Source organism: Microvirga arvi, assembly GCF_016892765.1.
Taxonomy (GTDB): Bacteria; Pseudomonadota; Alphaproteobacteria; order Rhizobiales; family Beijerinckiaceae; genus Microvirga; species Microvirga arvi.
The window spans coordinates 1-56,739 of the sequence record NZ_JAFEMD010000006.1 but is presented as its reverse complement, the minus strand read 5'-3'; the positions used below and the strand labels follow the sequence as shown (position 1 = coordinate 56,739).

Sequence of the window (56,739 nt, the reverse complement as noted above, 5' to 3'; positions counted from 1 at the left end):
GCGGGATCGATGACATTGCGATTCCCCTCACGCGTGCGCAGTTCGAGGAGGCTTGGCTCAGCCCTGGAGCAAGCTCGTCCGCCGTGTTTGCCCTCATCATGGGCGGCAATGACACGTTGAACGGCAACGGTCTCGAAAACACATTCGTGCCCGGACTGGGCAACGATGAGGTGTTTGGTGGCGGCGACACCGGCATCAACGATTATGATTATGTGAACTATGCATTCGACAACCGGCAGCATGGAATTGAGGTTGATCTCGTCGACGGCGATGCCGCCGACGATTTGGGCAAGATCACAAGCAGGGGCGGACCTGCAGAAACTGATATCCTGCATTCGATCAACAGCGTCTATGCAACAGCGTACGACGATCTCCTGATCGGTGACAATCACGATAACGAGTTCTACGCCGGCTTCGGCAACGACACGATCCATGGCGGCGATGGGCCGGTCGATAACTTCGATGTGCTGAGCTACAGAGGTCCGGAGGGGCGCACACAGGGGATCACGGTCACCTTCACCGCACAGGGATCCGGCACGGTCACATCGAACGAGCAAGGGCCCGAGACGGATCAATTCACCGGCATCGAGGCCGTCTACGGCACGGCTGGCAACGATCGATTCACCGGGGCGGCAGGATTCCAGCGTTTCCGCGGCTTTGCCGGAAATGACACGTTCGATGGCGGCGCAGGCGACGACGAGGTCGATTATCGCAGTGATACCGCCGAGGTTGCTGGAAAGGCGGGGATCAACATCAACCTGTCGAACGTCAATGCACAGGGCGCTGTCACGGTCGCCGGTGCGAACGGCGATGTCGACACCCTCATCAACATCGAGAGAATCCGCGGTACCCGGAACGACGACACCATCACAGGGAGCGCTGGGTCCAACCGCCTGCGCGGCGATGCAGGCAGCGACGTCATCAGCGGTCTCAACGGCGACGACCGCCTTGAAGGCGGCGTCGGCGACGACACGCTCAATGGCGGCATCGGCTGGGATACGCTGGACGGAGGTGCCGGCGACGACGTCCTGATTGGCGGCGTTGGGGCCAATACGGACGAGGATTACTTCGTGGGAGGTGCCGGCAACGACACGATCTATGGCGGGGAGGTTGCGCAGGACGATAACCCGAACACCAACTGGAACGATCTCAGCTACATCGAGAGCGGCCTGTTGGGTATCACGGTTACTTTCAACGATAACGCCAATAGGTACGGCTCGGGAACCGTCGTGAAGCCGGACGAAGGCGGCACCGATACCTTCTATAACATCCATGCCGTGCGCGGCACGAATGGAAACGACACTTTCATTGGGGGCGAGTCAGCTGTCCCTCAAAGGTTCATCGGATATGGAGGCGACGACACCTTCGATGGCACAAAGGGTGTCAACGAAGTCGACTACCGGGCTGAGTACCGAGCCGCTCCGGCCGAGTTGAAGAGGGGCATGGAGATCGACCTGCGGGATGGGGATACCGTGCTGGTGACCGATCTCGCGGGCGACACGGACACACTCACCAAGATCGAGCGTGTTCGCGGCACGGAAGAGGATGACGAGATCTATGGCAATGGTCTCAACAACCGCCTGCGCGGCGACAACGGCAATGACCTACTGACAGGCGAGGCGGGTGACGACCGGCTTGAGGGCGGCGCCGGATGGGACACCCTGGACGGCGGTACCGGCAACGACATTCTCGTGGGCGGCGTCGGCGCTGCCACCGATGAAGATTACTTCTGGGGAAGTGCCGGCAACGACACCATCTTCGGCGGCGATTATGAGCAGAACGACGACCCGAACACCGACTGGAACGATCTCACCTATTATGAGCGCGGCTTCGCCGGGATCATCGTTACCTTCGACGATTTCACGGGGCGCTATGGCTCAGGTATCGTCGAGAAGAAGGCAGACGATGGATCGGTCGTCGGCACCGACACCTTCTACAACATTCATGCCGTACGTGGCACGAACGGGGAAGACGTCTTCGTCGGCGGCGAGGGCACAGTTGTCCAGCGGTTCATGGGATTCGCAGGCGACGATCTCTTCGATGGCACGAGAGGGATTAACGAGGTCGATTACCGCCTCGAGGCTCGCGAGGCTGAGCGTACGACCGGTATGACCATCGATCTGAGTTCCGGCGACACGGTTGAGATAACGGATGCTGGTGGTGATACGGATACGCTGACCCTGATCGAGCGTCTTCGCGGCACGGACCATGGTGATAAGCTTTATGGAAACTATTTGAACAATCGTCTTCGCGGCGATGGCGGCGATGACCTCGTCGAGGGGCGTGATGGCTTCGATCGCCTTGAAGGCGGTGCTGGCAATGACAAATTGAACGGTGGTGGGGACGACGACATTCTCTTGGGAGATGCGGGCAACGACACGCTCAATGGCGGCGCCGGCTGGGACACCCTGGACGGTGGTGCCGGCAACGACGTTCTCGTCGGCGGCGTCGGCGCTGCCACGGATGAAGACTCCTTCTTGGGCAGCATCGGCAACGACACGATCTATGGCGGCGACGTTGAGCAGAATGACGACCCAAGCACCAACTGGAATGATCTCAGCTACAGTAATGGGATCTTCTCCGGCATTGAGGTAACGTTCACCTCGGGCAACCGGTATGGCACCGGAACGGTCGTGAAGAAGGACGGTAACGAAATCGTCGGAACGGATCAATTCTTCAACATACACGCCGTGCGGGGGACGGCGGGAGCCGATACATTCACGGGCGCCGAGAGCTCGGTTGCTCAGCGCTTTATCGGCTTTTCCGGCGCAGACATCTTTGACGGCACGAACGGGCTCAATGAGATCGACTACCGGGCCGACTACCGCGCTACCCCTGACCCTTTGAAGAGAGGCATGACCATCGACCTGCGAGGTGGAGATACGGTGAAGGTGACCGATCTCTCCGGTGCCGAGGATACTCTCACCAAGATCGAGCGCATCCGCGGTACGGAAGCCGACGACAGGATCTATGGCAATGGTCTCGACAACCGTCTGCGCGGCGACAACGGCAACGACCTTTTGTCGGGCGGGGCAGGCAACGACCAGCTTGAGGGTGGCGCCGGCGTCGACACGGCGCTCTACAGCGGTGCCCGATCCAATTACCATGTCGTGAACAACGGGACGACCCTGACCATCACGGATCAACGGGATGGTAGCGAGGGAACAGACACCGTCATCGATGTCGAGGTTTTCAATTTCGGCGGGACGGTCCTCAACCTTGCGGAGGTGATCAACCACGGATCGGCCATCAATCTGTCTGGCGGCATGGTGTTCGAGAACAGCGCAACCGGCGCCGATATCGGAACCCTGTCAGTCACTAATCGGGATGCTCTAAGCACACATAGCTATACCCTGGTCAACGATGCCGGCGGGCGCTTCCAACTTGCAAGCGACGGTAAGACGATTGAGGTGAAGAACGGGCTCCTGCTCGATTATGAGCAGGCGATAACCCACACGGTCGTGGTGCGCGCGACCGATCAGTTCGGCAAGAGCGTCGACCAGACGCTGACCATTGTCCTGCAAGACGTGGCGAAGGAGAGCACCACCGGCACCACTGGCAGCGATACAGTCTCAGGCGGATCCGGCACCGATAGCCTCTCCGGCGGAGGCGGCAACGACGTCCTCAATGCCGGCGGGGGTAAGGACAAGATCGATGGCGGCACCGGCAATGACAGGATTATTGGCGGCGCCGGCCAGGATTCGCTCACCGGCGGAGCCGGCAAGGACGTGTTCGCGTTCGCCAGCAAGGATACCGGCACGAGCAAGGGCACGGCCGACTACATCACGGACTTCTCCGGCAAGGGAGGAGACAAGATCGATCTGAAGGCCATCGATGCCGACACAAAGAAGAAAGGCGATCAGGCCTTCAGCTTCATCGGCAAGAACGATTTCACCAAGGCCGGTCAGGTGCGCTACGAGAAGTCTGGTAAGGACACCTATGTCTACCTCAACACCGACAGCGACAAGACGGCGGAAGGCGTGATCAAGCTCAAGGGAGCCATGGACCTGCAGAAGGGCTGGTTCGTGCTGTAACAGGCAAGGATCCCAGCTGCCTTACTGAAGCAGAGCACAATGCGGGGAGCCAAGGCTCCCCGCGTCATCTTGAGGCGTTATCGTCGCTCCCGGCGGGAGCAGGATAGGTCCGCGCCTCGGGCTTTTCGTCGGGTCCGGCGCAAAGACCATGACTTCCGGCCGCCGCTTTCAATATCCGCCGTTGGGGCGCGCTGCGGACGGCTACCTTGGCACTCTCCTACGGCTCGATGCGGTCGTCCGCCTTCGGAGCATCGGGGTCGGTCTTCTCGAGACCCTTGCGCTGGTCGTTCCCGCTCAGGCTTCTGCTGCCGGCGGAACCCTTGCCTGATGCCGCGTGATCCGAACCGCTCCGACCCGGATGCACGATGCTGGTGTTCAGGCTTTGCTCGGCCAGGCCCTGACCCTGGTCGCGGCCCTTGCGAGGCATGGCGTCAGCCACCGCTCTGGATGTCGCTCCGGCGCGCCCCGGACCCCATGCCCTGCTGATCTTTGAGGGCATGCTCGCAGCGGTCCACATGGCTTGCGGCACGCTGCTGCATTTCCTGTTTGTTATGGCAAGGATCGTCCACGTCTTGCTGGCAGAACTGGCACTTCATAGTGGCCTCCTATGCGGCATGAACAGGAGGCCAACGTAAAGGCGCAAACAGGGTTCCGAGCTTCACCCGTGCCTTTGACGGCTTGGTTCGGTGCCTAACCTCAGCCGTAGAAGATGGCGCGGCGGCCACAAACCGAGGTCCGGGAAGATGTAGAACAGGATCATGGCGTCCACGACGCCCCGGCGCATCCGGATTAGCCTGCAACTTTAGACTTAGGCCTCTTGATCTCCCCCCCAAAAGTAACAGAAGCTTAAGATCAGGCGCGAGCCGCTCAAATAAAAAGCGCCCCAGGGAGGAAGTCATGACCAAATCTAAGACTCTCGGAACGCAAGATCCTGGCGGAGTGAAACAATCACGCCGCCGTTTCCTCAAGGTTGCTACCATCGGCGCTGCCGCAACAGTCGCCGCTCCAAACATCGTCCAGGCCCAGGGCCCAATCAACATGCGCTGGCAGAGCACGTGGCCGTCCAAGGACATCTTCCACGAGTTCGCACTCGATTTCGCCAAGAAGGTCAATGACATGACTGGCGGCGACCTCAAGATCGAGGTGCTGCCCGCAGGCGCCGTGGTGCCGGCTTTCGGCCTGCTCGACGCCGTGTCGAAGGGAACGCTCGATGGCGGGCATGGCGTCATGGTCTACCATTACGGCAAGCAGACGGCCCTCGCTCTCTGGGGATCCGGTCCTGGCTTCGCCATGGATGCCAACATGCTGATGGCCTGGCATCGCTACGGCGGCGGCAAGGAGCTGCTCGAGAAGCTGTATGCCTCGATCGGCGCCAATGTCGTGTCGTTCCCCTATGGGCCGATGCCGACGCAGCCGCTCGGCTGGTTCAAGAAGCCGGTCACCAAGATGGAGGATATGGCGGGCCTCAAGTTCCGAACCGTAGGCATCTCGATCGACGTGTTCACCGGCATGGGCGCGGCTGTCAATGCCTTGCCTGGCGGCGAGATCGTCTCGGCGATGGATCGCGGCCTTCTCGATGCGGCCGAGTTCAACAACGCCTCGTCCGACCGTGCCCTCGGCTTCGCCGACGTATCCAAGGTATGCATGCTCCAGAGCTACCACCAGAACGCCGAGCAGTTCGAGATCATGTTCAACAAGACGAAATATGATGGGCTGCCCGAGAAAATGAAGGCGATCATTGCCAATGCAGTCGATGCTGCATCGCAGGATATGTCGTGGAAGGCGATCGACAGGTACTCGAAGGATTATGTCGAGCTCCAGACGAAAGACAACGTCAAGTTCTACAAAACGCCGGACGCGATCCTCAAGAAGCAGCTCGAGGTCTATGACGAGGTCGTGAAAAAGAAATCCGGGGAGAATCCGCTGTTCAAGGAGATCCTTGAGTCGCAGCTTGCTTTCGCTCAGCGGGCCACACGCTGGGAGCAGGACACCGTCGTCAATCGCCGCATGGCGTTCGATCACTACTTCGGACCCAACGCGGCTGCAAAGAAGATCTAAACCGGCGATCAATTCGGCCAAGCGCCACCGGCCTCTCTCCGATGGCGCTTGGTCATGATCCTATTACCCTCTCTTCGGTCGGCTCCCCGCATGAACGTCCAGCAAATTCTGCATATTGTCGACGGCATCAGCACATGGGTCGGCAAGGCTGCGGCGTGGCTCGTCATCGGGCTTATGACCCTTGTCTGCGTCGAGGTCTTCAAGCGTTATATCATGAACATGCCGACAGCATGGATCTTCGATGCGAGCAATATGTTCTACGGCAGCCTGTTCATGCTGGCCGGCGCCTACACGCTGGCGCAGAACGCCCATGTGCGCGGCGACTTTCTCTACAGCTCGATGAGGCCTCGCACGCAGGCGTCGCTCGATCTTGTCCTCTACATCGTCTTCTTCCTGCCGGGCATCATGGCCCTCATCTATGCGGGCTACGATTACGCGGCGCTTTCCTGGCGGATCGGCGAGCATTCGACCGTGACGGCGAATGGTCCGCCGATCTACCATTTCAAGGCGGTGATTCCGATAGCCGGCGCCCTGGTGATGCTTCAGGGCCTGGCCGAGATCCTGCGCTGCGTCGTTTGTCTCAAAACCGGGGTATGGCCCAGTCGGCTCAAGGACGTCAGCGAGATCGACGTGGTCGAGGAGCAGCTCGCGCACAGCGAATATGTGGATGAAGAAACGCGCAAGACCGCCATCGCGCGCGCGCAGCAGATCGACGAAACGGCGCGGCAACGCGGGATGGGGGGAGACCTGCAGACATGAGCGATCCGGCATTGGGTCTCACGATGCTTATGCTCATCGTGGTGGTGATCATGATGGGTTTCCCGACGGCCTTCACCCTGATGGGCCTCGGGATGTTCTTCGGCTTCTATGCGTTCTACAATCCGGCGGAGCATTGGTTCGACAACCGGGTTTTCGACCTCATGGTCCAGCGCACCTACGGCGCCATGACCAACGACGTTCTCATCTCCATCCCGCTCTTCGTGTTGATGGGATATGTGATGGAACGCGGGGCGCTCGTCGACAAGATGTTCTACGCAATCCAGCTCTCGTTCCGGCGCTTGCCCGCCTCGCTCGCGATTGCGACGTTGATCGTCTGCACATTCTGGGGCATCGCCAGCGGCCTCGTGGGAGCCGTCGTCGTCCTCATGGGGGTGATCGCCTTCAACCCGATGCTGCGCGCCGGCTACGACGTCAAGCTCGCCTCCGGGGTCATCACGGCCGGAGGCACGCTGGGAATTTTGATCCCGCCTTCGGTGATGATCATCGTCTATGCGGCGGTGGCCGGCCAGTCCGTCGTCAAGCTCTACGCGGCAGCGATGTTTCCCGGCTTCTTCCTCGCCTTCCTGTACCTCGTCTACATCATCGGCTGGGCGATGATAAACCCGAAGATTGCACCTGCCCTTCCCGAGGAACAAACACGGGTTCCGGTGCCGGAATGGATGCGAAGGTTTCAGGCGGCTTATTCGAACAACATGCTGGTCGGGCTGTTCTCGGCCCTGTTCTCGCCAGGCCGCATGAAGGGCCTCGACGGCGATGGCGGGCGTCTCACCTACTGGACGGTGTTCAAGAACTTTCTCGCGACCCTCATCCCGCTCACGCTGACGGCGCTCACCCTATGGCTCGTGTGGTGGTACGTCGTCATCCACCCGCAGGCATCGGCCGAAGGCGAGGCTCCCGAGGGGCTGGAGCAACTCGGCGGACCGGCGGTGAGCGCGCCGGTGACGCCGACCGACATAGGACCGGCAACCACATTCTATGTCGTTTTCGGCATCGTTGCCGCGTTGGCTCTGGTGATCCTCGCCCGCTACTACCGGAACATGAACGCCGAGCGCCTCCAGGTCGTGAAGCTTCTGTCATCCTCGATCATGCCGCTCGGCATTCTCACCCTCCTCGTGCTCGCCGTCATTCTGTTCGGAATCACCACCGCGACCGAGTCCGCTGCGGTCGGCGCTGCCGGAGCGTTCCTGCTCGCGTTCCAGGCTCGGACGCTGAACTGGAAACGGACCAAGGAGGCCGTGTTCCTGACGGCGAAGACCACGGCGATGGTGTGCTGGCTCTTCGTCGGTTCGGCGCTGTTCTCGGCCGTCTTTGCGATCCTCGGCGGGCAGGGGTTGGTCGAGCGTTGGGTTCTGGCCATGGATCTGACCCCTATACAGTTCATGATCCTGTCGCAGGCCGTGATCTTCATTCTCGGCTGGCCGCTGGAATGGACCGAGATCATCATCATCTTCGTGCCGATCTTCCTGCCGCTGCTGAAGCATTTCAACATCGACCCGGTGCTCTGGGGGGTTCTCGTCTTCGTCAATCTTCAGGCTGCGTTCCTGTCGCCGCCCGTAGCCATGTCGGCCTTCTACCTCAAGGGTGTTTCACCACCGCACGTCACCCTGAACCAGATCTTCGCGGGCATGATGCCCTACATGCTCATCGTGATCGTCTGCATGATCTTCATGTATATCTGGCCTGAGCTGACCCTGTGGCTGCCGCGCTATCTTTACGGCGGCTAGAACACCGGATCCGGAATTGGGATTCGCTTTCGGGTCCGCACGATGCGTTCAGGTTGAAGACAGGTGGAGGATCTCTGCGATGTTCGTGATGGCTGAGCGGCAGCGAGGCCCGCGAGCAGATTGTCCCGATGCTTCTAGCTAACGGACAGGCGCCCCAGCTCGTCTGAAATCCCATCTCGACGCGCATGTTCGAGCATGAAGCGTTGGCGCGTCGTGGTGCCCCAGTGAGTGACGAGGCTTTTCTTGAGCGGAATGTTTTCGATCCCGATGCAGGAACCAAGAGCCCGAGGGCCTGTTCATCACAAGGCTTTCCATGCCGAAATGTTGGCATGTCTGCCGGAGAGTACTGACGCGCTGAGCGCCGGAAAAAATCCGAGAGGGAGATGAAGATGCAGAAAGCTCTGATACTGGCGGTTGGGCTTGCCTTGGTCGGCACCTCGGCGTGGGGCCAGAGCGGCTCGCGAGATCGTGATGACTTCGATCGCGGCGGCTGGCGTGAAAGCCGCGACGGGTGGGACCGTGACCGGGATCGGCGGCATGGACCGGGCATGCGTGATGACGATGAAGACGAGGATCGGGTCAGCCGTTCCGGAGGTGGTGCCCGTTTCTTCCTGCGCAGCGGCGACACGCAGCTTCGCGTAACCTGTGGCGATCGGGAATCCACCCAGTCGTGCGTCGATGCTGCCCTGCGCATGTTCGATCGGCTGCAGTCACAGCAGGGAGCGTCCGGCAGACCTTCCGGAACTCCAGCTCAGCCGCCTCAGTAGGCCGGTACCGGGTGGCGGAACCGTGAGGTCATGGTCTCCTGCTCCGCCGCTCAGTCATCGCAGACGCGGTAGCGCCGCACGATGATGTCGCCGAAGCGATCCCGGTATTCGCGGCGGACGGTGTAGCACTCCTGGCCGCGGTCGCGCTCTCTCCAGCGGCGGCCGCGATCCCAGTCGCGATCCCTGTCTCGTCCGCGCCAGTCCCGGTCCTCCCAATCCTGTCCACGATCCCAGTCGCGGTCCATCCGGGATTGCGCTTGTACGCTCTCTGCCGCGCTGCCGACGAGCAGGCACCCCGCCAGCACGAGAGGCAGGTGCTTGAGCTTCATCATGATGGCCTCCGATGAGGTGACTGATGCACGCCAACGCCGATGAGGCGGCGGCGTTCCTGGCGGAGGAGACGGTGAGAGTGATTGGCGAGCCTTTGTCGGCGCCCGTCAGACGTGCTCGAGGGCGGCGAGGAGATCCGTAAGCAGATCGTCCCGGTGCTCCAGCCCTACCGACAGGCGCACCAGCCCGTCCGTGATCCCCATCTCGGCGCGCTGCTCGGGCGTGAAACGCTGGTGGGTCGTGGTGGCCGGATGGGTGACGAGGCTTTTCGCGTCGCCCAGGTTGTTGGAGATCCTGATCAATCGAAGGGCGTTCAGGAACCGGAAGGCGCCTTCCTTGCCGCCCTTGACGTCGAGGGCGATCATAGTCGAGGCGCCGCTCATCTGCCGCCTGATCAGGTCTGCCTGAGGGTGCTCCGGGCGCCCAGGATAGGTCAGCCGGCGAAGCTTCGCATGATCGTGGAGCGCATCCGCAAGAAAGCCGGCGGTGGCCGTCTGCCGCTCGACCCGCAGGGGGAGCGTCTCAAGGCCTTTCAACAGTACCCAGGCATTGAAAGGGGACAGCGACGGTCCCGTCATGCGCAGGAACTGCTGCACCTTGTTCTCGATGAACTCGGTCGAACCCAGGATCACCCCGCCCAGACATCGGCCCTGGCCATCGATGTGCTTGGTCGCAGAATAAACGACGCAATCGGCGCCGAGGGCGAGCGGCTTCTGGAAGAGCGGGGTCGCGAAGACGTTGTCGACGGTGAGCGTCGCGCCGGCCTCGTGCGCTATCGCGGCGACCGCGGCGATGTCGATGATCTCGAGACTTGGATTGGTCGGCGTCTCGAGCAGGAAGGCCTTGGTTTCCGGCCTTGACGCGTTGCGCCATTGGCTCAGGTCCGTCCCGTCCACCAGGGTGCAGCCGACGCCGAAGCGGGGCAGGAAATCCTCCACCACCCAGCGGCAGGAGCCGAAGAGCGCGCGGGCAGCCACCACGTGATCGCCGGCCTGGACCTGCCCGACCATGGCCGCCGTGACCGCGGCCATGCCGCTTGCCGTCCCACGGGCGGCTTCGGCGCCTTCGAGCGCGGCGATGCGCTGCTCGAAAGCATCCACGGTGGGGTTCGAGTAGCGGCTGTAGCTGTAGCCGGCCTCCTCGTTCAGGAAGCGCCGCTCGGCACTCTCGGCGGTCTCGTAGATGAAGCCCTGCGTGAGGAATAGCGCTTCGGACGTCTCCCCGAACGGCGTGCGCTGGTGGCCTTCATGGACGAGGCGGGTCTCTAGGCGGTAATCTGGCGTTTGCGGAGAGGTCATGGGGGGATCCTAGGGTTGTTCTTTATAAAGAACAACCGTCTTCTTTTGCGGAAATCGCTCCTTCTAGGCCAAAGTTCCACGGATGACCTCTTTCCGGGTCTCTTCGATGAGACGTTTCACGCATGGCTCGAGGGAGGTGCGCCAGGGCGGCAGAACCACGTCATGCCTCTCCTTGAGCTTGGTGCAGTCGAGCCTGGAATTGGCCGGCCGCTTGGCCGGGGTAGGGTAATCGGCCGAGGCGATGAGCCGGACCCGTGCCGAAGGACCGCCGAACCGTGCCGACAGGGCGAAGATCTCGGTGGCAAACTCGGCCCAGCTGGCAAAGCCCGTTCCCGCCATGTGGAACAGGCCGCGAAGGTTCCTGTCCTCTGGTTTCTCCAGGAGGTTGCGGCTGACCGCGATGATGCCGTCGGCGATGTCCAGGGCGCTGGTCGGCGAGCCGAACTGGTCGGCGACGACGCCGATCTCGTCGCGATCGCCGGCAAGGCGCAGCATCGTCTTCACGAAGTTCTTGCCGAACGGGCTGTAGATCCAGGCCGTCCGGAGGATGGCGTAGTTCTCGGCCTCGGCCGCCACCGCTTCCTCGCCCAGGAGCTTCGAGGCGCCGTAGGCTCCCAGGGGCGCGACGGGATCGTCCTCACGATAGGGGTGGTCGGCGGTGCCGTCGAAGACGTAGTCGGTGGACAGGTGGATGAGGGGCACGTTCATGGCGGCCGCGGTGCCGGCCACGACGCCCGCGCCGATCCCGTTGATGGCCTCGGCCAGCTCAGGGGCTGCCTCGGCCTGATCGACAGCCGTGTAGGCGGCCGCATTCACGATGACGTCGCCCCCGGTTTCGATCAGGGCGTCCTCGATCCCCGATGGATCGGCAAGGTCGAGCTTGGGGCGGCCGACGAGCACGGCCTGTGCGCCGTGAGCCCGCGCACGCTCCGCGAGGGAGCGAGCCACTTGCCCTTCCTTGCCGATGACGATGATACGCATGGAACTCCAACCTTCTTCGATCTGAAAGCAGCTCTCTGACAGGAGCTGCCAATGAGATATCAGTTGCCGATGGCAACGCCTTCGCGGCGGCTGTCGGCGCCGCCGACGAACCCTGCCGGCGTCGCCACGATGGCGTGGATGCCGGAGTTCTGGTCGATCAGCTTGACCTCGTGCCCCTTCGCCTCAAGCGCGGCCTTCCAGGCCTCGGATTCGGTGCCGGCCTCGAGCTCGGTCGGCCCGTTGCGGCTGCCGACATTGGGCAGATCGGCGGCCACCTGGGGATCGAGCTTCCAGTCCAGGATGCCCACGAGGGTCTTTGCCACATAATTGGGTATGAGGCTTCCGCCGGGCGAACCCACCACCGCATAAAGCTTGCCGCTGCCGTCGAGCACCAAGGTCGGCGCCATGGACGAGCGCGGGCGCTTGCCGGCTTCCACGCGATTGGCGACGGGCTTGCCGTCCTCGGTCGTGGCGAAGGAGAAGTCCGTCAGCTCGTTATTGAGCAGGAACCCGCTCTTCGTCATGATCCGCGCCCCAAACCCATCCTCGATCGTGGTCGTCATCGACACGGCATTGCCGTTGCGATCCACGATGGACATATGGCTCGTGCCGTATTCGATCCCCTCCGACGGCCCCCAGAGGAAGGTCTTCTGGAACGGCGGGTCGCCGGGCTTGGCCTTGCCCATGGATTTGTTCGGATCGACGAGGGCCGCGCGGCTCTTGATGTAGCCCGGATCGGTCAGGCCCTTGACCGGCACATTGACGAAAGCCGGATCGGCCAGGAAGAGGGCCCGGTCCGCATAGGCCAAGCGGCCTGCTTCCGCGATCCAATGCACCGCATCGGGGCCCGGCTTCATCGAAGCCATGTCCTGGGTTTCCAGAACGCCCATGATCTGCTGCACGGCCACCTGGCCGGAACTCGGCGGACCCATGCCGCAGATCCGATAGGTCCGATAGCTGCCGCACAGGGCCTCGCGCTCCTGCACCTTATAACCCTTCAGGTCCTCAAGGGTCATGTCGCCGGGATTTGTCGGGTGCCCGGTCACGGTCGCCACGATGTCCTGGGCGATCTCGCCGGTATAGAACGCGTCCGCGCCTTTTTCTGCGACGGTGCGCAGCGTCTTTGCGAAGGCCGGGTTCTTCAGCACTGTCCCGACGGCCTTTGGGGTGCCATCAGCCTCGTAGAACGTGGCGCGGGCGACCGGATCGTTTTGAAGATACTTCTCCTGGGTCAGCAGGCCGTTCAGGCGAGGCGAGATGGCAAAGCCCGCTTCGGCCAGACGCGCAGCGGGTTCGATCACCTGCTGCCAGGACAGCTTACCCCAGTTCCTGTGAGCCGTTTCGAGCAGACGCAGCGTTCCCGGCACGCCGACCGAGCGGCCGCCCACGACGGCGTCGTAGAACTTCATGGGCTTGCCGTCGGGCCCGAGAAAGCGCTCGGGCTTGGCGGCGGCAGGTGCGATTTCGCGTCCGTCGAGAGTCGTCATGGTCTTGCCGTCCCAAAAGACCATGAAGGCGCCGCCGCCGATGCCCGAACTCTGCGGTTCCACGAGGTTGAGAACCAGCTGGACGGCGATGGCCGCATCGACGGCGCTGCCCCCTGCCGCAAGAATCTCCCGGCCTGCCTGCGCTGCCAGGGGATTGGCTGCGGCAACCATGTCCTTCGTTGCAGAAGCGACAGGCTTGAGCGTACGTCCCGTGGGAGCTTCAGGCGAAGGAGCCACCGCTTGGGCAAAGGCCGGCAGCGAAAGGGGAAGGGCGGCCAAGAGGCCGAGTCCTATGAAGCTTCTACGAAGGGTGCTCTGGATGATCATGCGGTGTGCTCCCTCTTTTTCTGCTTATCCCGATAGGGTGGAGGAAGCCTAACAAAGGATCATCCCTTTGCGCCACTTCCATTCCATACCGAAAAAGAAGAAATTCTAGTAATGTTGCGCTGCAATATCACACTCCTGTCATTCTTCTCCGGCAGGATGCGATTCGTCGCGATAAGAGATGGAGCAGGACATGTACGCCTATAATCTGTTCCGTAGTACAAAGCCGGACGGGCTCGTCTGCGCAGTGCCGGAAGAGCGCACGGTCCCCCCATTCGTCGTTGAACCCCATTGGAAGTTCGGTGGGCGGGTTCAGGGGCAGGACGCCCCTCTCGGCTTCGACCGGAAAGCCGCTATGGAAGGCGTTCGCTTCAACGGCTTCTATTTGTTCGCCACCTTCCAGAAGGACCGCTCGGACTGGTAAGGTTCCGAGCGCATCTGCAAGTATGCCCGGTCCGCTGCCGGGCATGCCGGCAACCGAAGAACATCGATACGATTCAGATCGACTCTTGATCTTGGGCAGCGCCTGCTCTCTATCTTGCTGAGCTTCGCGCCCGCCGCCCCGCATCACCGATTCGATTGTGAACTCCTCTCTTGCTCTGATCTGGACCATCACTGCTGCCACGACCTTGCTCCAGGCCGGCAACGGCCTGCTGCAGGCCTTGATGCCTCTTCGCATGCAGGCGGAGGGGATCTCCGTCGCATCCATCGGTATTGTGGCCGCAGCCTATGGAGTGGGCTTCTCGACAGGCTGCTTTCTCGCCCCGAGCTTCATCCGTCACGTGGGTTACATCAGGGCCTTCGCCAGCCTTGCGGCCATGGTCTCCGTCCTGATTCTGACCATGACCCAGGCTCATTCGACTCTGGCCTGGATCCTGCTGCGCGGACTGACGGGCGTCACGCTCGCCTGCATCTTCACCGTCACCGACGGCTGGATCAGCGCCCGCGCGACGTCGAGCCATCGCGGACGGATCCTTTCCATCTACATGATCTGCACCAAGGTCGCCCTGATGCTGTCTCCGCTCGGGATCAGCCTGGGCAATATCCGGACCGACGGATTGTTCATGGCGGTGAGCGCTTTGATCACGCTCTCGCTGCTTCCCATCGCGGCAACCACCACGAAAGAGCCGAATGCCCCCCAAGGCGTGCGGATCGAGGTGAAAAAGCTGTTCTCCACGGCGCCCTCCGCCGTGATCGGGGCTTTCGTGGTCGGCCTCGTCAACGGTCCGGTGGTCGCGATCACGCCGGTCTTCGGCGTCAGCATCGGTTTGAGCCAGGATCAGGCTGCGGCCCTGCTGTTCGCATTGCAGGCCGGGAGCCTCGCCATGCAATGGCCTCTCGGATGGCTGTCCGACCGTGCCGACCGGCGTTACGTGATCGCAGGATTGGCCGCCGGCGCGAGCCTTGTGTCTCTCGTGATCCTTTGGGCGAGCGCGCAGGGGGCGAGCCTGCTGATCCTTTGGTCCTTCGCGGCCTGGGGCGGATTGGCTCTCTGCATCTATTCGGTGTGCGTGGCCCATGCCTGCGATATCGTGGAGCCCGGACAGATCGTGTCCACGGTCGGCACTCTGCTGTTCTCCTGGGCGACCGGGGTGACCATCGGCCCGCTGCTGGGCGCCGCGGCCATGGAAGTCTTGGGACCCCAGGGTCTTTTCATCTATTCGGCCCTGGCTTCACTGGGGCTTGCCGTCTTCATCGCGGTGCGGATCATCAGGGTGCAGCGTACGCCCGCCAAGGGCGGCTTTGCCGATATAGCACCCAGCAGCTCCGCCTCGGCAGGCTTGACGCCCCGCGCCGAGGTCGGTCCCGATCAGGATCAAGGGTTGGCTGAAGAGGCGGGCCAGAAGGACGTGTCCGCAGCCACGCGGGTCGAGACATCCCCATAGCGGTTGAGGCGCTTGTCGATCATGCCATCGATCTTGCCGTAAACCTCCGCCACGCTGAGCTGGCGGGTCTTCTTGCCGTCCTTGGTGAAGAACAGGGACTTGTTCGACTTCGCCGCGGCCGGGAAGGCATCGGGCGCGCTCTTCTTGGGTGTATCGTCCACCAGGGCGATGAACTTGCTCGCGCTGTCCACACCGAGGAAGTGGGACATATAGAACTCCGAGCGGCTGAGCTTGCGGCCGAGCCGTGCTTCGATCTTCGCCTTATCGCGCTTCATCATTTCAGCTGCCATCAGAGCGGAGATGTATGGATTCCGGCGCAGCCCGAGGATGTGCTCGCGCATCGTCTCGTCCGCTATGGCCAACTTGCCGTCGGTGCGCTCGATCGCCTGGGCCTCGGCATGCAGGCCATGAACAGGCCCGAAGGAGCGGACGACCTCGAGCCATGTGCTCGTAATGAACTGGAACAAGCCGACTGCAGAGGAGGTCGAGGCCTTGTTGCCGGGCAGGAAGCTCGATTCCTTATCGGCAAGGGCCATCATGTAGACGGGATCGGCGCCGGTCAGCTTCGAGGCACGCAGGATCGTGTCCACGATCCAGACGGGAACGCGCATCTCCTCGAATTCCATGTACTCCGTGAGCTCCCGGGAGATGGGCTCAGCATTCTCGCTTCCTTCCGAAACCGGAGGATTGGTGAGGGGGAGCGACAGGATGATCTGCTTCTGGAGTTCGGCTTGGTTAGGCTCCGCTGATTCAATCGGAACGATGGCTTCGAGCGGATCGGCCGGAGCAGGGTCGCTTGCAGTGACGGTGAAAGGAGCGGGAACCTTGATGGCTTTCTCCCCTGCATCGAAAGCCGCCGGGAGGTTCGTTTGGGACTCTGCAGCCGAAGCGGCCTGGGACGTGACAGCCGGGCAGATGGCGAACGTGATGCAGGCGCCGAGACCGAGAATTTTGGTCAGGTTCAGCAGGGTGTAGCCACCCTGAAGGGCTGAACGCTTCTGCGATGTTGTGCGGCGCAACCGAAACCTGCTCTGCTTTTCACAGTCAAGGCAAATGGCCGTTTGCTGGCATGCGTCGCACGACGCCGTCAGAGCGATCTGCATATGAAGAAGCCCCCTAGAAATGCGCCGCTTCACTGCCTGGACAGGTTTGCGGTTGTTCTTCGTTCAAGAGAGTGAGTATGTGCGTGTCAGATATGTCCAGAATGGGTCAGCTTGACGGTTGATTTGGACTTTGTTCCCATCTGCGACCATTTGCAACTATCCGTACGCAGGGGATAATCTTCGAAAAGTCTTTGGCTTTCGAAGGAATACTGGCGCGAAAACGTTCCTGAAGTGGAAGATCATCTAGATCGTGTGGGTCATTAGGCCGCACTTAGGAAATTGCTCAGCTTGTCATGAGGTGGAGCAGCCTGCTTTGGTCTGTAAGGCCGCAGCCTTAAGCAAACAGGCGCTCAATGGTGTCGCGTGATGATTTCAATGGCTCTCCATAGCCGCGGTGTCAGACTGGCCGTTCTGATCGGCTGCCTGTTTGGGGTCTCTGCCGCTGTAGCTCAGCCGAGGCCACGGCAGGTTGCCTCCCTCAACCTCTGCGCGGATCAGTTGCTCCTGGCTCTGGCAGATCGCGCCCAGATCGCTTCCTTGAGCCGGCTTGCCCGTGATTCCTCGATTTCCTTCATGGCAAAGCTGGCCGAAGGCCTGCCTCTGAACGACGGTCGGGCCGAGAGCGTGCTTTTCAGCAGGCCCGACCTTGTCCTGACCGGCACCTACGGCCAGCAGGGACAGGTAGCTCTCCTCAGGCGGCAGGGCTTGGATGTCCTCCAACTCGGCCCCTGGTCGGGTTTGGCCGAGGATCGCGCGCAGATCCGAACCCTTGCCGCGAAGCTCGGCCATCCGGATCGCGGCGAGGCCCTCATCGCCCGGATCGATGCGGCGCTGGAGGTGGCAAGGGGAACCGCGCCGGGCGGGCCCACCGTCCTGGTCTATGAACGGGGCGGCTGGGTTGCCGCCGCCCGTTCACTCTTAAGCGAAGTGTTGATGCAGCTGGGTTTCACGCTGCATCAGGAGGCCCTTGGATTGAACGCCGGAGGTGTTGCGCGGCTGGAGGCGATCGTCACGTCGCCACCGGATGTCATGCTCGTCGATGCGGGGTCACAGCAGGTGGTCGACAACGGCACAGCGCTGTTCGCCCACCCGGCTCTGGCAGCGGCCGTACCTCCCGGGCGACGCCTTGCCGTTTCGGGCCGACTGACGATCTGTGGAGGTCCCTCGACGCCTGCCATGATCGAGGCCTTGAGCGCCGAGGCGAAGGCCAAGCTGCGCTGAGAGGGCTCAGCTCAGGCCAGTTTCAGATCGAGGGGAGGGGTGGGCTTCATGAGGATCGGACAGCCTGCCGCCACGAAGATCACCGCATCGCAGGCCTCAGCCATCCGCTGGTTCAGGCGGCCCTGCTCGTCACGAAAGGACCGCCCGAGGGGGGTCGACGGCACGATCCCTTGCCCGACCTCATTCGAGACCAGGATGAGGGGACCTTGGGCCTCGCAAACCGCATGGATCAGCCGATCGGTCTCGGGTTGCGGGGCGCGCTCGGCGAGAACGAGGTTGGAGAGCCAAAGGGTCAGGCAATCGACGAGCACCACCTTCCCCGGACCCGTTTGGGCCTGGATCGCCTGCGCAAGCTCCCAGGGAGCGTCCACTGTCTGCCAGGAGCTGTCACGCTCCAGCCGGTGAAGGGCGATGCGATCGCGCATCTCGTCATCAAAGGCCTGGGCCGTCGCAATATAGGTCCTTTTCGGGCAGGCCTGCTCGGCAAGCTGCAGGGCAAACCGGCTCTTTCCCGAGCGCGCTCCGCCCAAAACGAGGATGCGGCGATACGCGGGCACGGCGGTCAGACGGTCAAACGGCTGAGGGGAAGGATCATGTGAACGCGCAAGCCCTCCGGCCGCCATTCGCGCTCCAGGGTGCCTCCGAGCTGCCCGGCGATGCTCCTCTGGGACAGCTGGCTGCCAAAGCCTTCGAATGTGGGAGGGCCGTCGATTGTTGGTCCGCCGCTTTCGGTCCAGAGGAGGTCCACGTTCTCGTCGTCTAGGATCCATCGGATGGTGAGCTCACCCTCGGCACAAGAGAGACACCCATATTTGGCGGCGTTAGTCGCGAGCTCATGCAGAACCAGCGCAAGGCTCGTCGTCGTGTTGGAGCCGACAGCAACGCTGGGGCCTTCAATGACGATCCTGTTCTGACTGGACTGCCTGTAGGGTTCAAGGACGGCCTCGATCAGGCGGGCGAACTCGACATCGTGGCCGGAGTCTGTTCCCGCCGCCGAGACCGGCTGCACCAGCTCGTGAGCCCGCGACAGGGCACTCAGGCGGCCCCGCAGGGCTGTGGCCATATCCTTGGGATCCTTGGCGGTACGGGCCGTCATCGAGACCATGCCGTTTGCGATGGCAAACAGGTTCTTCACGCGATGATTGAGCTCCCGGGTCAGGAGCTTCTGCGCCTCCTCCAGCGCGTGATGCTCGGTGATGTCGCTGATCACCCCATACAGGCTGACGGCACGGCGTTCGCCGCCCTCATTCACGTGACGGACCTGCCCATGAGAGCGAAACCAGTGGAGCTTCCCGTCTGGAAGAATGGCCCGGTACTGACTGTCGTACTTGCCATCCGATTCGGGGGATGCTGCGGCGGCAATCCGCGCCTGCATCTCCTCCCGGTCCTCAGGATGAACCATGTCCAAGGCCTCGTCGAGGGTGAGGCTGTATAACCCGTCATGAGGAATGTGGTAGAGGGCGCAGCTTCCCTCGTCCCAGGTGATCCGGCGCTTTTCCAGATCGATCTGCCAGGTTCCAAGGCGGGCCGCGTCAAGAGCCAGGCGGTATTGGCTCTCGAGCATCCGGACGGCGTCCTCGGTCTTCTTCTGCTCATCGATATTGGTGCTCGTGCCGAACCAGCGAGTGATCCTGCCGGTGAGATCCTGTATCGGAATAGCCCGGCTGAGGAACCATTCGTATTCCCCCACGGCGTTCCTGAGCCGGTACTCCCATTCATAGGCGTGTCCGGATTCAAGGGAACGATGCCAGTGGTCCCGAACCTGGGGCAGGTCATCCGGATGGATGGCAGCCTCCCAGCCGATCCCCAGGAACTGCTCTCCCGAGAGGCCCGTGAACTCACGCCAGCGGCGATTCACATAATCGATGGATCCATCGGGGCGCGCTGACCAGACCAGTTGAGGGAGGGATTCCGCCAGGACCGCAAATTGGGTTTCCGTTTCCTTGAATTGCACTCAGAACTCCCAGGGCCACCCTGCGGCCACGTCTCTCACAAGTCACCTTCGATCAGGCAAGCATTGTTGTAGGCCTTTTTCGAGGCTGACAACCCACATCCGTCTCCGGCTGCATTTTCCCGGGGCGAAAGAGTAGCGTCGGCCCTGCGAAACCATTAAAAGGCCGCCTCATGTCTGGCGGTTCTTCCCGCCAGCGCATAGATGCAGGGCAGCCGGCGCAACCACGATGCGATCTCTCCCACGCTGAGGCTGATTGACAGTTTTCATGAACGATATGAGCTCCCGCCCGGTGTCCCCACCGGAGATGTCATCTGCCGAGGCCCTTCATCCGAAGGAGCGCCGCTCCCGCCGTTTCGCCTGGATCGGAATGGCTGCCAGCATCCTGCTGTTCGGTGCTTCTCTCGTCGTTCTCTGGCACATCGTGTCCGAAATCGATGTCAATGAGCTGAAATCCGCCTTCACGGCATCAAGCCTGCGCCAGATCGGTCTCGCGGTGCTGTTCACCGCCATCAGCTACAGCCTGCTGACCTGCTACGATGCTATCGCTCTGCGCCAGCTCAAGCTGCAGATCCCCTACCGCACCACGGCTCTGGCATCCTTCACCAGCTATGCGGTGAGCTTCACCCTCGGATTTCCGCTGCTCACGGCAGGAACAGTCCGCTATTGGATCTATTCGCCCAAGGGCGTGAAGCCAGGCCGGGTGGCGAGCCTTACCGTGATCGCCGGGATCACCTTCTGGCTTGGCATGGCGCTCGTGCTGGCCTGGAGCCTGATAAGCAAGGCCGACGAGCTGGCGAGCCTCGTCTACACCCATATCTGGATGAACCAGCTCGTGGGGCTCGGCGCGGTCGCCTTCGTCATCGCCTACATGGTTTGGGTTTCGCTCAAGCGCCGCTCCGTCAAAATCCAGGGCTGGAAGCTGGAGCTGCCCGGATTCCGCTTGTCCCTGGCGCAGATCCTGATCGGAGCAGGCGATGTCTGTGCAGGCGCAGGCGTTCTCTTCGTGCTGCTGCCGGGCGGGCATGGTCTCAGCTTCGAAACCTTCGTGGCTGTCTACATCTTCGCCGTCATGCTGGGTGTGGCGAGCCATGCGCCGGGTGGCTTGGGCGTCTTCGAGGCAACCATTCTTCTGGCTCTCTCGAGCTATCCTCGAGAGCCTGTTCTGGGCGCGCTGCTCCTCTACCGCCTGTGCTACTACCTCGTGCCGTTCGTGTTCGCCCTTGCGCTGCTCGGGGCTTACGAGATCCGCAACCGCATCCGCTCCTCCCGGCTCTCGTTCGATACTGACGACGGCGAGGTCGCGGCCGAGGTGGAGCTTGGCCGGAGGTGACACCTGCCGGGACCTGCCTTAAAGAGTGCGGGCAACGCCTCCGAGACTTGCCGTTCCATGCCCGATCCCGACGATCCCACGCCGGAAGCCAACCCACAGGGTGTCACGCCTCTCCGTGATGTGGCCCTTCGGGCAGCGGTTGCGGCCTCCTTCGTCATGGCGATCGTCGCGCTGGTGCGGGGCCATGGGGATATCTGGCTTCTGCTCTGGGCCGCCATCGCCATTCTTGCCGGCCTTCTCGTCGCCGGGCCGAAGCGTAGCCTCGGGGTCGGGGGGCGTCCGCAACCGAGCAACCCTCAGCGCTCCAGCATCGCCGAGGCCGTCCTGACCCAGATCCCCGATCCGGTCATTCTGGTGGACCAGCGGGCGGTGGTCATCGAGGCCAACAAGGCCGCCTACGGTCTCCTGGGTGGGTTGAAGACAGGGCACCCCCTGTCCTTCGCGCTCCGCAGCCCCGATGTGCTCGACGGCATCCAGGAGGTTCTGCGCAAGGGCGATCCTTTGAAGGTGGAATACTCGGAGCGGGTCCCGACCGAGCGAACCTTCGAGGTGCATATCGGCCCTCTGCAGGGTGATCCCGGCATGGGGGTCCAGGCCGGAGTCGTGCTGTTCTTCCGCGATCTCACCTCGGCCCGGCGGCTCGAGGCCATGCGCGCCGATTTCGTCGCCAATGCGAGTCACGAGTTGCGCACCCCGCTGGCTTCTGTCCTGGGCTTTATCGAGACCCTGCAGGGACCGGCCCGGGACGATGCCAAGGCCCGGGAGCGGTTTCTCGACATCATGAAAGGTCAAGCCCAGCGCATGAAGCGCCTGATCGACGATCTCCTGTCCCTGTCGCGCATCGAGATGCGAGCCCACCTCTCCCCGACCCAGACCGTCGATCTCGTCTCCCTTGCGTCCCACATGGTGGAAACCCTGTCGCCTCTTGCACGGGAGAAGGGCGTCGTCATCCAGGCCAAGCTGCCTGAGCAGCCGATCCTCGTGCGCGGTGACCGCGACGAGCTTCTGCGCGTGGCCGAGAACCTGATCGAGAATGCGGTGAAGTATGGCGAGAGCGGCGGGCGGGTCGATGTGGAGGTCGCTCCTATCGGTGCCTCACACGGCGCGCAGGGTCCTCACGTCGCCTTCACTGTCCAGGATTACGGACCGGGGATCGCGCCCGAGCACCTGCCGCGCCTGACCGAGAGGTTCTACCGCGCCGATGTCGCGCAGAGCCGCGACAAGGGCGGAACGGGGCTGGGGCTTGCCATCGTCAAGCACATCGCCAACCGGCACCGGGGCCATTTCGACATCGTGAGCGAACTGGGGCAGGGGGCCCGGTTCACGGTGACGCTGCCGGCGGTTTCGAGCTGAGCGGTTGCCGGTGGCACGACGAAGCCCGTGCAACCCGCACGCGGCTACTGTCATTGAACTGTCATTCAACCGTCGTAGACGAGACATCGAGAGAACTTAGTCCCCTCACGAGCAGCACGGGCCTATCGTCACGAACGGCCTGCTGCGTGTGGATGAACAGGAGACGTCTCGTGAAAATTTCGCATTTTTCCGTCGCAGCCGGCCTCGCTCTCGCTTCGTGCTCGCTGGCCGTGACCGCCGCCGAGATTACCGGAGCCGGAGCGACCTTCCCGTTCCCGGTCTATGCCCGCTGGGCCGAGGTCTACAATCAGGAGACGGGCAACCGCCTGAACTATCAGTCGATCGGCTCCAGCGGCGGCATTCGCCAGATCCGCGCGAAGACCGTCGATTTCGGCGCGACCGATGCGCCCCTGAAGGCGGAGGAGCTGCAGAAGGACGGCCTCGTCCAGTTCCCGGTGGTTATGGGCGGCGTCGTTCCGGTCTACAACATCCAGGGTGTTCCCACCGGCCAGCTCAAGCTGACGGGCGAGGTGCTTGCCGACATCTTCAACGGCAAGATCGCCAAGTGGAACGATGCCAGGATCGCCCAGATCAACCAGGGCGTGACGCTCCCCAATGCGACGATCACCCCGGTCTACCGCTCCGATGGATCAGGCACCACGAACGTATTCACCACCTACCTGTCCCAGGTCTCCGAGACCTGGAAGAGCGGCCCCGGAACGGGCTCCTCGGTGCAATGGCCTGTCGGGCAGGGTGGCAAGGGCAACGAGGGCGTCGCGGCGCTCGTCCAGCAGGTGCCGAACGCGATCGGCTATGTGGAATATGCCTACGCCAAGCAGAACAGCATTCCGGTCGCCCAGCTTCAGAACAAGAGCGGCAAGTACGTCGCGCCCGAGGCTAAGACGTTCCAGGCCGCTGCCGCCAATGCCGACTGGAAGGCGGTTCCCGGCTTCGGCATCTCGCTCACCCACCAGCCCGGCGACGAGGCATGGCCGATCACGGCTCCGACCTTTATCCTCGTTCCCAGAGCGCCCGAGAAGCCGGAGCAGGTGGCCGAGGCGCTGAAGTTCTTCAACTGGGTCTTCACGAAGGGCGACCAGATGGCCATCGACCTCGATTATGTGCCGCTTCCCACCCCGGTGAAGGACCTCGTCCGCGCCACTTGGCAGAGCGAACTGAAGGACAAGTCGGGTCAGCCGCTGCTCAAGCAGCCGTCCTGATAATCTGATTGGAGAACCGGCGAATGGTGGCCCTGTCTCAGAAAGCACTCGTCACGAGCGCGGATAAGCCGTCTCGCCGGTCCTCCTTCCTGTCCTTCGATGATGCCTTCCGCCTCGCGAGCCTCGGTTCGGCGCTGATCGTGCTGATCGTGCTCCTGGGCATCATCGGCTCCATGATCTACGGCGGGTGGCCGGCCTTCCGCGAGTTCGGGCTCGGCTTCATCACGTCCAGCGTCTGGGACGTGCAGCGCGATCAATACGGGGCCTGGGTCGCGATCGTCGGCACCCTCACCACGGCTCTGATCGCCCTCGTGATCGGTGTGCCGATCTCCCTGGGGATCGCGGTCTTCCTCACACAGCTCTGCCCGCCTTGGCTCAAGCGGCCTGTGGCGACCACCATCGAGCTCCTCGCCGCAGTGCCCAGCATCATCTACGGCATGTGGGGCTTGTTCGTTTTCGCGCCTCTCTTCGCGCGCTTCATCCAGATCCCCGTGTCGAGTCTCGTGGAGGGCTTGCCTCTAGTCGGCTCGATCCTCTATGCCCGCACTCCCTCGGGGGTCGGCGTTCTGACAGCAGGGATCATCCTGTCGATCATGATCATTCCCTTCATCGCCTCGATCGCCCGCGACATTCTCGATCAGATACCGCCCGTGATGCGCGAGAGCGCCTACGGCATCGGCTGCACCACCTGGGAGGTGGTGCGCCATGTTCTTCTGCCGCAGGTTGGCGTCAGCATCATCGGGGCGATCATGCTGGGCCTCGGACGCGCATTGGGAGAGACGATGGCGGTGACCTTCGTGATCGGCAATGCCAACAGGCTCTCGGCCTCGCTGTTCGATCCAGGCTCCACCATCGCGTCGCGCATCGCCAACGAATTCAACGAGGCCATCGGTCTCCAGCTCAATGCGCTGATGGCGCTGGGCTGCATCCTGTTCCTGGTTACGTTCACGGTTCTCGTCCTGGCACGTCTGCTGGTGGCACGGGTGAAGACGGCTTGAGGAGGCCATGATGAACCGGATGAACGGAATGCCTCGGACGGAAATGATTCAGCCTGATGCCTGGGGACGCGTGCGCCGCGGCCGCTACCTGGCGGATTGGGCTCTCAAGGCCATCTGCGTCCTGTTCACCGCCCTCGGCGCCTTCGTTCTCGGATGGATCCTGCTGATGCTTCTCTATGAGGGCATCAGCGCCATGAGGCCTGAGATCTTCGTCAACACGACGCCAGGCCCCATGACGAAGGGCGGGGGCATTGCCAATGCCATCGTCGGAAGCCTGATCCTGACGGCGCTCGGGATCGTGGTGGCGACTCCTATCGGCGTTCTCGCGGGGACCTACCTCGCCGAATACGGCAAGGACTCCAAGCTCGCCGAACTCATCCGCTTCGTGAACGACATCCTGCTCGCGGCTCCTTCCATCCTGATCGGCCTGTTCGTCTACACGCTGATGGTGCAGCCGATGGGGGGCTATTCGGGATGGGCAGGCGGCGTGGCCCTGGCGATCATCGCGGTGCCTGTGATCGTGCGCACCACCGAGGACATGCTGCGCATCGTGCCGGGCTCCCTGCGTGAGGCAGGGGCCGCTCTCGGCGCCCCCATGTCCACCGTGATCAGAAAGATCTCCTGGCGCTCCGCCCGTGCCGGCATGGTGACCGGCGTGCTGCTGGCCACCGCCCGCATCGCCGGTGAGACCGCGCCTCTGCTCTTCACGGCACTCAACAACAATTTCTGGTTCCGCCCCGATCTCATGGGCGGCGTCGCGAACCTGCCCGTCATGATCTACCAGTACGCGCTCTCACCCTATCAGAACTGGCGCGAGCTCGCCTGGGCCGGCGCCCTCGTCATCACCCTGTCGATCCTGGCGCTGTCGGTCGTGGCGCGCCTGCTCCTGAGGAAGGATAAAGTCCGATGAGCACGATTGCCTTCTCCGCAAGCAGCGCCGTCGGAAAGAATGCCGCCGCCAGCGCCGATGTGCCGGTTCGCATCGCCGTCCGCAATCTCAATTTCCACTACGGCGATTTCCGCAGCCTGAAGGATATTTCCCTCGACTTCTACGACCGGCAGGTGACAGCCCTCATCGGGCCGTCAGGCTGCGGGAAGTCGACCCTGCTGCGCACCTTCAACCGCATCTACAGCCTATACCCCGAGCAGCGCGCCGACGGCGAGATCCTGCTCGACGGCCAGAACGTCCTGTCGCCGTCGATCGACGTGAACGAGCTGCGCGCCCGCGTCGGCATGGTGTTCCAGAAGCCGACGCCGTTCCCCATGTCGATCTACGACAACATCGCCTTCGGCATCAAGCTCTATGAGAGGCTGCCGAAATCCGAACTCGACGGACGCGTCGAGGAGGCCCTGCGCAAGGCGGCCCTGTGGGACGAAGCGAAGGACAAGCTGCGTCAGTCCGGCATGAGCCTGTCCGGCGGCCAGCAGCAGCGCTTGTGCATCGCCCGCACCATCGCGCAGAAGCCCGAAGTGATCCTCCTCGACGAGCCGACCTCGGCGCTCGATCCGATCTCCACGGGCAAGATCGAGGAACTGATCGAGCAGCTTCGTTCCGAGTTCACCATCGTGATCGTCACGCACAACATGCAGCAGGCGGCCCGCATCTCGCAGTTCACCGCCTTCATGTATCTAGGCGAGGTCGTGGAGTTCGGGCCGACGACGAAGATGTTCATGAATCCAAGCAAGAAACAGACGCAGGACTACATCACGGGCCGCTTCGGCTGATCGAAACGGCTCAAGGAGAACCTTCATGTCAGAGCATATCGTCCGCTCCTACGACACCGATCTCCAGGGGCTCCGGCAGCGCATCGCCGAGATGGGCGGCATCGCCGAGAAGATGCTGGTCGATTCCGTCTTCGCGCTCGCACGCCACGACAAGCCGCTGGCCCAGACGGTGATCGCCTCGGATCCCCGCCTCGACGTCCTGCACCGCGAGGTGGAGGAGAGCGCCATTCTCACCATCGCCCGCCGACAGCCCCTGGCGGTCGACCTGCGCGAGACCATCTCGGCCATCCGCATCGCCGGCGATGTGGAGCGCATCGGCGATCTGGCGAAGAACATCGCCAAGCGGGCGCTCGCCATCGGCGGCGAGTTCCAGCCGCACAAGATTGTCGTCGGTCTCCGGCATATGAACGATCTGGTCCTGGGGCAGCTCAAGGACGTGCTCGATGCCTATGCGCAGAAGGATACGGAAAAAGCCGTCGACGTCTGGAAGCGCGATGGGGCCATCGACGCCCTCTATACCTCCCTGTTCCGCGAGCTTCTCACCTACATGATGGAAGACCCGCGCAACATCTCGTTCTGCACCCATCTTCTCTTCTGCGCCAAGAACATCGAGCGCATCGGTGACCACACCACGAACATTGCCGAGACGGTCCATTATCTCGTCACGGGCGAGACGCTCGCCATCGACCGGCCGAAGAACGACCGTTCCATCGACACGACGGTCGAGGCGGGAGACTGATGATGGGGCCTCGCGTTCTGATCGTGGAGGATGAGGAGCCCTTGATGCTCCTTCTGCGCTACAACCTCGAGTCCGAGGGCTACGAGGTGGACAGCGTGTCCCGTGGCGACGAGGCGGAGATCCGCCTGCGCGAGCAGGTGCCCGACATCGTGCTGCTCGACTGGATGCTGCCCGGCCTCTCCGGGATCGAGCTGTGCCGGCGCATCCGCGCCCGAACGGAAACCGAGCGCCTTCCGGTGATCATGCTCACGGCGCGGGGCGAGGAGGGCGACCGCATTCGCGGCCTCTCCACCGGGGCCGACGACTACATCGTCAAGCCCTTCTCGGTGCCGGAGCTGCTGGCCCGGGTGCGCGCGCTCCTGCGTCGGGTGAAGCCTGCCCATATCGCAACCCTCCTGCGGGCCGGCGATATCGAACTTGACCGGGAAACCCATCGCGTGCGCCGCTCCGGCCAGGAGCTGCATCTGGGCCCGACGGAGTTCCGCCTCCTGGAGTTCCTGATGCAGAGCCCAGGCCGCGTCTTTTCCCGCGAGCACCTGCTCAATGCCGTCTGGGGCCACGATGTCTATATCGACGAGCGGACGGTGGACGTGCATGTGGGCCGCCTGCGCAAGGCGATCAGCCTGCCGCGCAGGCCCGACCCCATCCGCACGGTACGAGGCGCAGGCTACTCCTTCGACGAGAACTTCGCCCGCGAGGAGCAGGCGATGGACGCCTGAGACACGAATACACACATCCATAAAAAAGCCGCGCTGATCATTCTCAGCGCGGCTTTCTCGAGGATTTGCTGAATTTAAGCCCGGGCCAGTTTCCGATCACGCTTGCGGTCGGCCACCGGCTGGTAGGCGATGCGGGCGTGGTGGGTGCAATAGGGCAGGCCCGTGATGGAGCGGGCGCCGCAGAAGCGGAATTCCGGCTTGGTCGGATCTCCCATGGGCCAGCGGCACATGGACTCGCGCAGATCCATGATGGTCACGCGCTCTGACACGGGAACGGCCATGTCCTCTTCCACGAAGACCGCGGGTTCCTGCGTGACGGGCTGCAGGGAGATCGGGGCGATCACCACGTTATTGTTGTGCGGCTGGGGCGGAATGGGAGCCGGTGCGCTCGGCGCACGGGTGGCCTTGCGGGGGCGGGCCGCGGCGGCGGAGCCGTTCGGCTTCGCATCCTTGGCGCGACCCGAGAGGCCCAGACGGTGAACCTTCCCGATGACCGCGTTGCGGGTCACATTGCCAAGCTCGGCGGCGATCTGGCTCGCGCTCAAACCATCGGTCCAGAGCTTCTTCAAAAGCTCGACCCGCTCGTCCGTCCAAGTTGCGCCCGCATCTATCATTTTCGCTTTGCCTCCATCGGAGGCGGCCTTCAAACGTCAGAATCCCGGATGCCTCGCGGACAGATTTTTTGTGTCCGACCGCGTTGCGAGGGTCGCTCCTGAGGGTGAATGCCGCCGCACGAATGCCGTACTCGACTAACCCGAAGTTACAGGATGGGTGGACTCCGGCGCAAGAGTCCCTGTACAGGGCCTGTCGTTTTCCCCAAGGAACTCACCCAAGGTCAAAAATTCCTTGTGATGAGTCAGTTCATTTCTCTTGAATTGACAGGTTCCCGGTCCTCGTTAGAATCCCCAGCCGTGCCGCCCCTGCTGGGGCGGCGCTTTCTTTTTCGGGCCCGGGTGCGACCTTGGGTCCTTGGAGGCGGAGACAACCTGTGACATCGCCATTACTGCCGACTTTTGCCCGCGCCGAGCTTTCCTTCGAGAAGGGAGAGGGTCCCTGGCTCTACGGCCGAGACGGCGAGCGATATCTCGATTTCGGCGCCGGGATCGCGGTCAATGCCCTCGGCCACGCCCACCCACACCTCGTTCAGGCCCTGACGGAGCAGGCCTCCAAGATCTGGCACAGCTCCAATCTGTTCCAGATCCCAGAGGGCGAGCGCCTCGCTCAGCGGCTCGTCGACAGCACCTTTGCGGATTTCGTCTTCTTCGCCAATTCCGGTGCCGAGGCGAACGAGGCCGCGATCAAGATGGCGCGCCGCTACCATTACGTGAACGGCAACCCCGAGCGCTTCCACATCGTCACCTTCGAGGGTGCCTTCCATGGCCGCACGCTCGGTACGATCGCTGCCGGTGGACAGGCCAAGTACCTGGAAGGCTTCGGCCCGAAGGTGGAGGGGTTCGACCAGGTTCCGGTCGAGGATCTCGAGGCCCTGAAGGCCATGATCGGCCCCGAGACTGCAGCCCTGATGATCGAGCCGATCCAGGGCGAGGGGGGCATCCGGACCGTCTCGAACGCCTTCCTGCGCGAGCTGCGCGCCCTGTGCGACAGCCAGGGCCTGCTCCTGATCTTCGACGAGATCCAGACCGGCGTCGGCCGCACCGGCAAGCTCTTCGCCTATGAATGGAGCGGCGTGACGCCCGACATCATGACGGTCGCCAAGGGCATCGGCGGCGGCTTCCCGCTGGGCGCCTGCCTGGCCACAGCGGAGGCCGGCAAGGGCTTGACGCTTGGCACCCACGGCACCACCTTCGGCGGCAACCCGCTGGCCATGGCGGTCGGCAATGCCGTGCTGGACGTCATCCTGGAGCCCGGCTTCCTAGAGAGTGTCGAGCGCAAGGGCCTGCTGCTCAAGCAGCGTCTTGCCGAGCTGAAGGACCGCCATCCGGGCATCATTGCCGAGGTGAGGGGGCAGGGGCTCATCATGGGCCTGCGCACCGTCGTGCCCAACACGAACTTCGTCAGTGCCGCCCGCGATCAGAAGCTCATCGTGATCGGGGCCGGAGATAACGTCGTCCGTCTTCTGCCGCCGCTGATCATCACGGAAGCAGATCTCGCAGAAGCCATCAATCGTCTGGATGCCGCCTGCACGGCCATTGAAGCTGGGCAACCATCCGCCGCTCAGCGGGGAGCCGCACAATGAAGACCCGTCACTTCCTCGATCTCAGCGATTTCTCCGGTGCGGAGATCCGCAGCCTTCTGAGGATCGGCTCCGAGATCAAGGCCAAGCGCCGCCGAGGCGAAAAGGCCAAGGACCGTCCGCTTGAGGGCAAGGTTCTGGCGATGGTGTTCGACAAGCCCTCCACCCGCACCCGCGTCTCCTTCGATGTGGGCATGCGCGAGCTCGGCGGGGAGACGCTGATGCTCACGGGCAAGGAGATGCAGCTTGGCCGCGGCGAGAGCATCGCCGACACGGCGCGGGTCCTGTCCCGCTACGTGGACGCCATCATGATCCGCACCCTCGATCATGCCATGGTGACGGAACTCGCCCAGTATGCCTCGATCCCGGTGATCAACGGCCTCACCAAGGTGACCCATCCGTGCCAGATCATGGCCGACATCATGACCTTCGAGGAGCATCGCGGCTCCATCAAGGGCAAGACGGTGGCCTGGACGGGCGATTCCAACAACGTGCTCGCCTCCTGGGTTCATGCGGCGGCGCGCCTCGATTTCACGCTGAAGATCGCATCCCCGCCGGAACTTGCGCCACGCCCGGAGCTTTTGTCCTGGGCGAAACAGGAAGGGGCCAAGATCAGCGTGACCACCGATGCCTTCGAGGCCGCCGAAGGCGCCCATGCGATCATCACCGATTGCTGGGTCTCCATGGGCGACGATGACGAATTCCGCCGCCAGAACCTTCTGAAGCCCTATCAGGTCAACGGCAGGCTCATGGGGGTCGCCGACAAGGAGGCGATCTTCATGCATTGTCTTCCCGCCCATCGCGGCGAGGAGGTGACGGATGAGGTCATGGACGGTCCGCAATCCGTGGTCTTCGATGAGGCCGAGAACCGGCTTCATGCACAAAAGGGCATCCTGGCCTGGTGCCTCGGAGCAGCAAGCGCATGAGTTCAGCTTCGTTTGAAGGAAATGATGATGTCGTCCTGCCCTTCGCCGTCGAGCCTCTCGACGTGCGCGGGCGCGTGGTGCGTCTCGGAGCTTCCATCGATACGATCCTGGCCCGCCACGGCTATCCCGACAGGGTCGCGCGCGTCATCGGCGAAGCGGCGGCGCTGACCGTCATGCTCGGGGCCTCCCTCAAGCTCGAGGGACGCTTCCAGCTGCAGACGAAGACCAACGGCATCATCGACATGGTGGTGGTCGACTTCAACGCACCGGACCGTCTGCGCGCCACGGCCCGCTTCGACAAGGACCGGCTCGAAGCCCTCGATGCGGCGTCAGCGGGAACGGGCGAGCTTCTGGGGTCGGGTTATCTCGCCATGACGATTGACCAAGGCTCCGACCGCAGCCGCTATCAGGGCGTCGTCGCCCTCGAAGGCCAGGGGTTTGAGGAGGCCGCGCACCAGTATTTCCGCCAGTCGGAGCAGATCCCGACACAGGTGCGTCTGGCCGTTGCCGAGCAGTTCGAGAACGGCCGCCACACCTATCGCGCCGGCGGCCTGATGATCCAGTTCCTGCCCTCGTCCTCGGAACGGCTGCGGCAGGCGGATATGCATCCCGGCGATATCCCGGAGGGGCATGCCTCCAACGATCTCGCGGCACCCTCGGAAGACGATGCCTGGGTTGAGGCGAAGTCCCTGATCGGCACGATCGAGGATCATGAGCTGATCGATCCCGCCGTATCAAGCGAGCGGCTGCTCTACCGTCTCTTCCACGAGCGCGGCGTGCGTGTGTTCGAGGGGCAGCACGTGCATGAGGAATGCACCTGCTCGCATGAGCGCATCATGAGCATGATGCACCGCTTCTCTCTGCAAGATCGGCGCGACATGGTCGGCGAAAACGGCCGCATCGGCATCACCTGCGAGTTCTGCTCGCGCTTCTACGATCTTGATCCGGCCGAGGTCGAAGCCGAAATCGCCAAGTCGGAAGCGTAAAGCTGCATCTCCGCTGCTGTCTTGTCTCAACCTCTGTCATGGCCGGGCTTGTCCCGGCCATCCACGTCTTAAGAACCGCAGCGCATCAAAGACGTGGATGCCTGCATCGAGTGCGGGCATGACGGCACTTTTCCTGTCACGAACTCGCGCACGCCGCGGCGAGCCGGCGCATGAAGGCTGCTCCCGCTTCGAGCTGGTCCAGCGTGATGTACTCGTCGGGCTGATGGGCCTGATCGATGGAGCCGGGGCCGCAGACCACCGTCGGAATGCCGGCTGCCTGATAATGGCCCGCCTCGGTGCCGAAGGGCACGGTCTGCGTGTGGTTCTTGCCTGCAAGGCGCAGGGCGAGAGTCTCCGCGAAGGATCCCGGCTCCGGTGCAAGGCCCGGCACCGCCACCTCGATCTTCGTCTCGATCCGCCCGAACTCGCCGAAGCGGTTGAGGCGCTTGAGAGCGACCTCCTGCGCGAAGGTTTCCAGGCGGCTCGGGATCTCCTGCGGGTCGAGGCTCGGAAGGCCGCGGAACTCCCAATGAAAGCTGCAGGATTTCGACAGGATATTGCGCGCCGTGCCGCCCGCAACCGTGCCCACATGCACGGTCGTATAGGGCGGATCGAAGCGCCCGCTCGTATCGCCCCGCTCCATCATCTCGTCGGCAATGCGGTTGAGCTCCGCAATCAGTTCGGCTGCCGTCATCACGGCGCTTGCGCCGAGATAGGGCTTCGACGAATGGGCCTCGAAGCCGTGCACAATGGTGTGGAAGGTCACGACGCTTTTGTGCGCGTCCACCACCTCCATCATCGTCGGCTCGCCCACGATGGCAGCCTTCGGCAGCGGCAGATCGTGGCCGAGGCGTCGGATCGTGTCGACGACGCCGAGACAGGTTGTCTCCTCGTCATAGGAGAGCATGATGTGGATCGGAGTCTTGAGGTTCGCGGCCTGAAACTCAGGGATCAGCGCCAGCGCCAATGCATCGAAGGCCTTCATATCCACGGCGCCACGCCCATAGGCGCGTCCGTTCTCGACACGAAGGGTGAAGGGATCCGACGTCCAGGCCTGCCCCGTCACCGGCACCACGTCCGTGTGTCCCGAGAGCACGACCCCGCCGCAATCCTGCGGGCCGATCGTGGCATAGAGGGCTGCCTTGTCGCCGGTCTCGTCCGGTACGCGCACATAAGGCACATTCCAGCTCTTTAAATAGCCTTCCACGAATTCGATCAGGGGGAGGTTCGAATTCGTGCTGACGGTATCGAAAGAGACAAGCTTCGCTAGCATTTCGAGCGGCGTGAGCCGCTGACCATTGAGAGACATCAGGAACCTCAGTGCAGAACGCGCTTCGTGCGCGGAATATCGAGTGAGAAAGCCGGAATTTCGGCGTCGAAAGTTTCCCCGCTGGCGGTTTCCATGAGATAGGTGCCCTGCATGGTGCCGCTCGGTGTCGCCAGGGGGCAGCCGCTCGTGTAGCTGAAGCTCTCGCCGGGCCCGAGCACCGGCTCCTCGCCGACCACGCCCGCGCCGCGCACCTCCTGCACATGACCGTGCTCGTCGGTGATCCGCCAGTGCCGCGCGCGCAGCTGGACCCGGTCCAGGCTCGTGTTGATGATCTCCACCGTATAGGCAAAGAAGTAGCGGCCTTCGTCGGGGGAGGACTCTTCGGGCATGTAGCGGGGCGTTACCGTCACAGAGATGCCGCGGGTCACAGCCTTGTACATGAGGGTGCCTTCAGCCAGTAGAGGAGTTCGACCCGCCCGTGGTAAGGCCGTCCTCACACCTCGTCAATCGAGGCAGGAGAGAACGGGCCATGCTCGACGGATGGATGCGGCGCAGGATCGATCCGCTGCTGGATCGGCTGGGGCAGGGCCTTGCGAGGTGTGGAATCTCAGCCGATGCCGTGACCCTGCTGGGCCTGGGGCTCGGATTGATTGCGGCCCTCATGATCGTGCTGCAGCTCGATGCGGCCGCGCTTGTCCTGTTCGGGCTCAACAGGCTCCTCGACGGGCTCGACGGAGCGGTCGCCCGCTCGACCCGGCGCACGGACCGGGGCGGGTTTCTCGACATCGTCCTCGACTTCGCTATCTACGGTGCCATCCCCCTGGCCTTTGCCCTGCGGGATCCCGATGCCCTCGCTTTGCCGGCGGCAGTGCTTCTGTTCTCCTTCTACGTCAATGGAGCGAGCTTCCTCGCCTACGCGGCCGTGGCTGCCAAGCGAGGCATGAGCAGCCACGTCCGAGGGATCAAGTCGATCTACTTCACGGCGGGCTTCATGGAGGGTACGGAAACGATCCTGTTCTTTGCCGCCATGATCCTGTTTCCACGATATTTCCCGATCCTGGCCTATGCGTTCGCCGGGCTGACCCTCATGAGTGGGGTCGCACGGGTGACGCTGGCTTGGCATGCCTTCCGGGACGAGCCGGAGGAAAGCGATTGAGAATTCCGTAACAAGCCTTAGAGGATACTGTCAGGCTCAACACTTGAAAGAGGGCAGGGCTCTCGGATGACGGACATGGTTGCGTTGAAGGACGGGATCCAATCGGCTGATGCCATCATGCGCCTGGCGCAAGCCGGAGCCATCAAACCGGAGACGCCCTTCGCGTCCGATCAGGTCCAGCCGGCAAGCCTCGATCTCAGGCTCGGCCGCCGGGCCTATCGCGTCCGGGCCAGCTTCCTGCCGGGCCGCAACCATACGGTGCGCGACCGGCTTGACCAGTTGAGCTTCCACGAGATCGATCTGAGCCAGGGGGCCATTCTCGAAACTGGCAGCGTCTATATCGCGGAACTCCAGGAGGAACTGGCCTTGCCGGAGGATCTCTCCGCCGCCGCAAACCCTAAGAGCTCCACCGGCCGCATCGACGTGTTCACCCGGGTCATCACCGACCAGAGCCAGGAATTCGATACGATCGGGGCCGGCTATCGCGGTCGCCTCTATGCCGAGATCTCGCCGCGCACATTCCCGGTGCTGGTCCGGACCGGCACCCGCCTGTCCCAGCTGCGCCTGCGCAAGGGCGAGGTGCGCCTGAGCGATGCCGAGCTCCTGGCTCTTCATCAGCGCGAGCGGGTGGTGACCTCGGCCGAGCCCTCCATTCAGGATGGCGTCGCCGTAAGCGTGGATCTCGCGGGCTTCGGTCCGGACAATCTCGTCGGCTACCGCGCCAAGCGCCATACCGGCCTTGTCGATGTGGACAAGCCGGGCTCCTGCCGCATCGCCGACTTCTGGGAGCCGCTTTATGCGGATTCCTCCCGCACCCTGATCCTGGACCCGGGGCAGTTCTACATTCTCGCCTCCAAGGAGGCTGTCCACGTGCCCCCAGACTTCGCGGCCGAGATGGTGCCCTTCGATCCTCTCGTGGGCGAATTCCGCGTCCACTATGCCGGCTTCTTCGATCCGGGCTTCGGCCATGCCCAGGCAGGAGGGGAGGGGGCCCGGGCGGTGCTCGAGGTGCGCTCCCGCGACGTCCCCTTCATTTTGGAGGATGGGCAGATCGTGGGCCGCTTGGTCTACGAGCGAATGGCTGAGCGGCCCAATGTGCTTTACGGCGCTGGCGCGGGGTCGAACTATCAGGCCCAAGGGCTGAAGCTCTCGAAGCACTTCCGATAATCCCTTGATGCTTCCCCCTTGCAGGATCGCCAAAAGGCCGGATATGAATAAAGGCACGCGGGCGTAGTTCAGAGGTAGAACGTCAGCTTCCCAAGCTGAATGTCGTGGGTTCGATTCCCATCGCCCGCTCCACCTAACTCTTTGGTGGATAAGGATTTGAGCATTCTTCCAATGATCTCGCGATCCCCACATTCCCCATCACGTTCCTCTAGGGCTGTTCAGGCCCTGTTTTTCGCAGTGCGGTGTCCGCTTCGGAGGTGATAGGAGCCGGTCTTGGTATCATCGATAGGCCGCAGGCTTGTAGATGGAGCGGGTCTTTCCATCTAGAAGCAACGTCTGCAAAGGGCAGAAAAGCAGACACTGGCAAGGCTCTGCTCTACTACCGCTATTGATCCGAAGGAAACCTTCGATCCGGCAGATGGGGCTGGTGCCGTTGCTATGCCGGCAGGACGATCACCTTCGTCTTGACCGGTGTTCGTGAGTACAGGTGCATCATGTCCTGAGTGAGCAGGCCGACACAGCCGCTCGTGATGCCGTTGCCGATCGATTCCGCGTCTAGGCTGGCGTAGATCGTGTAGAGCGTGTAGGCGCCGTTCTGATAGAGATGAAGCGTGCGGGCGCCGAGCGGGTTGTCGAGGCCGCCCGGCATGCCGCGGGCCCATTTAGCCGCTTCGGGCTGGCGCTTGATCATCGCCGCAGGCGGGGTCCAGGTCGCCCATTCGCTCTTGCGCCCGACATAGGCGTCACCGCTCCACCGGAACCCGTCGCGGCCGACATTGGCCCCGTAGCGGGTGGCGTTTCCGTCCTCCTCGATGCGGTAGACGTAGTAATTGCCGGGGTCGACGATGATCGTGCCGGGCGACTCTTTGGTGTCGTAGCGAACGGTCCGGCGGTAATATTTCGGATCGACCTTGCTGACATCGATGGCCGGGATCGGGAATTTCTCATCGGGCACCGGCCCGTAGACCTTTGCCGCCTCGGCGAGGCTCATGCCGTCGGATGTGGCGCAACCGGCCAGCCCCAGCGCGCCGACGCCGACCAGAAACGACCGGCGGTTGAGAAGCCCCGCCCGACGCCCGAGCGAAGCCACCTCGTCTCTCTCGCCGGCATCGGCATTCCCACTGTCCATAATCATGATTTGGCCATTTCCCATGTCCTATTGCCCGACGAGACAATACTCCGGCAACCACCCGCTGAACGTTTTGTTGAGCTTCAGATTGCCGTCACACGGCTCGATTGGCAAGCCCGGGTCTTCGCTGCGCGGGACTTGCCATGCAGCAAAGGCGGCTGGTACGGCCTTGCCAGAAGCAGCGCTCAGCTTCGCCTGGAGCCGAGCCTTCGGCTGCTGAGCGCGATCACTCGGCATAGGATCTCTGGTCAGCCTAAGACGGAGTAGCAACCGCCATCATGCCGAGCCACGAATTTCGCGCACCGGCGTCTCACTGAGCGCCGGCTTAATGCTTACGAGCTTGCACCAAGTAGACGGGTACCGTTGTCTCTCCGAGAGCCTTGCAGGCTTCCAAGCGATGCAAACCCTCAACCAGCACAAAACGATTGCCATCAGGCCGCACAAGAATAGGCGCCTCTTGCCCTTTTGCCAGGATGCTTTCGGCAAGGACATCAACCTTTTGCCGATCAAGGGTTTGACGCCGCTGAACAGGCACATAGACATCTTGGATTGCAACGATCTGCTTTTTCATCATCTCTGCTGCTCCTGGCCCGAGATCGGGTCTATGGATGCTATGCTTTGGCTATGCTCAAGGCAGGAAAAGTCATCGGAACAAGCGATCCAGCATGAAAGTTGCGCGTCGGACTAAAATAGGGACGAAGCACACGTGGCATTGGATCCTTAGCTTTGCGCCTGCGGGGCAGGTGAGCTTCGTTGCTTGGCTGCAATCCAGATAGTATGTCTTGCCCCGCCACGTGTTCCATTGGCGCGCACACCTACCTCATCCACGCCAAACCCCACCTGGCGCAGACGTCCGGTGAAGGCTCTGTTCGGTGCCGATGACCACACGGCCAGAACGCCACCGGGTGTCAGCGCCGTGCGGGCCGAGCTTAGTCCTGGCAAGTCGTAGAGGCGGTCGTTATCCTTGCGTGTCAAACCCTCGGGTCCGTTGTCGACGTCGAGCAGAATAGCGTCGTAAGCAGACCGGCTCGATCTTATCAGACGCCCAACATCTCCTTCGAAGATGCGGACGCGCGGATCCGTAAGACTATCGCCGAAGACTTCGGCCATAGGACCTCGGGCCCATGCCACAACAGCAGGTAGGAGCTCAGCTACGGTAACCTGAGCCTCAGAGCCGAGTTCAGTAAGCGCAGCGCGAAGCGTAAAGCCCATTCCCAACCCACCGATCAGGATCTGCGGCCGCTCGCGGTCCCGAAGTCTCAGGCAGGACAGTTTAGCGAGAGCCTCCTCGGAGCCGCTAAGGCGGCTATTCATCAGTTCGTTGTTGCCCAACATGATGGAGAACTCGGCACCGCGCTTCTTGAGACGCAATTCGCCCCCGTCACCAGGAATTTGTGCTGTGTCGAGTAAGACCCAGGGGATCATGAATAGCTCTTCGGACGGTATTGCTCATTTTGCGTAGGATCACGCACAGTAGAATACACCTGTCAGGAAGGGCGGATCAATTGCCGCACAGCTCATGCAAGATTTTAGCTAACGCGTTAGTCTCTTTCATGATCGCGTTCAAATATTGGGTCGAGCAGAGCCGTTGGCAGGTGGTTGCGCGAGGACCCTATCGTTTGCCACCGAACGGTTTCGCCGGCGTCCCGCCTTTGCCCTGGTTCGCGAAGGGTGAGGTCGGGATCGCCTCCTTGGGCTTTTCCTTCTTCGGCTTCTTGGCCTCGCGATTGCCCCGTTGTTCGCCTCTGGCCATGGTTGGTCTCCGTTGTCCGTAAGTTCGTAGTTGAGATCATCTCAGTCGTGGGGCGACTTGTCGAGCAGATGGTCAAAGTCGGCCAGCGCACGGTCGATCAGCTTGCGGCGACGTAGATCGCTTGCATCCAAGCTCTGCGCGAAGAGGCCAAGCAGGTAGCGTGCCTTCTCAACCGCCTCGTGCCAATCGGTGGCAGGCGCGGCTGCCAGCAGGTCTTCGAGTTCCGCCTGTCTCCTGCGCAGCGCTTCTTGGTCGGCTTCGACCTCGGACCGTAGACGCCGAAGGTCGGTTGCCTTCTGGGCTGCCATGCCGCGATGAGTATCGAGATTGGTCGGTTGATCAGCCATAGTCTGTTCCTCCGTGTCCGTTATCTGCGCATCCCCAGGTGGACCGACCTCCTAAGCGCGTTCGCTCAGCAGGCGAGCCAGTATCTTGGCCAAGCGCTCATTCTGTCCAACAGACTCGGGCGTCACGTGGTGCCATTCATGCGCTCGAAGCGCCCAACCCACATCCGAGAGGCTGCCGAGCGGCTCGTGCGGCCAAGCAGGTTCGCCCGTGGGCGTCAGGACCATAAACTGCCGTGATGCCTTCATGCCCACGCGGGCGACGTACAGGATCTCGTCGCCCCGACGAAGCAGCGTGACCGGTTCGTAAATCTGGGAACCGTGGAAGAACGCTTCGGCGCTGGTCAAATGAGTGACGCCTGAGCCGCGATCTCGCTTTCGCGTACGGCACGCTCGCCGAAGCCGGACGACTTGATGCGGTACGAGACTTCACCAGTCTGATCTGCCGGCATGAGCCGGGTCACCTCGTAAATGCCGCTTGCACTTGCACGCTTATCCGAAATACGCGGGTGGGTGATGCGAACCAACTGATTAACCTGGTACTTATGGGACATTCGTTCCTCCTGGAACTCGATAGCTATTGGGCAGGGTAGGGCGATAACCGCTACCTGGTGTCTTTCGGAACAAACGAAAAAGCCGCCCCACGTGGGAGCGGCTTCAAGCCTTAGCGGCACAGGTCCGTATCCTGCGCCCATCATCAGAGATTATGCCGTCTCGATGTTGTTGACGGCGATCTTGCCGGAGCGACGGTCTTCAGCCGTGTCGAAGGCGACCTTCTGGCCTTCAACGAGGCCACGCATGCCGGCACGCTCAAGAGCGGTGGCATGGACGAACACGTCCTTGCTGCCATCGTTCGGCTGGATGAAGCCGAAGCCCTTCATGTCATTGTAGAACTTTACTGTGCCCATAACCATTGGGGTAACCTTTCGCGATTGTTGCAGATGCACGTGAGCGAAGTCACGCAAAAGCGTGGCCTCAACTCGGTTCGTCGATGTAATGGTAAGAAAGTCCGAACGTGCGCCTGGAAAAACCAAAAGCGAAACGACCCGATTGTCCGGCCAAAATCCGATAAGACTATGTAGGTCTTTTCTTTGCTAATAGCAAGGGCCTACCGTAATCTCATTTAATCTAGACATAAATTTGCAGCGTTTGATGCAATCCAGCGACGAAGCTGTGCTTGGCTGGGGCCGCGGTTGCTAAGTATTGCCGAGATCATCCCATGTGCCTTCACATGCCGCCATCCCCGCCTCACCCCAGATGATTGACAGTTTTACTTTGCGAAATCAGAGGCATCTCAACTTGGGCGCCATGCCCACCTGTGAACCGGCAAGGTCTCTTGATGGCACGAGGCGGAAGTACGCCGATGTTCTGCAATGACCCAATGAGCGGACCAACCTATGGCCCCACATATAGGCCATTGTTGACGCAAACCTGTCTCTCATGAGGTAGAGCTACCAAACAGAAAGCTCCGAGGGAAGCTGCGGAGTACCCTGGCGCTCCTTTGTCGGGGAGCAATCCATTCGGCGGCTTGCTTGGAGAGTAAAGGGGTCTATAAAACACAAGCTTTGTTCGCCCGTTTCGACTAAGCCAGCGCGGTGGCTTTCTGGTTGATGCGGTGCGGCCCGACACTCTTTAAGATAAATCTCAAGGGATCCCGATGGCATTGGTCAAGACGTCCGCACTGCCGGACAGGGGTGGCTCACGACCGTCAAGCGATGAGGAAACTCCCCAGGGAGTTCAGCCTCCCGCACGAGGAGCGCCGTCCCAGCGCCGAACCCTTGAGCGCGTTAGAGCCCGGCAGCAGAAGGCCGCAGAGCGTATAGGCGCCGCCACGGAGGAACTGGCGAGCGGGGTAGCGGAGGCATCATCGGCAGCCGAGGAGTTGCGGCGCGCCATGGAGCAGATCGCCAGCGGAGCCGAAGAGGCGGCTGGTGCCTCCCAGCAGTCGCTCTCGGCGATCATGAGTTTAGGCACCTCGTTCTCCGAATCCCGGACGCATGCCGAGGCTGCACGGGCCAAAACTACCAGCCTCCAGACCCTGCTGATCGAGACCGGAGCCCAGATCGACGCCTCCGTCATTGCCGTCGGAGCCAACGCGGCACGTCAGAGAGCCATGGTCGACATTGTCTCGCTCCTCGAGAAGCAGGCGACCGAGATTGGCGAGATCACCCGCGTGGTCGGCGATGTTTCCGACCAGACCAACCTTCTGGCGCTGAATGCCGCCATCGAGGCGGCCAGGGCCGGGGAGAACGGACGGGGCTTTGCTGTCGTGGCCGACGAAGTGCGGGCTCTCGCCGGCACCTCGGAGAGAAGTGCGCAGGACATCCAGATCCTGGCGGAAGGGATCGTCCGCGAGGTGCGGTCCGTCGCGGAGAGGATCCGGACGGCAGCGGAAACCGCAACCGGCGAGGCCCAGATCGGCCGCGCCGTGGTCGCGGCGCTGGACAAGATCCGAACCGAGGTTGCGCTCCTTGCCGAGGGCAGCCAATCCATCCTCGTTGCTGCCGTCGAGGCTGAGGCCGCCATCCGCGAGGCCCATCGTGGGGCCGAGCAGGTCGCCAGTGCCGCCGAGGAGCAGGCAGCCGCAGCAGCCGAAGCTCAGCGGGCCGTGCAGCAGCAGAGCGTGGCGCTGGACCAGAGCCAGCAGACCGCACAGGCGCTTGCCTCTCTGGCGGACAATCTCCAGGCAAATACGGCGGGATCGTCCAGCGCCGAACAGGTCGGATCGGCCGCCGAGGAACTGTCGGCGGCCATTCAGGAGATCTCGGGCGCAGCCGGCGAGATCATGACGGCTGTCGATCAGATCAGCCGGGGGGCGCAGATGCAGGCTGCAGCCACGCACCAGGCCAACGTGGCCATGCAACAGATCGATCGCGCAACGGCTGCCTCGCGGGGCGTCGCCAGCGCAGCCGTCGAGCGCATCGGCACCCTGGCAGTCGATCTCCAGGACAACCGCACCGCAACCATGCGACTGGCCTCAGGGGTTGAGGAGGGGTTGCGGGAGACCCGAGCGGTCATCGGATTGATGGGTGGCCTGGACGAGTCCAGCAGACGAATCGAGAAGATCGTCGATGGCATTGCTCTCGTGGCAGTGCAGACCAACATGCTTGCTGTGAGCGGCTCGATCGAGGCCGCACGAGCCGGAGAAGCAGGGCGTGGCTTTGCGATCGTGTCCGGGGATATCCGAAACCTGGCTCGCGATGCCTCCGAGAACGCCGACCGCATCAAGGACGTCGTACGCCAGATTCGCGACCAGATCACCATTGTCCGGCGTGATCTGGAGCAGAGCGCCGCCATCGCCGAGGCGGAAGTGACCAAGAATACTCTGGTGGCCGAGAGGCTGGGAGCCGTGGAGGCCGACGTCAACGCACTCCGTGACGGCAGCGCTGCCATCCTGTCAGGCTCTGAGAAGATCTTGACGGCTGTGCGCGAGATTAGGCTCGGTGCAGAGCAGGTCGCGGCTGTCGCGGAGGAGGCCGGAAGTGCTGCCGCGCAGGCCGCAGCCGCGGCACGTCAGCAGGCACGCGGAGCCGAGGACTTGGCGGCTGCCATCGAGGAGATCGCCTCCCTGGCTGATGAACTCCAGATGGTGGAGTCATAAGACCATGACCGGGGCGGCCCCTTCGGCTGTCGAACAGTCGTTTCTGACGGTGCATGTGGGAGACGAGCGCTTCGCCCTACCTGCTTCCGATGTCGCCGAGGTAATCCGACCTCCGGCCATGATCCGCGTCCCGCTCGGGCCTCCAAGCCTGCTCGGGGTGGCTAACCTGCGAGGGGCAGTGATGCCGGTGGTGTCGCTGCATAGCCTTCTCGGGCGCGAGGGCAGCCTCTCCTCGCATGCGCGTATCGTGGTGGTCGATCGCGGCGCTCCTGTTGGGCTTTTGGTCGACAGGGTCGCATCGCTGGGAGCATCGACGGATGATGCTGACGGCGGAAGGGCACCAGCGCAGCGGATTGATCTGGATATGCTGCTGGCCAAGGACTTCGGCGGCCTCACTCGCCGGGTGCAGCACAAACAATTTCTTGCACCTCAAGCGCTTCGTGAAGAAGCCGCTGCGGACCGGGACGAAATTGCCCTCGTGTGCTTTGCCGTGGCAGGCCAGGATTTCGCGCTGCCCCTCGCGTCCGTCCATGAAGTGGTGGCTTTCCCGGAAGAGGTCGCGGCGGTTCCGCAGACGGATGCAGTCATGCTCGGCGTCATGACTCTTCGCCGACGACTTCTGCCGTTGGTTTCACTTCACGGGCTCCTTGGCCTTCCGGCAGGCGTACACAAGAACGACAGATCCCGGATCGTGGTGGCCCGGATCGGGCTGGGGGTGGTGGGTCTTGCCATTGATGGCATGAGGGAGATTCTTCGCATCCCATCCCATATGATTGATCCAGTCCCGACGATTCTGACCAGGGGAGACGCGGAGGCCCAGATCCAGGGCATCTGTCGGCTCGAGGGAGGACAGCGGCTGGTCTCGATCCTATCGGCGGAGCATCTGTTCCGCGATCAGACACTGGTCGAGCAGATCTCGCCTCAAACGGAGGAGAACCACGACATGGACGCAGCCGACGGGCTTTCAACTGCCGGCGAGCAGTTCATCGTTTTTCAGCTCGGCGGCGAGGAATATGGTCTGCCCATCACGGCAGTCGACGAGGTGGTGCGCGTACCGGATGCACTGACGCGGCTGCCCAAGGCTCCGGCCTTCATCGATGGCGTCATGAACTTGCGGGGCCGTGTCGTTCCGGTCATCGATCAGCGCCGCCGGTTCAAGTTCGAAGGACAGGGAGAGAAGCGGCGGGAACGCATCATCGTCGTCAGAATTGACCACATGCACGCGGGCTTTGTCGTCGACGGCGTGTCTGAGGTGCTCAAGATTCACCAGAGCCAGCTTCGCCCGACGCCTGATCTGGCTGCCGACGGCAGTCAGGTCATTGATCGTATTGCCAATATAGAGGTTGAGGGGAGAATGATCCTCCTGCTCAATCCTCGCGAACTGCTGGACAGGGCAGAGAAGGATCTGCTCGCTGCGATGGGCGACAGTGATGTGGAGCGACCCGCTTCGTGATCCGGCTGCTCATCGTCGATGACTCTCCCCTGATGCGACGTCTTCTCGGCGGCGTCTTCACGGCCGAGGGAGATTTCGAGATCGCCTTCGCCCGCAATGGCATCGAGGCACTAGAGCAGCTGAGTACTTTCAAACCGAACGTGATCACGCTTGATGTGAACATGCCCGAGATGGATGGCCTTGCCTGCCTCGACCGCATCATGCTGGAGAGGCCCTGCCCAGTGGTGATGGTCTCATCCCACACGGAAGCAGGTGCGAGCGTCACATTGGAAGCTTTTGGGCTTGGGGCCGTCGACTTCATCACAAAGCCTGATCGAGCGGTCTCCCTCGAGATGGAAAGCCTCGCCCCCCAACTCGTCGAGAAGGTCCGGGCAGCATCGAAGGCCCGTCTGCCGAGCAGCTTGAGACTGGCCGAACGCGTGCGACTTCGCAGCGGTCTGGCACGCCAGGCACCGGTTGCCGCGCCGCGAAGGCGCGCGCCTTCCATACCAATGAAGCGACCGATCAAGGCTGCGCCCGCGCTTGGAATTGTGTTGATTGGCACATCCACCGGAGGCCCACCGGCATTGGATGCTCTGCTGTCCCGGCTGCCCGCAGATTTTCCTTGGCCAATCGTGGTGGCTCAGCACATGCCGGGCTCGTTCACGGGCCCTTTGGCGCGACGGCTCGACAAGCTGTGCGCCCTTGCGGTGATGGAAGTGACCCATCCGATGCCGCTCGCGCCAGGCAATGTCTATATCGGCAAGGGGGACGCAGATGTCATCATCAGCGTTCGGCCGGATGGTCCTGTGGTAATGGCGGCCCCCTCGCTGCCGGAGCATCGCTGGCATCCGAGCGTGGATCGGTTGGTCGACAGCGCCATGCAGCACTTTGCGCCTGCAAGCCTGATCGGCGTGCTGATGACCGGGATGGGCAGCGACGGAGCCGAGACCATGGCAAGGCTCCACGAGAACGGCGGCTGCACCATCGCGGAGGCAGAAGAGAGTGCGGTCGTCTGGGGCATGCCTGGCGAACTGGTTCGCCGTGGCGGCGCGGAGGTCGTCGCTCCCCTGGAGCAGATCGTCGACTGGATCCTGGATATGGTGGGGCGCTCATGAGCAAGCCTCCCGGCGCGATGATGGACAAAGCTGCCAGCACCAGAAAGGCGCGCGCGCTCTCTGCCGATGAACTCCGCCATCTCTGCACGTTTCTCTATCGCCAGACCGGAATGATCTTCGGAGAAAGCAAGCGCTACTACATTGAAAGACGCGTCGCCGACCGCATGGCGGCGACCGGGATGCGACCATTTCCGGCTTATTACGCCCATCTCGAATCCGACAAGAGCGAAGTCGAGCACCTGATCAACATCTTCACAGTCAACGAAACCTATTTCTACCGCGAAGAGCACCAGCTGCGTTGTCTGAGCCGCTCGCTCCTGCCGGGTATCGTGCAGAACAGGAAGCCGGGCGATCTCGTACGGATCTGGTCTGTACCCTGCTCGACTGGGGAGGAGCCCTATTCGATCGCCATCTGGCTCCTCGAGAACTGGCCCCTGGTCGATGCCTACCATATCGAGATCGTCGGCTCCGACATCGATACGCGGGTGCTGCTGGAGGGGCAAGCTGGACATTATGGGGAGCGCGCCCTTTCGCGCCTGCCTCCGGACGTGGTTGAGCGCTATTTTGGATCAGCTCGAGATGGGCAGCGTCAGTTGATCCAGGATTTGCGGGAATCGGTGAAGTTCACGTCAGCCAATCTCATCGACACGGCGTCCGTTGCGACGCAGGGAGGGTTCGACGTCATCTTCTGCCGCAACGTCCTGATCTATTTCGACGATGCCTCCCGCCTCCAGGCGGTCAACAATCTCTACGACTCCCTGCATCCGGGCGGCTACATCTGTCTCGGCCATACCGAGTCGATGACCCGGATCTCGAAACGGTTCGACCTTCGCCGCTTCGAGGATGCAATCGTCTACCAGCGGCCGGGGAGTGACCGCGATGGATGATCTGCTCCAGCACTTCATCGTCGAGGCCCGCGAGCTGATACAGCAGGCCACGGATGACCTTCTGGCTCTCGAGCGCGATCCCGCCCAGGCTGTGCACCTAGGCAGCGCTTTTCGGGCCGTTCACACGCTCAAGGGGTCGGTCGGCCTGTTTGACTTTGCTCCGATGGGGCTTGCTCTGCACGCCGCTGAGGATCTGCTGGGAATCCTCAGGGCAGGCGAGGGGCGCATTGACGGCGGCGTGATCGACAGCCTCCTCGAATGCATCGGCCAAATGGAGCATTGGGTCGGAACGATCGAGCAGACAGGCCAGCTGCCGTTGGACGCTGCCGAGGAGGGCTATCGCCTGGCGCGCGTTCTGCGGTCCCAGCTTGACGATGGTCCCGCCAGTGCAGCGCCCGCAATTCCCGAGGCGGATCTGGGTTGGGTCAGGGAAATGATGGCCAGGAGCCACGTTCCGGCGCCCTTGAGGGCGCAGAACAAACCTCTTGTGGCGGTTCGGTACACGCCGCGCGCCGATTGCTTTTTTGCCGGCGACGATCCGATTGCGCTCCTGCGCTCGGTGCCGGAGCTCATGGCTGTCCGCTTGTCGAACCGGGATCCGTGGCCCCCCGCGGCGGAGATCGACCCCTTCGCCTGCAATATCAGGATCGAGGCGCTGTCCGGGGCCGGGCTCGATGCGGTGAAGGCCGCTTTCCGCTTCGTTCCGGATCAGGTGACGATCCTTGAGATCATCCAGAGCTCAGGGGATCATGTTGACGCGGCAAAAACCGGCCCTCAAGCCACAGGACAGGCGGCAGGCGCGGCCGGAGGAGGCAGCGCGCGGATGCTTCGCGTCGATGCGGCGCGGATCGACCGTCTGGCAGACCTCGTTGGCGAGATGGTCGTTGCCAAGAACGCCCTGTCGCATCTGGCGAGCCAGGCTGGAGACGGTCTGGACAGGAAGGATCTTGCCCACGGTCTGCTTGCGAGCCAAGCTGTCATCGACCGTCTCGTGGCCGAGATGCACAGGGCCGTCATGGATGTCCGCATGATGCCCATGCGGGACATCTTCCGGCGCTTTCCCCGCGCCGTACGCGATATTGCTGGTCAGCTGGGCAAAGCTATCGATTTTTCCATGGAAGGGGAGGACGTAGAAGCCGACAAGGCGGTCGTGGAGGGCCTGTTCGAGCCCCTGCTCCATGTTCTCCGCAATGCGGTCGGTCATGGCGCCGAACCTGAACATCTGCGTCTGGAAGCAGGAAAACCGGCGAGAACCAGGATTGTGCTCCGGGCCCGTCGCAATGGCGACCGCGTCATGGTGGAGGTCGAGGATGACGGTCGTGGCATCGATCCGGCTGCGATCCGGCGGGCGGCCCGCGAGCGGGGAGTCGCCTCGGCAGATGACATCGAGCGCATGAGCGATGCCGAGGTGGTCGAGCTGATCTTTGCGCCGGGCTTCTCAACGGCATCGGAGGTGACGGACCTGTCGGGCCGTGGGGTCGGCATGGATGCCGTGCGCTCCGCTGTCGAGCGCCTAGGTGGTCAAGCCAGCGTTCGAAGCTCTCGAGGCAGGGGTGCGACGGTTCACCTGTCCCTGCCATTGACGGTCGTCATGACGAGGATCATGGCGGTCAGAGTCAGCGGCGAACTCTATGGCATTCCTCTGGATGGAGTCGTGGAGACGGCTTTCGTGCCGGCCTCCCGCATCCTTCCCGTCCGGGGTGCCGAAGCTTTCGTTCTGCGTGATCGGACGCTACCTTTGGTCAGGCTTGCCGACCTGCTGGACCTTCCGCGTCCGGCAGAGCCGCATTCAGGCATGAAGGTGGTGGTAATGGCGGTAGGCGACGAGCTCGTTGGGATTGCAGTGGACGGATTTGCCGAGAGAATGGACGTTCTGATGCGGCCCATGACTGGGATCTTGGCTGGCGCCCCCGGTCTTATGGGTACGACCCTGCTCGGCGATGGCAGCGTTCTCATGATTCTCGATGTCCCGGAGCTGATCGGATGAGCGCGCGACTTGACGGCAATATCATCGTTCTGGAAGGGGCTTGTCGCGTCGAAGACGCGGAGCCCTTGCTCGGCTGGCTTCAGGCAGACAGAAGCCTAATCGTCGACCTGACCGATGCTGAACATCTTCACACGGCTGTTCTTCAGCTCCTAATGGCCATGAGACCGGCCCTCAAGGGGCCTGCCAGGGATGACTTCATCCGAGAGTGGCTTACCCCGGCTCTGTTGGAGGCAGACCCGCTCGGCATGGCACCCCATGAAGGCTGAGCAGTTGTTATTCTCCCGGCATACACTAAAAGAAGCCAATAGCCTTCCTCCATGCAGATCCGGTCGTCCCGGGCAGAATTTTCCCTAGCGGAGTACTTGAGTGGCGATAACTGTCCTGATCGTCGATGACAGCAAGCTGGCCCGCATCGTCGCGGGCAAGACCCTGGCCGCCTTGCAGCCCGATTGGGAGAAGATCGAGGCTGGCAATGCTCAGGAGGCCCTGACTATTCTGGGCGAGCGGAAGATCGACCTATCCATGATCGACTTCAACATGCCGGAGAAAGACGGGCTCGAACTGGCGGCCGAGATCCGCTCCACCTACCCGACGATGCCGATTGCGGTAATCACAGCCAACATCCAGGACGAGGTGATTGCCCGGGCCCGGGAGGTGAATGCCACCTTCGTCAGCAAGCCTCTGACGGAGGAGGGCCTGAGAGGGTTTATCTCCGGGGCGGCCTTGCGCCTGCGGGCAGGCGACGCGTAACGATTATGGCCCAGGATATTGCCCTAACGGACCTTGAACGCGATGCTCTGACCGAAGTTGTGAATATCGGCGTTAGCCGGGCAGCTTCAAGCTTGCGTAAGATGATCGGGGAGGAGGTTATCCTCTCTGTGCCGGCCATTGAAATCATGGCACCGCAGGATGCCGCCCGACTGATCGGGGAACGCGAGACGGATGAGCTCGTCGCCATCCAGCAGCAATTCGAGGGTGCGTTCTCAGGTCGCGCTTTGCTGATCTTTCCTAAAGCGACCAGCCTCGACCTCGTTCGGGCTATCATGGGTGGAGATGTGCCGCCCGATGAGATTGCCGAAATGGAGCAAGAGGCTCTGGCCGAGACCGGCAACGTGATCCTGAACGGCTGTCTTGCTACCATGGCAAATATGCTGAAGCGCTCCCTCGACATCTCATTACCGGAAGTGGTCCGAGGAGATGGAGCTCGATTGTTCATCCTTGAAAAGGGTCGCTCGACTGACGGATTGGTGCTCTTCCTGTACATCAACTTTTCAGTGCGCAACAAGGATATCCGAGGCTACATCGCCATGCTTATGGATCTGCCGTCGCTGACAGCCCTGAAGGCGCTCATCGCCGGCTTCATCGATCGCGTGATCGGCGACGAGGCTTAGGCCATGTCATGTGAGAAGAACAACTCAACCGAATTCTGGCAGGTATGACGGCTCGGATCCTCCCATATGCCACGGTCGAACAGACCGTCGAAGCGGCAGCTCAAGAGCTCCGGCAATTGGCAGGACCGATCTTTTCGGCGCTGGAGCGCTCAGGCTTGTCCATGGTCGCAACGAATCCGCGGCTGCCCGACAATCCTATCGTCTTCGTCAACGAGGCTTTCAGCCGAACGACAGGCTATTCCGCCGAAGAGGCGGTCGGTCGCAACTGTCGTTTTCTTCAGCCGGTTGACCGCGATGAAGAGGCCGTCTCACAGATCCGTGAAGCGGTCAGAGATGCACGCGCCATCTCGGTTGAACTCCTGAATCAGCACAAGGATGGCGATCGTTTCTGGAATCATCTTTTCATCACCCCTGTGAGTGATGAGAACGGCAATCTGCTCTTCTTCCTCTCGACCCAGGTTGATGTCACACGGATGCATCTGGCGGATGAGATGAAGTCTGCCCTCCAGGCAAGCCAGGAGGAGCTTGATGAAACCAACGAACGCCTGCGCCAAACTCTCACCGTCGCCGGAACCGGCGGAGCCTGGGACTGGGACATTCCTCACGGGCGCTTTACTGCTGACACCCGTTTTGCGGCGCTCCATGGCTTCGATTCAGCCGAAGCCGTGAAAGGCCTGCCGGCTGATGCTTTCTTCAAGGCCATTCACCCTGAAGATCGCATGCGAGTTCGCCTTGCCGTTGCGGGCATTCTCAATGGGGCTGAAATCTTCTCCAAGGAATATCGCCTGCTTGCCTCCGACGGATCCATCCGTTGGGTTCATGCGCGGGGACGCAGCCACTTCGGCCCTGACGATCGGCCATTGCGATTTACCGGCGTCGTCCTCGACATTACCGAGCAGAAGCATGTCGAGGAGCGTCTGCGTATCGCGCAGAGTGCTGGCGGAGTCGGAACGTTCGAGTACGTGCACGGTTTTGCGACGGTCAGCGTCTCGGAAGAGTTCTGCCGGCTTCTTGGATTGCATCCCACCGACGTTCTGCCGGTCCGCACGATCAATGCACTCGTCGTGCCAGGGGATCCCTTCATCATCGGACAGGACGCAGGCCCTGGTGTCCCGACCTATGCGGAGTGTCGAATCCAGCATGCAGGTAGCAAGGATCTTCGCTGGCTTGCTCGCAGAGGCGAATATGTACGCGACATGGAAACAGCCGGTCTGCGCTTCATCGGCGTGATCTACGACATCACCGCTGCCAAGCAATCTGAAGAGAGACTGCAAGAACTCAATGAAAGGTTGGAGAATCGCGTTGAAGAGACGACCCGTGAGCGTGACCGGCTCTGGAGCCTTTCAAGCGATCTCTTCAGCGTGTGCGACGCCGATGGAACCCTCAAGGCCATCAATCCCGCATGGTCCGATCTGCTGGATTATCGGGAGGATGAAGTCGTCGGCACCCGCTTCGAGGACTGGGTTCATCCCGAGGATCGAGCCTTGAGCCATTATCGGCTTCAGGAGCTGAGGCAGGGAGAGTCGCTCAAGGATTTCGACGTTCGCATTCAAGCAAGAGATGGAATTTATCACTGGATCAGCTGGACCTTCGCGCCTGCCGGTGATGTGTTCTACAGCGTCGGACGTGATGTCACGCAGCGCAAGCAATTGGAGGAACAACTCCGACAGAGTCAGAAGATGGAGGCCGTCGGTCAGCTCACCGGAGGCATCGCACACGACTTCAACAATCTCCTGACCGGGATCGTCGGTTCCCTCGATCTCCTGCAAACGCGCATGAAGCAGGGACGGCTGGAAAACATCGGGCGCTATATCACGGCAGCGACAACATCGGCTAACCGCGCAGCCGCCCTGACCCATCGTCTTCTTGCCTTCGCGCGACGACAGCCTCTCGACCCGAAGCTGGTCGACGTCAACCGGCTCGTCATATCCATGGAGGATCTCCTTCGGCGAACCACCTCCGAAGCGATCGAGCTCCAGATTGCACCGTCCGGAGATCTGCCGTTGACCCTGTGTGATCCCAACCAGTTGGAAAGCGCTATCCTCAATCTTGCGATCAATGCCCGGGATGCCATGCCGGAGGGCGGCAAGCTCATCATTGAAACCGGAGTGTCACAGCTGGACAGCCTCCATAGAACTGCGCAGCAGGACATGACACCAGGCCGATACGTGACGATCTGTGTCTCCGACACGGGAACGGGCATGCCTGCCGATGTCTTGGCTCAGGTCTTCGATCCATTCTTCACGACCAAGCCGATCGGGGAGGGAACCGGCCTGGGTCTTTCCATGGTCTATGGCTTCGCCAAGCAATCGGAGGGCCATGTCCGGATTGACAGCGAGGTGGGTCAAGGTACCACGGTGAGGATCTATCTTCCGTCCCATGAAGGTGAGCTCTCCGATGCTGTCATCGCACCAAGCCTGAGCCAGTCACACCGAGCGGAAGCAGGCGAGACCGTCCTGGTGGTGGAAGATGAGCCAGTGGTACGGTCGCTGATCCTGGAGGTTTTAGCCGATCTCGGTTATCAGGCTCTTGAGGCAGTGGACGGCCCGTCCGGTCTCAAGGTCTTGGAGTCGAAGCAGCGGGTCGATCTTCTGGTGACCGACGTCGGCCTGCCGGGTTTGAATGGCCGCCAATTGGCTGACCATGCCCGCCTGGTAAGACCCAACCTCAAAGTTCTCTTCATTACCGGTTATGCGGAGCAGGCCGCCATGGCGTCAGGATTCCTGGCAGACGGCATGGAGATGATCACAAAGCCCTTTGCCATCGAGGACCTGGCAGTCAGGATTCGCGAGATCATCGAGCGGGGTTAAACGGGCGGAGCCCTTCCGGCAGTCTAGGAGGCGCCACTCCAGCATCGCGGCTGTAGCGAGGGATGGTGTCCCACTTTGCCGCGGGACTCGGCCTAAGCCTTTCGCACGTAAAGAATCGGCATCACACCCTCTTCAGGAGCCATAGCTCGAGGATGGGCCTTAACGAACCATTAACCATGTTCAAACATGCTCTCAGCGCAACACAAACAGGCTCGCGGCAGGTGCCGCAGGGCGCGCGTGCAACAGGGAGTCCAATGAGTACAGAGGGAAATCCGGATCAGAATGTCACGCGTCCGCGGCTCGACCCCGACGCACGGGAGTATATCGGAGCCCATCTCCAAGCCATCTTCGCAGAGATCGAGGGACAGCCGATCCCCGACGAACAGGTTGATCTGCTACTCGCGTTGCGACGGGTCGAGCGTGAGCTGGGACGCAAGGACACCTGATCAGAACACCTGTGCTGCTCCATCGTTGTCGAGGCTCGACACCCAACTTTGGGAGCGGTCGGTGCTATGTCGTGTGACATCACAGATCTGATTCGCATGCCAGGATCACGGTCATTGATCTGGATAGGCTTTAATTCTTGGACCCTACTCACGGACAGAACTGGAAACCATTTCTCTGGTGTGAGCGTTAGATCACCCTAGATCTTTGCGGATCCGAAATCTCGCCGAGCCACGCAATGCCAGAGAACCGCAAGTTCCGATCTCCGATGGCCGTGCGGGAAGGAACCGGGTTTGTCCGCGTCCGCGGGGCCCGCGAGCACAATCTCAAGAGCATCGATCTCGACATTCCTCGCGACGCCCTCGTTGTTTTCACGGGCGTGTCCGGCTCCGGAAAGTCGTCGCTGGCCTTCGGAACCCTTTATGCCGAGGCGCAACGGCGATATCTCGAGTCGGTGTCGCCTTACGCCAGGCGCCTGTTCCACCAGATGCCCGTCCCGGATGTGGACGACATCGACGGTTTGCCGCCCGCCGTCGCGCTTCAGCAGCAGCGCGGTTCACCGACCACGCGCTCCTCGGTCGGCAGCGTCACGACCTTGTCCAACCTCTTGCGCATGCTTTATTCCCGCGCCGGCGACTATCCGCGCGGCCAGGCGATCCTCTATGCCGAGTCGTTCTCGCCCAATACCCCGGAGGGGGCCTGTCCCCGGTGCCATGGTCTCGGCCGGGTGTATGAGGTCACCGAACGATCGATGGTGCCTGACGACTCGCTGACCATCCGCGAGCGGGCCATCGCCGCCTGGCCGACCGCCTGGCATGGGCAGAACCTGCGCGACATCGCGACCACGCTCGGCTTCGACGTCGACCGTCCCTGGAAGGATCTGCCCAAGAAGGACCGCAACTGGCTGCTCTTCACGGACGAGCAGCCGACCGTTCCCGTCTATCCGGGATATACTCAAGCGGAGGTTCGGCGCGCGCTCAAACGCAAGGAAGAGCCCGCCTATCAGGGGACGTTCACGAGCGCCAAGCGCCACGTGCTGCACACCTTCGCCAATACGCAAAGCCCGCTGATGAAGCGGCGGGTGGCGCAATACATGGTAAGCACCGAATGCCCGCTCTGCCACGGCAAGCGCCTTCGGCAAGAGTCCCTGTCCGTCAAGTTCGCGGGGCTGGACATCGCCGACATCTCCAGTCTGCCGCTCGCCCGCCTCTCCGACATCTTTCGGCCCTATGCGGACGGGACGGCCTCACGAAGGTCGAAGACCGAGGCGGAGCATCCGGAGAAGACGGTGGTCGCACAGCGCATCGCGCAGGATCTCGTCGCCCGGCTCAGCGTCATGCTCGATCTCGGGCTCGGCTATCTCGCCATCGAACGCAGCACCCCGACGCTTTCGCCCGGCGAGCTCCAGCGGCTGCGGCTCGCCACCCAGGTGCGCTCGAACCTGTTCGGTGTGGTCTATGTGCTCGACGAGCCGTCGGCCGGCCTTCACCCCGCCGATACCGAGGCCCTGCTGCATGCGCTCGGGCAGCTGAAGGCATCCGGGAATTCGCAGTTCGTGGTCGAGCACAATCTCGACGTGATCCGTCAGGCTGACTGGATCGTCGATGTCGGCCCTGGCGCCGGCGAGCAGGGCGGCTTCGTGCTCTATAGCGGTCCACCGGACGGGCTCAAGCAGGTTGAGGCCTCGCAGACCCGGCGCTTCCTGTTCGGCGAAAGCCCTCTCCGGCCTCGGGAGCCGCGCGCGCCGAAGGATTGGCTGCGCCTCGCCGGCGTCACGCGCAACAACCTGAACGGGCTTGATGTTGCGTTTCCCTTGGGCGTGTTCACGACTGTCACGGGAGTGTCCGGCTCCGGCAAGTCGAGCCTGGTCAGCCAAGCCCTGGTCGAACTGGTGGCGGAGCATCTCGGCCACGCTATCCCTGAGCCGGAAGACGAGGGCGAGGAGCTCGAGCGGGCAGCGGTCATTCCCGCCAGCGGCCGGATCGTCGGCGGCATGAAAGGAATCAAGCGCCTGGTGCGGGTCGATCAGAAGCCGATCGGGCGCACGCCGCGTTCGAATCTCGCGACCTATACCGGCCTTTTCGATCATGTCCGCAAGCTGTTTGCCGCAACCAAGCAGGCCCGCGCCCGTCGCTACGATGCGGGACGTTTTTCCTTCAACGTCGCCAAGGGCCGCTGTCCCCATTGCGAGGGCGAAGGCTTCGTGATGGTTGAGCTGCTGTTCCTGCCGAGCGTCTATGCCCCATGCCCGACCTGTCATGGGGCGCGGTACAATGCTGAGACGCTCCAGATCAAATACCGCGACAAGTCCATCGCCGACGTGCTCGGAATGACGGTCGATGCGGCCTGGGAGTTCTTCGCCAACGAGCCGCCATTGCATCGCTCCCTCACGATCGTGCGCGAGGTGGGGCTGGGCTATCTGCGGCTTGGCCAACCCGCGACCGAGTTGTCCGGAGGGGAGGCGCAGCGGATCAAGCTTGCAACCGAGCTTCAAAGGATCCAGCGCGGCGATACGCTCTACGTCCTCGACGAGCCGACCACCGGACTGCACCCGGCCGATGTGGAAAGGCTCGTGGCTCAGCTCGATGGGCTCGTCGAAGCCGGCAATACCGTGATCGTGGTCGAGCACGACATGCGTGTGGCGGCGAGAAGCGACTGGGTCATGGATCTCGGTCCGGGAGCCGGTGACGAGGGCGGGTTGGTGGTTGCATCAGGGCCGCCGGACGAAGTGGCAAAAGCATCGGGCAGCCGGACGGCGCCTTATCTGGCGTACGCACTCGCTTGACGCACTTTAAACCATCGGGTGCCTCTTCCAGGCCACCCAGGTGATGGTTCCCTCGACAACCCAGACCAGCGTCTTTCTTGCTTTGAACTTCCGTACGTTGCGGCGAGGCGGGAGCGTGATCTTGGTCCTCAGACGAGAGAGCTAGGAAGATACCCTTGATCTGCTCCCAATCAAGCAGCGGGTCACTAGGCCATTCCATCGTATGCGCTCAAACCGGTAATGAGATGCTCGGAAAAGATCGGGAGCTACCATTCAGCCAAATCCTGAAATGTGTGCTGCGGAGGCTATTCTCTGCGGAATAACCGTTCTCTAAACCGTTCTCTGACGCCTTTGTGTTCTGTGATAAAGAAGTTGCTTGTGCCGGAGAGGCGGTTTTCATTTCTAGAAATCGGTTGTCGCTTACGAGACGTTCCTTTCGGCCCTTATGGACAAGGAACGTGGGGCAGCTAAATCAATGGCTTCCTGGAGCTTCCCAAGCTGAATGTCGTGGGTTCGATTCTCATCGCCTGCTCCGATCTCCTATACAATCAAGACTGTCTGCAGCGGGGAAGCGCTCCCGATAACCATGGCTGCTGAAAGGGCGGAAAAAGGTTTCGGAGTACTGGTATCTGGTGTTGACAAACCAATCGGGAATCGACATATCCGCAGCCCCGCCGGAATTCAGTTCGGGCGAGCTTCAATTTCAAAAGACGCCGATGCTGCCGAGGTCTCCGGATCTCGCCGTTTACTCGGGTCTGGATCGGTGATCTCAGATGATCCTGATCTGCGGCACGAGCCATGAGCGCCAGTATATGGCGGTCCTTCATGGCTCCTCTGACGAAAAAGAGAATATTCCGGATTGGTGTCATTGATCTGGATCAAGTAACGCAGAGGAAAATATATTTTCTGTGAACGGTGAAGTTTGTCTGATTACTAAAGGAAGGCCCTGAGTGATGCCAATTTCGAAAAAATATTCGAAAAAGGTGTTGATCTTCTGAAGGGGTTCGGGTAGAACATCTTCATCGGCGGCCTGGTTCGGCAACGAGCGGTCTGCCCCTAAGGCTTCAGCGGTCCGGTTGTCTCTGGTGAAGGGATGGCGGGACGGGGTGAGGTTCTTTTTTCTGTCTCCTTGGTGGGGCAGGTGCTCTTTGACATTGTTGAGAGGAGAAGAGAAGCGTAGGCGGCGGTGTCCTTGCGGATGGTCTTTGGACCATCATGAGAAGACATCGACCTTTCTATGCTTTGGTGAGTACACCGCTGTGGGGAGACCCACAGATGGAAGGTACTCTGTCAATTTGCGTAGAGATTTAGTCGAGATCAAATCTTTCAACTTGAGAGTTTGATCCTGG

52 protein-coding genes and 1 tRNA gene (1 of these 53 only partly in view) are annotated in these 56,739 nt (G+C 62.1%); 33 read left to right on the top strand and 20 right to left on the bottom strand.

What is annotated here, in order from left to right; genetic code table 11:
- Positions 1-4,034, top strand: partial view of a hypothetical protein gene (locus ILT44_RS05425; RefSeq protein ID WP_204238553.1) — the 3' portion only. 235 nt of this gene lie to the left of the window's left edge; the window shows 4,034 of its 4,269 coding nt (coding positions 236-4,269); its start codon lies beyond the left edge, outside the window; the stop codon is at positions 4,032-4,034.
- A gap of 217 nt (positions 4,035-4,251) precedes the next feature.
- On the opposite strand, the gene ILT44_RS05420 is transcribed toward ILT44_RS05425, so the two are convergent.
- Together ILT44_RS05420 and ILT44_RS05415 are read right to left on the bottom strand one after the other, a co-directional pair.
- The gene (locus tag ILT44_RS05420) at positions 4,252-4,461 is read right to left on the bottom strand and encodes a hypothetical protein (protein ID WP_204238552.1); all 210 of its coding nucleotides are present in this window, start codon (positions 4,459-4,461) and stop codon (positions 4,252-4,254) included.
- A 4-nt stretch (positions 4,462-4,465) separates the two neighbouring features.
- Positions 4,466-4,630, bottom strand: a complete 165-nt coding sequence (locus ILT44_RS05415; protein WP_204238551.1) for a hypothetical protein — start codon at positions 4,628-4,630, stop codon at positions 4,466-4,468.
- A gap of 301 nt (positions 4,631-4,931) precedes the next feature.
- On the opposite strand from ILT44_RS05415, the gene ILT44_RS05410 reads away from it, so the two are divergent.
- The 4 genes from ILT44_RS05410 (at position 4,932) to ILT44_RS05395 (ending at position 9,363) form a co-directional block, all read left to right on the top strand.
- Entirely contained in the window at positions 4,932-6,092 is a 1,161-nt protein-coding gene (locus ILT44_RS05410; RefSeq protein ID WP_204238550.1) for a TRAP transporter substrate-binding protein, read from the top strand.
- 90 nt (positions 6,093-6,182) lie between these two features.
- Positions 6,183-6,851 (top strand): TRAP transporter small permease subunit, encoded by a 669-nt coding sequence (locus ILT44_RS05405; RefSeq protein ID WP_204238549.1) that lies wholly within the window; start codon positions 6,183-6,185, stop codon positions 6,849-6,851.
- Positions 6,848-8,596: a TRAP transporter large permease gene (locus ILT44_RS05400; RefSeq protein ID WP_204238548.1), complete on the top strand. Its 1,749-nt coding sequence runs from the start codon at positions 6,848-6,850 to the stop codon at positions 8,594-8,596. The genes ILT44_RS05405 and ILT44_RS05400 overlap by 4 nt, the downstream gene beginning before the upstream one ends.
- A gap of 389 nt (positions 8,597-8,985) precedes the next feature.
- Positions 8,986-9,363: a hypothetical protein gene (locus tag ILT44_RS05395; protein WP_204238547.1), complete on the top strand. Its 378-nt coding sequence runs from the start codon at positions 8,986-8,988 to the stop codon at positions 9,361-9,363.
- 50 nt (positions 9,364-9,413) lie between these two features.
- On the opposite strand, the gene ILT44_RS05390 is transcribed toward ILT44_RS05395, so the two are convergent.
- The 4 genes from ILT44_RS05390 to ggt all read right to left on the bottom strand — a co-directional run bounded on the left by ILT44_RS05390 (position 9,414) and on the right by ggt (position 13,786).
- Complete coding sequence (locus ILT44_RS05390) at positions 9,414-9,695, bottom strand: hypothetical protein (RefSeq protein WP_204238546.1); 282 nt, start codon at positions 9,693-9,695, stop codon at positions 9,414-9,416.
- 105 nt (positions 9,696-9,800) lie between these two features.
- On the bottom strand, positions 9,801-10,991 hold the full coding sequence (locus ILT44_RS05385) for an O-succinylhomoserine sulfhydrylase (RefSeq protein WP_204238545.1): 1,191 nt from the start codon (positions 10,989-10,991) through the stop codon (positions 9,801-9,803).
- 63 nt (positions 10,992-11,054) lie between these two features.
- A complete protein-coding gene (rfbD, locus tag ILT44_RS05380; protein WP_204238544.1) occupies positions 11,055-11,972 on the bottom strand; it encodes a dTDP-4-dehydrorhamnose reductase in 918 nt (305 codons plus the stop codon).
- Positions 11,973-12,031: 59 nt separating this feature from the next.
- Entirely contained in the window at positions 12,032-13,786 is a 1,755-nt protein-coding gene (gene ggt / locus ILT44_RS05375) for a gamma-glutamyltransferase (protein ID WP_204238543.1), read from the bottom strand.
- A 190-nt stretch (positions 13,787-13,976) separates the two neighbouring features.
- Between ggt and ILT44_RS05370 the strand changes: the two genes are divergently transcribed.
- Entirely contained in the window at positions 13,977-14,207 is a 231-nt protein-coding gene (locus ILT44_RS05370; protein WP_204238542.1) for a hypothetical protein, read from the top strand.
- Positions 14,208-14,364: 157 nt separating this feature from the next.
- Positions 14,365-15,669 (top strand): MFS transporter, encoded by a 1,305-nt coding sequence (locus tag ILT44_RS05365; protein WP_204238541.1) that lies wholly within the window; start codon positions 14,365-14,367, stop codon positions 15,667-15,669.
- Here the strand turns inward: ILT44_RS05365 and ILT44_RS05360 are convergent.
- Entirely contained in the window at positions 15,600-16,688 is a 1,089-nt protein-coding gene (locus tag ILT44_RS05360; RefSeq protein ID WP_204238540.1) for a transglycosylase SLT domain-containing protein, read from the bottom strand. The genes ILT44_RS05365 and ILT44_RS05360 overlap by 70 nt on opposite strands.
- Before the next feature lie 459 nt (positions 16,689-17,147).
- On the opposite strand from ILT44_RS05360, the gene ILT44_RS05355 reads away from it, so the two are divergent.
- The gene (locus ILT44_RS05355) at positions 17,148-17,993 is read left to right on the top strand and encodes an ABC transporter substrate-binding protein (protein WP_204238539.1); all 846 of its coding nucleotides are present in this window, start codon (positions 17,148-17,150) and stop codon (positions 17,991-17,993) included.
- A gap of 11 nt (positions 17,994-18,004) precedes the next feature.
- Here the strand turns inward: ILT44_RS05355 and cobU are convergent, their stop codons facing one another.
- On the bottom strand, positions 18,005-18,550 hold the full coding sequence (gene cobU, locus ILT44_RS05350) for a bifunctional adenosylcobinamide kinase/adenosylcobinamide-phosphate guanylyltransferase (protein WP_204238538.1): 546 nt from the start codon (positions 18,548-18,550) through the stop codon (positions 18,005-18,007).
- 5 nt (positions 18,551-18,555) lie between these two features.
- Entirely contained in the window at positions 18,556-19,947 is a 1,392-nt protein-coding gene (locus tag ILT44_RS05345) for a sensor histidine kinase (protein WP_204238537.1), read from the bottom strand.
- A 265-nt stretch (positions 19,948-20,212) separates the two neighbouring features.
- Here ILT44_RS05345 and ILT44_RS05340 point away from each other — a divergent pair, with 265 nt between their 5' ends.
- The 8 genes from ILT44_RS05340 (at position 20,213) to phoB (ending at position 28,031) form a co-directional block, all read left to right on the top strand.
- Positions 20,213-21,277, top strand: a complete 1,065-nt coding sequence (locus ILT44_RS05340; RefSeq protein ID WP_204238536.1) for a lysylphosphatidylglycerol synthase domain-containing protein — start codon at positions 20,213-20,215, stop codon at positions 21,275-21,277.
- Positions 21,278-21,334: 57 nt separating this feature from the next.
- Entirely contained in the window at positions 21,335-22,630 is a 1,296-nt protein-coding gene (locus tag ILT44_RS05335; RefSeq protein WP_204238535.1) for an ATP-binding protein, read from the top strand.
- 170 nt (positions 22,631-22,800) lie between these two features.
- Positions 22,801-23,850, top strand: coding sequence for a phosphate ABC transporter substrate-binding protein PstS (gene pstS, locus ILT44_RS05330; protein ID WP_204238534.1), 1,050 nt, complete (start codon positions 22,801-22,803; stop codon positions 23,848-23,850).
- 23 nt (positions 23,851-23,873) lie between these two features.
- Positions 23,874-24,848 (top strand): phosphate ABC transporter permease subunit PstC, encoded by a 975-nt coding sequence (gene pstC / locus ILT44_RS05325; RefSeq protein ID WP_204238533.1) that lies wholly within the window; start codon positions 23,874-23,876, stop codon positions 24,846-24,848.
- A gap of 10 nt (positions 24,849-24,858) precedes the next feature.
- Positions 24,859-25,758 carry a phosphate ABC transporter permease PstA gene (gene pstA / locus ILT44_RS05320; protein ID WP_204238532.1) on the top strand — a complete coding sequence of 300 codons (900 nt, stop codon included), beginning with the start codon at positions 24,859-24,861 and terminating at the stop codon, positions 25,756-25,758.
- On the top strand, positions 25,755-26,573 hold the full coding sequence (gene pstB, locus ILT44_RS05315) for a phosphate ABC transporter ATP-binding protein PstB (protein ID WP_204238531.1): 819 nt from the start codon (positions 25,755-25,757) through the stop codon (positions 26,571-26,573). Before pstA ends, pstB begins: the two co-directional genes overlap by 4 nt.
- A 25-nt stretch (positions 26,574-26,598) precedes the next feature.
- Complete coding sequence (phoU, locus tag ILT44_RS05310; protein WP_204238530.1) at positions 26,599-27,312, top strand: phosphate signaling complex protein PhoU; 714 nt, start codon at positions 26,599-26,601, stop codon at positions 27,310-27,312.
- A gap of 2 nt (positions 27,313-27,314) precedes the next feature.
- Positions 27,315-28,031 (top strand): phosphate regulon transcriptional regulator PhoB, encoded by a 717-nt coding sequence (gene phoB / locus ILT44_RS05305; RefSeq protein ID WP_204238529.1) that lies wholly within the window; start codon positions 27,315-27,317, stop codon positions 28,029-28,031.
- A 74-nt stretch (positions 28,032-28,105) separates the two neighbouring features.
- Here the strand turns inward: phoB and ILT44_RS05300 are convergent, their stop codons facing one another.
- A complete protein-coding gene (locus ILT44_RS05300; protein ID WP_204238528.1) occupies positions 28,106-28,645 on the bottom strand; it encodes a GcrA family cell cycle regulator in 540 nt (179 codons plus the stop codon).
- Between the two features lie 374 nt (positions 28,646-29,019).
- Here ILT44_RS05300 and ILT44_RS05295 point away from each other — a divergent pair, with 374 nt between their 5' ends.
- From ILT44_RS05295 to ILT44_RS05285, 3 genes are read left to right on the top strand one after another with little or no spacing between them, the layout of a single operon-like run.
- On the top strand, positions 29,020-30,228 hold the full coding sequence (locus tag ILT44_RS05295) for an aspartate aminotransferase family protein (RefSeq protein ID WP_204238527.1): 1,209 nt from the start codon (positions 29,020-29,022) through the stop codon (positions 30,226-30,228).
- Complete coding sequence (gene argF / locus ILT44_RS05290) at positions 30,225-31,151, top strand: ornithine carbamoyltransferase (protein ID WP_204238526.1); 927 nt, start codon at positions 30,225-30,227, stop codon at positions 31,149-31,151. Before ILT44_RS05295 ends, argF begins: the two co-directional genes overlap by 4 nt.
- Positions 31,148-32,137 carry an Hsp33 family molecular chaperone gene (locus ILT44_RS05285; RefSeq protein ID WP_204238525.1) on the top strand — a complete coding sequence of 330 codons (990 nt, stop codon included), beginning with the start codon at positions 31,148-31,150 and terminating at the stop codon, positions 32,135-32,137. Before argF ends, ILT44_RS05285 begins: the two co-directional genes overlap by 4 nt.
- A gap of 136 nt (positions 32,138-32,273) precedes the next feature.
- On the opposite strand, the gene argE is transcribed toward ILT44_RS05285, so the two are convergent.
- The gene (gene argE, locus ILT44_RS05280; RefSeq protein WP_204238524.1) at positions 32,274-33,446 is read right to left on the bottom strand and encodes an acetylornithine deacetylase; all 1,173 of its coding nucleotides are present in this window, start codon (positions 33,444-33,446) and stop codon (positions 32,274-32,276) included.
- A gap of 8 nt (positions 33,447-33,454) precedes the next feature.
- Positions 33,455-33,847 (bottom strand): Co2+/Mg2+ efflux facilitator ApaG/CorD, encoded by a 393-nt coding sequence (gene apaG / locus ILT44_RS05275; RefSeq protein WP_204238523.1) that lies wholly within the window; start codon positions 33,845-33,847, stop codon positions 33,455-33,457.
- Between the two features lie 89 nt (positions 33,848-33,936).
- Between apaG and ILT44_RS05270 the strand changes: the two genes are divergently transcribed.
- The 3 genes from ILT44_RS05270 to ILT44_RS05260 all read left to right on the top strand — a co-directional run bounded on the left by ILT44_RS05270 (position 33,937) and on the right by ILT44_RS05260 (position 35,862).
- Complete coding sequence (locus ILT44_RS05270) at positions 33,937-34,563, top strand: CDP-alcohol phosphatidyltransferase family protein (protein WP_204238522.1); 627 nt, start codon at positions 33,937-33,939, stop codon at positions 34,561-34,563.
- Between the two features lie 75 nt (positions 34,564-34,638).
- Positions 34,639-35,730 (top strand): 2'-deoxycytidine 5'-triphosphate deaminase, encoded by a 1,092-nt coding sequence (locus ILT44_RS05265; protein WP_204238652.1) that lies wholly within the window; start codon positions 34,639-34,641, stop codon positions 35,728-35,730.
- A gap of 57 nt (positions 35,731-35,787) precedes the next feature.
- Positions 35,788-35,862 (top strand) — tRNA-Gly (locus tag ILT44_RS05260).
- A gap of 304 nt (positions 35,863-36,166) precedes the next feature.
- Here ILT44_RS05260 and ILT44_RS05255 read toward each other — a convergent pair.
- The 8 genes from ILT44_RS05255 to ILT44_RS05220 all read right to left on the bottom strand — a co-directional run bounded on the left by ILT44_RS05255 (position 36,167) and on the right by ILT44_RS05220 (position 39,870).
- A complete protein-coding gene (locus ILT44_RS05255; protein ID WP_204238521.1) occupies positions 36,167-36,865 on the bottom strand; it encodes a L,D-transpeptidase in 699 nt (232 codons plus the stop codon).
- 319 nt (positions 36,866-37,184) lie between these two features.
- Positions 37,185-37,433 (bottom strand): ParB N-terminal domain-containing protein, encoded by a 249-nt coding sequence (locus ILT44_RS05250; RefSeq protein ID WP_204238520.1) that lies wholly within the window; start codon positions 37,431-37,433, stop codon positions 37,185-37,187.
- 146 nt (positions 37,434-37,579) lie between these two features.
- The gene (locus ILT44_RS05245) at positions 37,580-38,284 is read right to left on the bottom strand and encodes a spermine/spermidine synthase domain-containing protein (RefSeq protein ID WP_204238519.1); all 705 of its coding nucleotides are present in this window, start codon (positions 38,282-38,284) and stop codon (positions 37,580-37,582) included.
- 187 nt (positions 38,285-38,471) lie between these two features.
- The gene (locus ILT44_RS05240; protein ID WP_204238518.1) at positions 38,472-38,612 is read right to left on the bottom strand and encodes a hypothetical protein; all 141 of its coding nucleotides are present in this window, start codon (positions 38,610-38,612) and stop codon (positions 38,472-38,474) included.
- A 41-nt stretch (positions 38,613-38,653) separates the two neighbouring features.
- Entirely contained in the window at positions 38,654-38,959 is a 306-nt protein-coding gene (locus ILT44_RS05235) for a hypothetical protein (RefSeq protein WP_204238517.1), read from the bottom strand.
- Positions 38,960-39,010: 51 nt separating this feature from the next.
- The gene (locus ILT44_RS05230; protein ID WP_204238516.1) at positions 39,011-39,304 is read right to left on the bottom strand and encodes a hypothetical protein; all 294 of its coding nucleotides are present in this window, start codon (positions 39,302-39,304) and stop codon (positions 39,011-39,013) included.
- Complete coding sequence (locus ILT44_RS05225) at positions 39,301-39,510, bottom strand: hypothetical protein (protein WP_204238515.1); 210 nt, start codon at positions 39,508-39,510, stop codon at positions 39,301-39,303. The genes ILT44_RS05230 and ILT44_RS05225 overlap by 4 nt, the downstream gene beginning before the upstream one ends.
- 150 nt (positions 39,511-39,660) lie before the next feature.
- Positions 39,661-39,870, bottom strand: coding sequence for a cold-shock protein (locus tag ILT44_RS05220; RefSeq protein WP_152717085.1), 210 nt, complete (start codon positions 39,868-39,870; stop codon positions 39,661-39,663).
- Positions 39,871-40,613: 743 nt separating this feature from the next.
- Between ILT44_RS05220 and ILT44_RS05215 the strand changes: the two genes are divergently transcribed.
- From ILT44_RS05215 to ILT44_RS05165, 11 genes are all read left to right on the top strand, one after another.
- Positions 40,614-42,557, top strand: a complete 1,944-nt coding sequence (locus ILT44_RS05215; protein WP_204238514.1) for a methyl-accepting chemotaxis protein — start codon at positions 40,614-40,616, stop codon at positions 42,555-42,557.
- 4 nt (positions 42,558-42,561) lie between these two features.
- The gene (locus ILT44_RS05210; RefSeq protein WP_204238513.1) at positions 42,562-44,010 is read left to right on the top strand and encodes a chemotaxis protein CheW; all 1,449 of its coding nucleotides are present in this window, start codon (positions 42,562-42,564) and stop codon (positions 44,008-44,010) included.
- Positions 44,007-45,107: a chemotaxis-specific protein-glutamate methyltransferase CheB gene (gene cheB / locus ILT44_RS05205; protein ID WP_204238512.1), complete on the top strand. Its 1,101-nt coding sequence runs from the start codon at positions 44,007-44,009 to the stop codon at positions 45,105-45,107. Before ILT44_RS05210 ends, cheB begins: the two co-directional genes overlap by 4 nt.
- Positions 45,104-45,994, top strand: coding sequence for a CheR family methyltransferase (locus ILT44_RS05200; protein WP_204238511.1), 891 nt, complete (start codon positions 45,104-45,106; stop codon positions 45,992-45,994). The genes cheB and ILT44_RS05200 overlap by 4 nt, the downstream gene beginning before the upstream one ends.
- Positions 45,987-47,981, top strand: coding sequence for a chemotaxis protein CheA (locus tag ILT44_RS05195; protein ID WP_204238510.1), 1,995 nt, complete (start codon positions 45,987-45,989; stop codon positions 47,979-47,981). The genes ILT44_RS05200 and ILT44_RS05195 overlap by 8 nt, the downstream gene beginning before the upstream one ends.
- Entirely contained in the window at positions 47,978-48,247 is a 270-nt protein-coding gene (locus tag ILT44_RS05190) for a hypothetical protein (protein ID WP_204238509.1), read from the top strand. Before ILT44_RS05195 ends, ILT44_RS05190 begins: the two co-directional genes overlap by 4 nt.
- A 100-nt stretch (positions 48,248-48,347) precedes the next feature.
- The gene (locus tag ILT44_RS05185; protein ID WP_204238508.1) at positions 48,348-48,731 is read left to right on the top strand and encodes a response regulator transcription factor; all 384 of its coding nucleotides are present in this window, start codon (positions 48,348-48,350) and stop codon (positions 48,729-48,731) included.
- Between the two features lie 5 nt (positions 48,732-48,736).
- On the top strand, positions 48,737-49,372 hold the full coding sequence (locus ILT44_RS05180; protein WP_204238507.1) for a chemotaxis protein CheX: 636 nt from the start codon (positions 48,737-48,739) through the stop codon (positions 49,370-49,372).
- Positions 49,373-49,533: 161 nt separating this feature from the next.
- The gene (locus ILT44_RS05175) at positions 49,534-52,182 is read left to right on the top strand and encodes a hybrid sensor histidine kinase/response regulator (RefSeq protein ID WP_204238506.1); all 2,649 of its coding nucleotides are present in this window, start codon (positions 49,534-49,536) and stop codon (positions 52,180-52,182) included.
- Between the two features lie 254 nt (positions 52,183-52,436).
- Positions 52,437-52,628 carry a hypothetical protein gene (locus ILT44_RS05170; protein WP_204238505.1) on the top strand — a complete coding sequence of 64 codons (192 nt, stop codon included), beginning with the start codon at positions 52,437-52,439 and terminating at the stop codon, positions 52,626-52,628.
- Positions 52,629-52,864: 236 nt separating this feature from the next.
- The gene (locus ILT44_RS05165; RefSeq protein WP_239467924.1) at positions 52,865-55,411 is read left to right on the top strand and encodes an excinuclease ABC subunit UvrA; all 2,547 of its coding nucleotides are present in this window, start codon (positions 52,865-52,867) and stop codon (positions 55,409-55,411) included.
- Positions 55,412-56,739: the final 1,328 nt, after the last annotated feature.

What these genes read in the sequence shown, in the direction of transcription:
- ILT44_RS05300 (WP_204238528.1), bottom strand. Translation starts at nt 28,645, where the DNA reads ATGATAGATGCGGGCGCAACTTGGACGGACGAGCGGGTCGAGCTTTTG.
- ILT44_RS05385 (WP_204238545.1), bottom strand. Translation starts at nt 10,991, where the DNA reads ATGACCTCTCCGCAAACGCCAGATTACCGCCTAGAGACCCGCCTCGTC.
- rfbD (WP_204238544.1), bottom strand. Translation starts at nt 11,972, where the DNA reads ATGCGTATCATCGTCATCGGCAAGGAAGGGCAAGTGGCTCGCTCCCTC.
- ILT44_RS05200 (WP_204238511.1), top strand. Translation starts at nt 45,104, where the DNA reads ATGAGCAAGCCTCCCGGCGCGATGATGGACAAAGCTGCCAGCACCAGA.
- ILT44_RS05420 (WP_204238552.1), bottom strand. Translation starts at nt 4,461, where the DNA reads ATGCCTCGCAAGGGCCGCGACCAGGGTCAGGGCCTGGCCGAGCAAAGC.
- ILT44_RS05180 (WP_204238507.1), top strand. Translation starts at nt 48,737, where the DNA reads ATGGCCCAGGATATTGCCCTAACGGACCTTGAACGCGATGCTCTGACC.
- ILT44_RS05210 (WP_204238513.1), top strand. Translation starts at nt 42,562, where the DNA reads ATGACCGGGGCGGCCCCTTCGGCTGTCGAACAGTCGTTTCTGACGGTG.
- pstC (WP_204238533.1), top strand. Translation starts at nt 23,874, where the DNA reads ATGGTGGCCCTGTCTCAGAAAGCACTCGTCACGAGCGCGGATAAGCCG.
- apaG (WP_204238523.1), bottom strand. Translation starts at nt 33,847, where the DNA reads ATGTACAAGGCTGTGACCCGCGGCATCTCTGTGACGGTAACGCCCCGC.
- ILT44_RS05270 (WP_204238522.1), top strand. Translation starts at nt 33,937, where the DNA reads ATGCTCGACGGATGGATGCGGCGCAGGATCGATCCGCTGCTGGATCGG.
- ILT44_RS05405 (WP_204238549.1), top strand. Translation starts at nt 6,183, where the DNA reads ATGAACGTCCAGCAAATTCTGCATATTGTCGACGGCATCAGCACATGG.
- ILT44_RS05340 (WP_204238536.1), top strand. Translation starts at nt 20,213, where the DNA reads ATGAACGATATGAGCTCCCGCCCGGTGTCCCCACCGGAGATGTCATCT.
- argE (WP_204238524.1), bottom strand. Translation starts at nt 33,446, where the DNA reads ATGTCTCTCAATGGTCAGCGGCTCACGCCGCTCGAAATGCTAGCGAAG.
- ILT44_RS05390 (WP_204238546.1), bottom strand. Translation starts at nt 9,695, where the DNA reads ATGATGAAGCTCAAGCACCTGCCTCTCGTGCTGGCGGGGTGCCTGCTC.
- ILT44_RS05170 (WP_204238505.1), top strand. Translation starts at nt 52,437, where the DNA reads ATGAGTACAGAGGGAAATCCGGATCAGAATGTCACGCGTCCGCGGCTC.
- ILT44_RS05400 (WP_204238548.1), top strand. Translation starts at nt 6,848, where the DNA reads ATGAGCGATCCGGCATTGGGTCTCACGATGCTTATGCTCATCGTGGTG.
- ILT44_RS05395 (WP_204238547.1), top strand. Translation starts at nt 8,986, where the DNA reads ATGCAGAAAGCTCTGATACTGGCGGTTGGGCTTGCCTTGGTCGGCACC.
- ILT44_RS05265 (WP_204238652.1), top strand. Translation starts at nt 34,639, where the DNA reads ATGGTTGCGTTGAAGGACGGGATCCAATCGGCTGATGCCATCATGCGC.
- ILT44_RS05250 (WP_204238520.1), bottom strand. Translation starts at nt 37,433, where the DNA reads ATGATGAAAAAGCAGATCGTTGCAATCCAAGATGTCTATGTGCCTGTT.
- ILT44_RS05240 (WP_204238518.1), bottom strand. Translation starts at nt 38,612, where the DNA reads ATGGCCAGAGGCGAACAACGGGGCAATCGCGAGGCCAAGAAGCCGAAG.
- ILT44_RS05415 (WP_204238551.1), bottom strand. Translation starts at nt 4,630, where the DNA reads ATGAAGTGCCAGTTCTGCCAGCAAGACGTGGACGATCCTTGCCATAAC.
- ILT44_RS05335 (WP_204238535.1), top strand. Translation starts at nt 21,335, where the DNA reads ATGCCCGATCCCGACGATCCCACGCCGGAAGCCAACCCACAGGGTGTC.
- ILT44_RS05245 (WP_204238519.1), bottom strand. Translation starts at nt 38,284, where the DNA reads ATGATCCCCTGGGTCTTACTCGACACAGCACAAATTCCTGGTGACGGG.
- ggt (WP_204238543.1), bottom strand. Translation starts at nt 13,786, where the DNA reads ATGATCATCCAGAGCACCCTTCGTAGAAGCTTCATAGGACTCGGCCTC.
- pstB (WP_204238531.1), top strand. Translation starts at nt 25,755, where the DNA reads ATGAGCACGATTGCCTTCTCCGCAAGCAGCGCCGTCGGAAAGAATGCC.
- ILT44_RS05370 (WP_204238542.1), top strand. Translation starts at nt 13,977, where the DNA reads ATGTACGCCTATAATCTGTTCCGTAGTACAAAGCCGGACGGGCTCGTC.
- ILT44_RS05225 (WP_204238515.1), bottom strand. Translation starts at nt 39,510, where the DNA reads ATGTCCCATAAGTACCAGGTTAATCAGTTGGTTCGCATCACCCACCCG.
- ILT44_RS05355 (WP_204238539.1), top strand. Translation starts at nt 17,148, where the DNA reads ATGGCTCTCCATAGCCGCGGTGTCAGACTGGCCGTTCTGATCGGCTGC.
- ILT44_RS05235 (WP_204238517.1), bottom strand. Translation starts at nt 38,959, where the DNA reads ATGGCTGATCAACCGACCAATCTCGATACTCATCGCGGCATGGCAGCC.
- ILT44_RS05220 (WP_152717085.1), bottom strand. Translation starts at nt 39,870, where the DNA reads ATGGTTATGGGCACAGTAAAGTTCTACAATGACATGAAGGGCTTCGGC.
- ILT44_RS05165 (WP_239467924.1), top strand. Translation starts at nt 52,865, where the DNA reads ATGCCAGAGAACCGCAAGTTCCGATCTCCGATGGCCGTGCGGGAAGGA.
- ILT44_RS05175 (WP_204238506.1), top strand. Translation starts at nt 49,534, where the DNA reads ATGGTCGCAACGAATCCGCGGCTGCCCGACAATCCTATCGTCTTCGTC.
- ILT44_RS05255 (WP_204238521.1), bottom strand. Translation starts at nt 36,865, where the DNA reads ATGATTATGGACAGTGGGAATGCCGATGCCGGCGAGAGAGACGAGGTG.
- ILT44_RS05285 (WP_204238525.1), top strand. Translation starts at nt 31,148, where the DNA reads ATGAGTTCAGCTTCGTTTGAAGGAAATGATGATGTCGTCCTGCCCTTC.
- argF (WP_204238526.1), top strand. Translation starts at nt 30,225, where the DNA reads ATGAAGACCCGTCACTTCCTCGATCTCAGCGATTTCTCCGGTGCGGAG.
- phoU (WP_204238530.1), top strand. Translation starts at nt 26,599, where the DNA reads ATGTCAGAGCATATCGTCCGCTCCTACGACACCGATCTCCAGGGGCTC.
- phoB (WP_204238529.1), top strand. Translation starts at nt 27,315, where the DNA reads ATGGGGCCTCGCGTTCTGATCGTGGAGGATGAGGAGCCCTTGATGCTC.
- pstA (WP_204238532.1), top strand. Translation starts at nt 24,859, where the DNA reads ATGAACCGGATGAACGGAATGCCTCGGACGGAAATGATTCAGCCTGAT.
- ILT44_RS05215 (WP_204238514.1), top strand. Translation starts at nt 40,614, where the DNA reads ATGGCATTGGTCAAGACGTCCGCACTGCCGGACAGGGGTGGCTCACGA.
- ILT44_RS05190 (WP_204238509.1), top strand. Translation starts at nt 47,978, where the DNA reads ATGAGCGCGCGACTTGACGGCAATATCATCGTTCTGGAAGGGGCTTGT.
- ILT44_RS05410 (WP_204238550.1), top strand. Translation starts at nt 4,932, where the DNA reads ATGACCAAATCTAAGACTCTCGGAACGCAAGATCCTGGCGGAGTGAAA.
- ILT44_RS05195 (WP_204238510.1), top strand. Translation starts at nt 45,987, where the DNA reads ATGGATGATCTGCTCCAGCACTTCATCGTCGAGGCCCGCGAGCTGATA.